Here is a 57,303-nt window from a genome sequence, read left to right on the forward strand (position 1 = left end):
ATGGGAGTTAACGGGATCGAACCGCTGACCCTCTGCTTGTAAGGCAGATGCTCTCCCAGCTGAGCTAAACTCCCTCGAGCTAAGCGACTTCCATATCTCACAGGGGGCAACCCCCAACTACTTCCGGCGTTCTAGGGCTTAACTTCTGTGTTCGGCATGGGTACAGGTGTATCTCCTAGGCTATCGTCACTTAACTCTGAGTAATACCTACTCAAAATTGAATATCTTTCAAATTTCACTTAAAAACTAATCACGCTTCGTATTCTCAGTTACTTTGGATAAGTCCTCGAGCTATTAGTATTAGTCCGCTACATGTGTCGCCACACTTCCACTTCTAACCTATCTACCTGATCATCTCTCAGGGCTCTTACTGATATAAAATCATGGGAAATCTCATCTTGAGGTGGGTTTCACACTTAGATGCTTTCAGCGTTTATCCCTTCCCTACATAGCTACCCAGCGATGCCTTTGGCAAGACAACTGGTACACCAGCGGTAAGTCCACTCTGGTCCTCTCGTACTAGGAGCAGATCCTCTCAAATTTCCTACGCCCGCGACGGATAGGGACCGAACTGTCTCACGACGTTCTGAACCCAGCTCGCGTGCCGCTTTAATGGGCGAACAGCCCAACCCTTGGGACCGACTACAGCCCCAGGATGCGACGAGCCGACATCGAGGTGCCAAACCTCCCCGTCGATGTGAACTCTTGGGGGAGATAAGCCTGTTATCCCCAGGGTAGCTTTTATCCGTTGAGCGATGGCCCTTCCATACGGAACCACCGGATCACTAAGCCCGACTTTCGTCCCTGCTCGAGTTGTAGCTCTCGCAGTCAAGCTCCCTTATACCTTTACACTCTGCGAATGATTTCCAACCATTCTGAGGGAACCTTTGGGCGCCTCCGTTACCTTTTAGGAGGCGACCGCCCCAGTCAAACTGCCCGTCAGACACTGTCTCCGATAGGGATCACCTATCCGGGTTAGAGTGGCCATAACACAAGGGTAGTATCCCAACAACGTCTCCTTCGAAACTGGCGTCCCGATCTCATAGACTCCTACCTATCCTGTACATGTGGTACAGACACTCAATATCAAACTGCAGTAAAGCTCCATGGGGTCTTTCCGTCCTGTCGCGGGTAACCTGCATCTTCACAGGTACTAAAATTTCACCGAGTCTCTCGTTGAGACAGTGCCCAAATCATTACGCCTTTCGTGCGGGTCGGAACTTACCCGACAAGGAATTTCGCTACCTTAGGACCGTTATAGTTACGGCCGCCGTTTACTGGGGCTTCAATTCATACCTTCGCTTGCGCTAAGCACTCCTCTTAACCTTCCAGCACCGGGCAGGCGTCACCCCCTATACATCATCTTACGATTTAGCAGAGAGCTGTGTTTTTGATAAACAGTTGCTTGGGCCTATTCACTGCGGCTGACGTAAAGTCAGCACCCCTTCTCCCGAAGTTACGGGGTCATTTTGCCGAGTTCCTTAACGAGAGTTCTCTCGCTCACCTGAGGCTACTCGCCTCGACTACCTGTGTCGGTTTGCGGTACGGGTAGAGTATGTTAAACGCTAGAAGCTTTTCTTGGCAGTGTGACGTCACTAACTTCGCTACTAAACTTCGCTCCCCATCACAGCTCAATGTTATAGAATTAAGCATTTAACTCAATTCACACCTCACTGCTTAGACAGACACTTCCAATCGTCTGCTTTAGTTAGCCTACTGCGTCCCTCCATCACTACATACTCTAGTACAGGAATATCAACCTGTTGTCCATCGGATACACCTTTCGGTCTCTCCTTAGGTCCCGACTAACCCAGGGCGGACGAGCCTTCCCCTGGAAACCTTAGTCTTACGGTGGACAGGATTCTCACCTGTCTTTCGCTACTCATACCGGCATTCTCACTTCTATGCGTTCCAGCGCTCCTCACGGTACACCTTCTCCACACATAGAACGCTCTCCTACCATACCTATAAAGGTATCCACAGCTTCGGTAAATTGTTTTAGCCCCGGTACATTTTCGGCGCAGGGTCACTCGACTAGTGAGCTATTACGCACTCTTTGAATGAATAGCTGCTTCTAAGCTAACATCCTAGTTGTCTGTGCAACCCCACATCCTTTTCCACTTAACAATTATTTTGGGACCTTAGCTGGTGGTCTGGGCTGTTTCCCTTTCGACTACGGATCTTAGCACTCGCAGTCTGACTGCCGACCATAATTCATTGGCATTCGGAGTTTATCTGAGATTGGTAATCCGGGATGGACCCCTCACCCAAACAGTGCTCTACCTCCAAGAATCTCTAATGTCGACGCTAGCCCTAAAGCTATTTCGGAGAGAACCAGCTATCTCCAAGTTCGTTTGGAATTTCTCCGCTACCCACAAGTCATCCAAGCACTTTTCAACGTGCCCTGGTTCGGTCCTCCAGTGCGTCTTACCGCACCTTCAACCTGCTCATGGGTAGGTCACATGGTTTCGGGTCTACGACATAATACTAAAGCGCCCTATTCAGACTCGGTTTCCCTACGGCTCCGTCTCTTCAACTTAACCTCGCATCATATCGTAACTCGCCGGTTCATTCTACAAAAGGCACGCTCTCACCCATTAACGGGCTCGAACTTGTTGTAGGCACACGGTTTCAGGTTCTATTTCACTCCCCTCCCGGGGTGCTTTTCACCTTTCCCTCACGGTACTGGTTCACTATCGGTCACTAGGGAGTATTTAGGGTTGGGAGATGGTCCTCCCAGATTCCGACGAGATTTCACGTGTCTCGCCGTACTCAGGATACTGCTAGGTACAAAGACTATTTTAAATACGAGGCTCTCACTCTCTTTGGCTGACCTTCCCATGTCATTCTTCTATAATCTTTGAGTCCAAATTGCAGTCCTACAACCCCGAAGAGTAAACTCTTCGGTTTGCCCTCCTGCCGTTTCGCTCGCCGCTACTAAGGCAATCGCTTTTGCTTTCTCTTCCTGCAGCTACTTAGATGTTTCAGTTCACTGCGTCTTCCTCCTCATATCCTTAACAGATATGGGTAACAGGTAGTACCTGTTGGGTTCCCCCATTCGGAAATCCCTGGATCATCGCTTACTTACAGCTACCCAAGGCATATCGTCGTTTGTCACGTCCTTCTTCGGCTCCTAGTGCCAAGGCATCCACCGTGCGCCCTTATTAACTTAACCTTACTTTTTTGACCTTTCAGTCATAAACTCTTATTAATACTACAGCGTTTTCGGTTTATTTTCTTGTTACTATTTGATATAGATATTCAATTTTCAATGTGCATTACTTGGTGATCTCTCACCAATGGAGCCTAGCGGGATCGAACCGCTGACCTCCTGCGTGCAAAGCAGGCGCTCTCCCAGCTGAGCTAAGGCCCCACAAGACCTCTCAAGACTAAACAAGACCAATGTGCATTCCTTATCCTTAGAAAGGAGGTGATCCAGCCGCACCTTCCGATACGGCTACCTTGTTACGACTTCACCCCAATCATCTATCCCACCTTAGGCGGCTGGCTCCAAATGGTTACCTCACCGACTTCGGGTGTTACAAACTCTCGTGGTGTGACGGGCGGTGTGTACAAGGCCCGGGAACGTATTCACCGCGGCGTGCTGATCCGCGATTACTAGCGATTCCGACTTCATGTAGGCGAGTTGCAGCCTACAATCCGAACTGAGATTGGCTTTAAGAGATTAGCTTGCCGTCACCGGCTTGCGACTCGTTGTACCAACCATTGTAGCACGTGTGTAGCCCAGGTCATAAGGGGCATGATGATTTGACGTCATCCCCACCTTCCTCCGGTTTATTACCGGCAGTCTCGCTAGAGTGCCCAACTGAATGATGGCAACTAACAATAGGGGTTGCGCTCGTTGCGGGACTTAACCCAACATCTCACGACACGAGCTGACGACAACCATGCACCACCTGTCACCTCTGTCCCGAAGGAAAACTCTATCTCTAGAGCGGTCAGAGGGATGTCAAGACCTGGTAAGGTTCTTCGCGTTGCTTCGAATTAAACCACATGCTCCACCGCTTGTGCGGGCCCCCGTCAATTCCTTTGAGTTTCAACCTTGCGGTCGTACTCCCCAGGCGGAGTGCTTAATGCGTTAGCTACGGCACTAAACCCCGGAAAGGGTCTAACACCTAGCACTCATCGTTTACGGCGTGGACTACCAGGGTATCTAATCCTGTTTGCTCCCCACGCTTTCGAGCCTCAGCGTCAGTTACAAGCCAGAGAGCCGCTTTCGCCACCGGTGTTCCTCCATATATCTACGCATTTCACCGCTACACATGGAATTCCACTCTCCCCTCTTGCACTCAAGTTAAACAGTTTCCAAAGCGTACTATGGTTAAGCCACAGCCTTTAACTTCAGACTTATCTAACCGCCTGCGCTCGCTTTACGCCCAATAAATCCGGACAACGCTCGGGACCTACGTATTACCGCGGCTGCTGGCACGTAGTTAGCCGTCCCTTTCTGGTAAGATACCGTCACAGTGTGAACTTTCCACTCTCACACTCGTTCTTCTCTTACAACAGAGCTTTACGATCCGAAAACCTTCTTCACTCACGCGGCGTTGCTCGGTCAGACTTCCGTCCATTGCCGAAGATTCCCTACTGCTGCCTCCCGTAGGAGTCTGGGCCGTGTCTCAGTCCCAGTGTGGCCGATCACCCTCTCAGGTCGGCTATGTATCGTCGCCTTGGTGAGCCGTTACCTCACCAACTAGCTAATACAACGCAGGTCCATCTGGTAGTGGTGCAATTGCACCTTTCAAGCAGCTATCATGCGATATCTACTGTTATGCGGTATTAGCTATCGTTTCCAATAGTTATCCCCCGCTACCAGGCAGGTTACCTACGCGTTACTCACCCGTTCGCAACTCATCCGGAGAAGCAAGCTCCTCCTTCAGCGTTCTACTTGCATGTATTAGGCACGCCGCCAGCGTTCGTCCTGAGCCAGGATCAAACTCTCATTAAAAGTTTGAGTTCTCACTCATTTCTGTCACTGACAGATTTATTGTTTTTTTCATTGTTCAGTACTATAACCTTAAGTTATAGTGCCCTGCACATTGGTTCGTCTTGTTCAGTTTTCAAAGGTCTTTGTCGCGCTTACGACAACTATATTAGTATATCACAGTCACTTTTCTCTGTCAACAGGTTTTTTTAACTTTTTTTAAATCCTATTTCCATCAACCGCGACACACCCATAGTCCGTACGGGATTCGAACCCGTGTTACCGCCGTGAAAAGGCGGTGTCTTAACCCCTTGACCAACGGACCCTGAGCTTTTTAACTCTTTCTATTATACCTGCTTTTACAATCTTGTCAAGAACTTGAGATTATTTTTTTATCTTTTTGGAGAAAAATCTCTTAGTACATGCTTTAGTTCTTTCAACATTGCTTTTCTTCCTTTGAATCGCTCATCAGCTAATAATCGTTCAAATAACTCCAATTTTTCTTTTCCTAATCCTGCTCGATACTTTTTAAGCACTTCTTGTAATGCGTAAGACTCATCTATCAATAGCCCCCCTTCGCCTAATCGATGACTAATCTCGCTTACTTCTTCATAAGCTTGTCGATCCAATCTTCTTTTGTAACTTTCTTGTTTCCTAACTGCATCCAAAATTCGATTTCGAAACTTTGTTTTGAAGTAGGTATAAAATTCCTTATTTTTATTTTCCTTAAAATCAGGGTGATTTTCTAATAATTCATGTAGGCAGATCATTCCCTCTTGATCCCAATCTTCTTTTTCCCATAAATGAAGGTAGTATTCTTTTCTACACTTATGTACAATAGCTTTTACTTCGTGGTAATTCATGTCTAACATAGTTGTTCTCCTTTTCTGCCATTAGTATAGCAGAGGTAGAGACGAATTATGACATTTCTTCTATTTTGTTATTTATCTTGCCTGATTTTATTTTTTTGAATGTTTGATATTTCGTTGGGATATCTTTTTAGACTTTTTAGGATATAAAAAGAGACAAGAGTTATGCTCTTGTCTTTTAAAAAATTTATTGGAACAAATCTACAATTGTATCCCAGACGGTTTTTGCCTTTTCTTTAATTTTTGCATCTGAAATAGCTTTTTCTGCTTCATCAATAAGGTTCTGTGCTCGACTTTGAATGTCACTTATAGAGTCATTCGGCTGCCCTCCACCATTGTCAGCAGGCTGATTCGGAACATTTTTAGGAGCAATTCCATTTATTTTATAGGCGTTTTCAACTGTAAATGTGCTTCCTGGTGTATAAGGAAGAATTGTTTCTGCCATACTTCTAAAAATATGAGCGGCGCCATTTGATGTCGAACCTGCTAGGTAATGATTTTCATCAGTAGTCGGGAAACCAAGCCAGTGACTAATGACTAAATCAGGCGTATAACCAACAACCCATTGATCACTCGTATATTCTGGGTTAAAAGCAGTTTCTGTCGTTCCAGTTTTTCCAGCCATGACATAACCATCAGGCGATGAACTTATTCCTGTACCATTTGTGAAAGTCCCTAGCATCATGCTAGTCATTTTATCGGCTACTGACTTATCGATTACACGTTTTTGAGAATTTTTATGAGTAGCAATGACTTGTCCACTCGCATTCTCAATTCGTGTAATAAAATGCGCTTCAGGCATCAAACCTTCATTTGCAAATGCTGCATAAGCCTGGGCCATTTGTAGTGGGTTAGTTTCCACGCCACCACCTAAAGCCACTCCAAGCACACGATCTACATCGCTCATGTTGAGACCAAACTTTTCACCCGCTTCAAAGGCTTTATCGATTCCAAGCTCTTTAACAGCAGCTACTGCAGGTAAATTTAGAGATTTAGCCAAAGCTTGATACATGGGTACTTCTCGTGATGTCTTGATTCCTGCGTAGTTGTCTACTTTATAATCACCATATTGCATGGTATGATTATCCAACTCCTTATTAAGAGACCAGCCTGCCTCAACCGCTGGTGTGTACACTATCAAGGGTTTAATAGTAGACCCTGGACTTCTTTTGGATTGGGTTGCATAGTTAAAATTTCTGAAACCTGTTTTATCATCCCCGGCCACTCGACCAACAACTCCTCGAACTCCACCTGTTTTTGGTTCTAATGCGACACTACCAGACTCTGCATGTGTTCCATCTTCAGCTGTCGGAAAGAGAGAAGTATTTTGGTAGATAACCTGCATATTTGCTTGGTAATTTTGATCTAGCTCCGTATAAATTCGATAACCGTTATTAACGATTTCTTCCTCTGTTAGATTATACTTTTCAATAGCTTCATTGACAACTGCATCAAAATAGGAAGGATAACGGTAGTCTGATATTTTCCCTTCATAACTATCTTTCAACTGAGAAGCCATATTAACACTTGATGCTTCTGCTTCCTTATTTTTATCAAGATAGCCGGCAACCACCATATTTTGCAAGACAGTATCTCTTCGATTAGTTGAATGCTCAATAGAATTCAGAGGATTGTACAATTCTGGGCCTTTAAGCATGCCTGCTAAAGTGGCGGCTTCATCAAGAGTTAATTCCGATGCCGAAACACCAAAGTACTTTTTACTAGCATCTTCAACACCCCAAACTCCATTACCGAAGTAGGCATTGTTCAAGTACATGGTTAGAATTTCTTTTTTACTGTATTTTTTGGTTAATTCTAAAGCAAGGAAGAATTCTTTAGCCTTTCTCTGCACAGTTTGGTCTTGTGAAAGATAAGCATTTTTCGCCAACTGTTGGGTAATTGTAGAACCACCGCCCGAGCGACCAGCTGTTAGGATAGCCAGGAAAAAGCGCCCATAGTTAATCCCACTATTTTTGTAGAAGCTTCTATCTTCTGTCGCAATAACAGCATTTTGCAAATCTTCACTAATATCCGAAAGTTCGACATAGGTCCCTTTTTGACCTGACAGAGCCCCTGCTTCTTTCTCTTCTCGGTCAAAAATCAGAGTACGTGTTTTTAAAGAATTTTGTAAGTCTGTAACATTTGTCGATTTTGCTAGCGCAAATAGATAGACCCCAACAAAAAGGCTGGCACTTAATCCTATAATCAGAAAGATCTTTGTCAGATGATAACGGCGCCAGAATTTTCGGATAGGACCAACTGACCCAGCTTTCTTTCGTCCTGTTCTTGAACGTCGTAAATTACTAGACCCGTTATTTTCATGCTCAACTTCATTAGTCTCTGTTTCTTCAATTTCATTTTCTTCTTTCTTAAATAAGGAAAGAAATTTTTCAAATAATGTATCTAATTTCATGCGTTTATTTTATCATCTTCCCTATAGGAAGACAAGAATTTAGCTAGTTCCCCTGTCCAAATAGACTAATTTTTGTTACAATATCTGTATGAAATTTACCTTTACTATACCTGATTCTTTGCCTGAAATGACAGTCAAACTTTTTCTGGAAGAGCAACTGTTAATCCCTCGAAAAATACGTCATTTTTTGAGAGTTAAAAAACATATCCTTATTAATCAGGAGGAAGTTCATTGGCACCAAACTATCAAAGCAGGAGATGAATGCCAATTAATTTTCGACGAGGAAGATTATCCTACAAAAGAAATTCTCTGGGGAAATCCCAAACTTGTCGAAGAAGTCTATCAAGATCAACATTTAATTATCGTCAATAAACCTGAGGGCATGAAGACACATGGAAATCAGCCAGATGAGATAGCTCTTCTCAATCATGTTAGCGCCTATGTCGGTCAGACCTGCTATGTCGTTCATCGCTTGGATATGGAAACAAGCGGTCTCGTTCTGTTTGCGAAGAATCCATTCATTCTTCCCATTCTTAATCGCTTATTAGAAAAGAAAGAGATTTCTCGAGAATACTGGGCTCTGGTTGATGGAAGATTAGCGGCTAAGGACTTGATCTTCCGAGATAAAATCGGTCGCAATCGTCACGATCGTAGAAAAAGAATTGTGGATCAAAAAAATGGTCAATGCGCCGAAACTCATGTAACTCGGTTAAAACAATTTCAAAACAAAACCAGTCTCGTTCGGTGTAGATTAAAAACAGGACGTACTCATCAGATCCGAGTCCACCTATTTCACCACGGACATCCAATCCTCGGGGACCCTCTCTACAACCCACACTCAAACAACAAGAGACTGATGCTTCACGCATTTAAACTATCCTTTATCCACCCTCTGACTTTAAATAAATTAAGCTTTACCGCTCTCTCAGATACATTTGAAAGAGAATTAAAACAAAATGGATGATAAAATCATCCATTTTTATTGATACAAAAAGCAAGACCGATTGGTCTTGCTTTTTCGACTCAGAAATTATTTAGCAATTTTTGCGAAGTATTCAAGAGTACGTACAAGTTGTGCAGTGTAAGACATTTCGTTGTCGTACCATGATACAACTTTAACCAATTGTTTACCGTCAACGTCAAGAACTTTAGTTTGAGTTGCGTCAAACAATGAACCGTAAGCCATACCTACGATATCTGAAGATACGATTGGATCTTCTGTGTAACCGTATGATTCGTTTGAAGCTGCTTTCATAGCTGCGTTCACTTCGTCAACAGTAACATTCTTTTCAAGAACAGCTACCAATTCAGTAACTGATCCAGTTGGAGTTGGAACGCGTTGTGCAGATCCGTCAAGTTTACCATTCAATTCTGGAATTACAAGACCGATAGCTTTAGCAGCACCAGTTGAGTTAGGAACGATGTTTGCAGCACCAGCGCGAGCACGACGAAGGTCCCCACCACGGTGTGGTCCGTCAAGGATCATTTGGTCACCAGTGTAAGCATGGATAGTAGTCATCAATCCTTCTACAACACCGAAGTTATCTTGAAGAGCTTTAGCCATTGGAGCCAAGCAGTTTGTAGTACATGAAGCACCTGAGATAACTGTTTCAGTACCATCAAGAACGTCGTGGTTAGTGTTAAATACAACTGTTTTAACATCGTTTCCACCAGGAGCAGTGATAACAACTTTCTTAGCTCCACCTTTAAGGTGTTTTTCAGCTGCATCTTTCTTAGCAAAGAAACCAGTTGCTTCAAGAACGATTTCTACACCGTCAGTAGCCCAGTCGATTTGTTCTGGATCACGTTCAGCAGAAACTTTAACGAATTTACCGTTAACTTCGAATCCGCCTTCTTTAACTTCTACAGTACCGTCGAAACGACCTTGAGTTGTGTCATATTTCAACAAGTGTGCAAGCATAACTGGATCTGTAAGGTCGTTGATGCGAGTAACTTCAACACCTTCTACGTTTTGGATACGACGGAAAGCAAGACGACCGATACGGCCGAAACCGTTAATACCAACTTTAACTACCATTAGTGATTTCCTCCTTATGAAAATCATGAAATTTTTATTGTGAAAAGAGTAACTTGAATCACTACAAATCACCTTTTAACGTTCTTATTATATAACTATTTGAGTTAAATTGCAAGCGCTGGCCTTGATTTTCAAACTACTTTCTTTTTAATACCGTGCTCCCCCTATTCATAGCGTAATGATTCTACTGGATCCATTTTACTAATCTTTCGTGCAGGGAAGTAGGCTGAAATGTAACCAAGAAGCAAGGCAAAACCGAGAGTTCCAAAAATTGAGAGAAGATTCAATTCAAAAACTTTAGAGATAGACGGATAAAAATGATGAACAGTAACATTCGCTATACTTCCTAAACCTTGAGCAATCACAAATGCTATAAACAAGGCAATCATAACAATCCACAGTGCCTCATAGATAAAAATTCCTTTCACATCTCTATTTTGATATCCAACTGCTTTCATGACACCAATTTCCTTGGAACGTTGCATGATATTGATATAAATGATGATACCTATCATAACTGCCGCTACCAAAATTGCTTGAGATGAAAGAACAATCAATAATCCCTGGATGACGCGAATAAAGGTAATCACAATATCAAGAACGGCCTGTTGAGAAAGGACCGAATATTTCTTGTTCTTTTGCAACTCTTCTATAACTGTTTTGGTACCAGATGGATCTTTAAGCTCCAAAATAAAATAAGATATAGCTTTTGTAAAACCAGCCTCTTTTAATATGGTTTCCATCTGATGAGCAGTCATGTAGCTGTTACTATCCTCAGCATCATCCTCGTCATTTATAACCCGAACAATGTGAGTTTGAAAGTGAGAAGTCTTGCTACCTTCAGCACCATTTTCTAAAATGCTTGCCGAGACTGGTTTGCCTATAACATCACTAGCTGTAAGATTTTTCCCTGTTTGTTCATTCCAATTTTTCAGTAGACTCATCGGAATCGTCAATCCCTGCTCTTTTGCATCAGTGTATATAGGACCTGCTAGCACTTTTTCTTTCTCATTACTGCTAACGGAGATACTTGTATCCTCATATAAACTCACAACTTGAGCATAAGAAGGCATGGTTTGACTAAAGTCCACTTCTTGTCCGTCTATAGTGATTTTTGACATAGTCATGCCAAAAGGACTCTCTAGATACTTAATAGCATCTTTCCCAATCGTATCCGTGATATAGTCCTTATCAACTTGATTCAAAAAACCTCTACCAGCAACATTTGAATTTAGAGCAATCTGAACTTGAGAAGGTAGCTTCCCTCCGTTTGTATTTTCATCAATCATTGAGATCAAGGCATTCCCTAGACCGAAGGAAATCAATACTCCGACAAAACCAATCGAGGTTGCTACCGCAATTAGCAAGTTTCGCCACTTTCTTTCCATAAAGTTACTTAAAGAAAGTTTGAATTTATTTTTAAAGGACAATCCTTTATTTTTTGACTTCTTCAACGACTTCACCATCCTTCATTTTGATAATTACATCTGCATATTCAGTTACTTCTGGGTTATGAGTCACAATCAGTACTGTTTTTCCAGATTGGGCTAAATTTTTAAATACTTCCAAAACCAGTTCCTGAGATTGAGAATCCAGCGACCCTGTTGGCTCATCAGCTACAATCATATCCGGTTGATTGACCAGAGCACGAGCAATGGCTACACGTTGCTTTTGTCCTCCAGAAAGTTGCTTGACATTTTTAGCCATAAAAGGTTCCATTCCTAAACTGACTAGTTGCTCTTGAGCTATCCTTGTCATTTCTTTATCGGATAAATCTTTGACATAGAGAGGCAACTTAACATTGTCCAAAACAGACTGGTGAGGAATGAGATTGAAGTTTTGAAAGACAAAACCAATATTATCTTTACGGAATTGAGTTAATTCAATCTCCGATAAATCCCTGAGAGGTTCTCCTTTAAAAGCTAAAATTCCCTCATACTCTCTATCAAGACCACTGATGATATTCAGTAGACTGGTTTTGCCACAGCCTGATGGACCATAAATCGCAGTTATTTTTCCTTCTGCAATCTGCAGGTTAATATTTCTTAGAGCCTGCTCTTTATGTTTACCGTCCAAAGCGTAAAATTTTGAAATATTTTTAATGGATAAAATAGACATGGACATCTCCTTTAAATCACTTGTGATATCGTGTATCGATACAAACTATATTTATCAATCAGATTCAAAAGGAATCAAAGAATTCCTCTCTCTTTTTTACGAATTCATTGTAACAAAAAAGCGACATTTCCCCAATGACAGAAATGTCACTCCTATAAACCCTTTAACGGTATCTTTCTATGTCCTCAGCCCATTCATTATCTAAACTAACGATTAACTTCTCATTGCCAAACATTCTCGCCATCATTTTCGCTTCTTCATACTTTTGTTTTGCAGTGTCATAATCCGTCTGAATATAATATTTCCACTCAAGCATCAAGACAATCGGTTGTTTTTGAAAATCTCGTGTTTTTTGCCCTATTTTATTTAACGTTTCAACTGCCCTCTTAAAATAATGAAACAGCCCCATAATCTCTATACAAGTTAAAGAAGCTAGTAAGGAATCTCTAAGTAAGTCTAAACAATCGAACTCTATCTTATCAATCTGCGAACTTAATTTCTCATGAAAATAAAGAATATTCTCATACTCAGATTCTTTTATTTCACCCGCTTTCAAACCATCCATTAAGTTACATGCAAAATACAACCTCAGTCTTAATAGATCCTCCGCTTTATATACATCTCTGGATAGTAAGTCCTGCAGGCCATTTTCAAGCACACTTTCACCATACAAGGAATTACTAGTTGCTCTCACTGTATCTATGGCTTGGAGACAATCCACTAGCACTTTCTCATCACGTGGCAAATCATCATAAAAACACTCCAAAATCTCATCAAAATATTCTTCCTTTTGTTCCTGCAACTCTTTGTCTCCATAGTCAGGATGATGAAGAAGAAAGTATTTTAATTCTTGGTAACGCTTGGGTAATTCCTTATAGTCTGGCATCAAAAAATAGGATGGAATGTCTAACCTATTCGCTATATATTCCAGTGTTTTTATTGTCGGACGAAATTCTCCTTTTTCAATGCGCACTAACTGACGAACTGACAGTTCCGACTCATCTTCACAAAAAACTGGGCGACTAAGTCCTTTCTCCTCTCTAAGAAGTCTTACCTTTTCCCCTAGATCATTCATCTCTTACATTTCTCCCTCGCACGATTATCAAAGCTTTGATTTTCAAACAAATAGATGCGATTATTATACCATTTCCAAAAAAGAAATACAAAAAAGAGACAGGATTACTCCTGCCTCTGACTGATAATCAATTATTTAAGACGTCCTGGTCTTTCTTTGTAACCATAGTAAGCATCTTCGATGATTTCTTGCATATGATCAACCATTGGAAGACGTGGATTTGCAGGTGAACATTGATCTTCATAAGCAAGGAAGGCCAATTCACGTGAATGTTCTTTCCATTCTTTCTCGTCAACACCTTGTGCTTTGAAGTTCATTTCGATACCTACGCGCTCACCGAGTTCGTAAACAGCTTTAGCATAAGATGCAACCCCTTCTTCTGGAGTAGAAGCTGGAAGTCCAAGCATACGAGCGATATCTTGATATTTCTCATCTGCACGGTAGTAGTTGTACTTAGGCCATGTAGCTGTCTTAGCTGGGCGTGTACCATTGTAACGGATAACGTATGGAAGCAAGATTGCATTTGTACGTCCGTGAACTGTGTGGAATTGTGCACCAATCTTGTGAGCCATTGAGTGAGAAATACCTAGGAAGGCATTAGCAAAGGCCATACCAGCAATAGTTGAAGCGTTATGCATTTTCTCACGTGAATGGAAGTCTGCATTCTTAACTGAACTTTCAAGGTTTTCAAATACGAGTTTGATCGCTTGAAGAGCAAGACCGTCAGTGTAGTCGCTAGCCATTTGTGATACGTAAGCTTCAGTTGCGTGAGTCAATACGTCCATACCAGTGTCAGCAGCAACAAATCCAGGAACTGTCAATACCAAGGCAGGGTCTACGATTGCCACAGTTGGTGTCAATGAGTAGTCAGCGATTGGGTATTTACGGTTGTTTGCTTTATCAGAGATAACGGCAAATGGAGTTACTTCAGATCCTGTACCAGATGTAGTTGGAATCGCGATGAATTTAGTCTTCTTACCAAGCAATGGGAATTTGAAGGCACGTTTACGGATATCCATGAATTTTTGTACAAGGTCACGGAAGTCCACTTCTGGTTGCTCATAGAAGAGCCACATTACTTTAGCAGCGTCCATTGGTGATCCACCACCAAGAGCAATGATTGTATCTGGTTTGAAGGAACGCATAATCTCAGTACCACGTTCAACTGTAGTGATATCTGGATCTGGCTCTACATCTGCAAAGATTTGGTAAACAACCTTATTGCGACGAAGGTCAAGTTGCTCGATGATACGATCAAGGAAGCCAAGCTCTACCATAGCGTGGTCAGTAACGATCATGACACGCTCAACGTCACGACATTTTTGAAGGTATTGAATTGAATCACGTTCAAAGTATGTTTTTGAAGGAAGTTTCATCCATTGCATGTTATTTCTCCGTCTTCCGACTTTTTTGATATTCAAGAGGTTAATGGCGCTAACGTTATCCCCAACTGAGTTACGTCCGTAAGAACCACATCCGAGTGTCAATGATGGCAAGAAGGCATTATAAACATCCCCGATACCACCGAAAGTAGAAGGTGAGTTACAGATAACACGAATAGCTTTAACAGCTTTACCAAATTCTTTAGTCAATTCTTCATCAGCTGTATGGATAGCAGCTGAGTGCCCAAGACCGTTAAATTCAACCATTTGACGAGCTTTTGCAATACCGTCTTCGCGACTTTCAGATTTCAAAACTGCGATAACTGGTGATAATTTTTCACGAGTCAACGGCTCGTTTTCGCCAACTTCTTTACATTCTGCAGCAAGAATGTTTGTTCCTTCTGGAACAGTAAATCCTGCTTGTTCTGCGATCCAAGTTGCTGGTTTACCAACGATGTCAGCGTTCAATTTTGCACCAGCACAGTTTTTGCTGTTTGCTTTCACGCCGAAGCAGAATTCTTCAAGAAGAGCTTTTTCTTTTTTGTTTACAAAGTAAGTATGGTAAGATTTGAACTCAGCTACAAATTCATCATAAATTTCTTTATCAATGATAACCGCTTGTTCAGATGCACAGACCATACCGTTATCAAATGATTTAGACATGACGATGTCGTGAGCAGCTTGGCGGATGTTAGCTGATTTTTCAACATAAGCTGGAACGTTTCCGGCACCTACCCCAAGAGCTGGTTTTCCACATGAGTATGCAGCTTTAACCATGGCATTCCCACCTGTTGCAAGGATTGTTGCAACACCTTCGTGGTTCATCAATGCGCTAGTTGCTTCCATAGATGGTTCAGTAATCCACTGTACACAGTTTTCAGGAGCTCCTGCTTTAATCGCTGCATCACGCACGATTTGAGCAGCGTGAGCTGATGATTCTTGAGCTGATGGGTGGAACGCAAAGACAATAGGATTACGAGTCTTCAATGAAATCAAAGCTTTAAAGATTGCTGTTGAAGTAGGGTTTGTTGTTGGAGTGATACCACAAACAACACCAACCGGTTCAGCGATAAGAGTCAATCCTGTTACATCATCTTCTTCGATAACACCAACTGTTTTAGTGTGGCGCATGTTATTTACCACGTGCTCACAAGCAAATAGGTTTTTAGTCGCTTTATCTTCAAATACTCCACGTCCTGTTTCTTCAAAGGCATGTAAAGCCAATTCTCCGTGGGCATCAAGAGCTGCAACTGAAGCTTTTGCTACAATATAATCGACTTGATCTTGGTCAAGTTTACGCATTTCTTCAAGGGCAACCAAAGCTTTTTGCACCAAACCATCGACATGCTTTTCAGCAGCGAGTTTCTTTTCCTCTGGTGTTACAGTTTTTTTATCAGCCATATTTTCCTCCATAGCTTTCAAGGATTGTAAGTCCTTTGTTAATTTTTTCACAATCTTATTATAACTCTTTTTTCAAGATTTGTAAACAGTTTCATAGAAATTTCACAAACTTTTTTTATTCGCTTGTGAAAATAATTTTGCACATCCCTACCCATACGCTTTTTAGCTTATACTTTGTGAATAATCTCGTAAAACTTTTATTTTTCACAAACTTCATTGTAAAAAGGTATTGAAAGGCGTCTTAATTTCCATGTAAGCGCTTTCTATAGGTGCGGTATATTACCCCCTCTAAGAGGAGGTTATTGTGCTTGTTGGAAGAGCCCTTGTTTAAAGTCACCTTCATAGACAACTTCTTGCTCTGTAGTCAGTTTTCCTTTTCCTTCAGCTTGGCCATTAACAAAGTCACCTTCATAAACCCAGCCCTCTTTAGCTTGGTAGGTCCCTTTACCGTTAAATGCTCCATTTTTAAATTCACCAGTATAAGTGTCGCCATTTGAGAAGGTCATTGTGCCTTTGCCATTCATCTTTCCACGTACAATACTTCCATCATATACAAGTGAATCGCCATCCAGTTTCAAAACTCCTTGCTTAGGCATATTCCCTACAAATACAAATATAGCACAAAGAGCTATGACTACTACTGTTGCAATTTCCAAACGAGGACGCGTTATATAGACACTGTACTTATCATAGAATTTCTTTAAATTATCCATTTTTTGCCTCATTTTCTAAACGTGTTAGCCAAGCTTGGCAACCAGTTAAAACTCGATCGTAAGTTTCATCAAAATCACCTGTATACCATGGATCAGGAACACTCTCAGAAGCGAATGCCTCTAGCTTGTGTTGTTGGTCTTGAGGACACATTCGAGTCAAATCTAGAAGATTGGACTCGTCCATTCCAATGACATAATCAAAATATTCAAAATCATCCTTAGAAATTTGCTGTGATGTTTTTGATGAATCGTAAGGAATCTCGTGAGCTTTAAAAATTTTCTGAGTTCCTTTGTGAATTGGATTTCCATGTTCCCAAGAAGAAGTTGCTCTACTTTCAATCTCATAATCATCGGTTAAAGATTTCATAACAAATTCTGCCATAGGACTACGGCAAATATTACCAAGACATACAAAAACAACTTTCTTCATTATTGTTCCCCATCTTCATAGAAAAAGGGGTATGAGATCCACCCCGTTTTATTCTTCAATCGCGCTTTCACCATCGACAACTGTACCTTCTGATGTAACAGCCTCTTTAAGTGGCAAGACAGATTTGATAGCTCCAAGTTCAAAAGTCAAGTAAACTCCGTCTACATCAAGTACGATCGTTCTGTTTTCGGTATCAACTTCATCAACTGTACCGTATAAACCACCGATGGTAATGACTTCATAGCCTTTTTGAAGTTTATTTAGACTCTCCATGCGTTTTTCAGCTTGTTTCTTTTGAGAACGTTGCATAAAGAACATCAAGGCAAACATTCCTACAAGCATAATCACAAATGTTAAATTTGCATTCATTGTATTTTCTCCTTTGTAATTCAGATAAAACTACTATATCAAATTTCACTATTTTTTACAAGATTGCACCTTAGTTTTAGGCCAATAAAAAACCAGAGCAAAGCTCTGATTTTTCTTATTTCAAGTTGTTTACAAGTTCTACTAAGTTTTCAACTGTAAATCCATACTCTGCCAACACTTTTGAAGCTGGGGCAGATGCTCCAAAGGTATCAATACCGAGAACTGCTCCATCAAGACCAACGTATTTGTACCAGTTTTGAGTCGCTCCCATTTCAACCGCCACACGGCGACGAACTGCATTTGGTAGGATTTCTTCTTTGTATGCGGCATCTTGCGCATCAAAGACATCCGTAGATGGCATGCTGACTACGCGAACTTTTCCACCTTGACTTGCCAATTCTTTAGCAGCTGCAACTGCTAGATTAACCTCTGAACCTGTTGCAATCAAAATCGTGTCAAAGTCTGTAGCATTTTCATAGACAACATAAGCACCTTTCGCAACCTTATCAAAGTCTGTTCCTTCCTCAACAGTCAAGTTTTGACGAGTCAAGACGAGGGCAGTTGGTGTTTTCTCACTCTTCACTGCAAGGTACCAAGCTGCTTGAGTTTCACGCGCATCTGCTGGACGGAAAACATTAAGGTTTGGAATCGCACGAAGTCCTGCCAAGTGCTCAATTGGTTCATGAGTTGGTCCATCTTCACCAACTGCGATTGAATCGTGGGTGAAGACATAGGTTACAGGAAGACCTTGTAGAGCTGATAAACGAACTGCTGCTTTAAGGTAATCTGAGAAGACGAAGAAAGTTCCACCATAAACTCGAAGTCCACCATGAAGAGCCATTCCGTTCAAAACTGTACCCATTGCAAATTCACGAACACCAAATTGGATATTACGGTTCAAGCGATTTGCATCGTCCTGAAGTCCATCAGTTTTGATGTAAGTCATATTTGAATGAGCAAGGTCAGCTGATCCGCCAAGGAAGGTTGGCAATTTAGCAGCCACTACATTTAAAGCATCTTGGCTTGAGTTACGAGTTGCTTGAGAGAAGCCATTTTCTAAAGCTGGGAAGTCTTCTGGAGTCAATTCAACTGGATCGCGTCCGTCGATGATGGCTTCCACTTCTTCAGCCAATTCTGGGTGAGCTTCTTTATAGTCTGCGACCAGTTTTGTCCATGCTTCATATGCCGATGCACCACGGTCCGCAACATTTTCTTTGAAATCAGCATAAACTTCTGCTGGGATTTCAAATGGTTCATAGTTCCAACCAAGTGCCTGGCGAGTTGCCGCAGTTTCATCCGCTCCAAGAGGAGCCCCGTGTACAGCATTGGTTCCTTGTTTGTTTGGAGAACCATAACCAATAACAGTTTTCACTTCAATCAAAGATGGTTTTCCTGAAGCCTTAGCTTCTTCAATAGCTGCTTGAATAGCTTCTAAGTCTGTCCCATCTTCAACCAAGGCTGTATGCCAACCGTAGGCATTGTAACGATCACGAACACTCTCTGTGAATGAATCTTTTGTCTCACCGTCCAAGTTGATATCATTTGAATCATAGAGAACAACCAATTTGTCAAGTTTCTGCAAACCTGCATAAGAAGCAGCTTCACTTGATACACCTTCCATCAAGTCACCATCTCCACAGATAACATATGTGTAGTGATCAAAGATGTTATAACCTTCGCGGTTATACTTGGCTGCAAGGAAACGTTCTGCTTGTGCAAAACCTGTCGCAGTTGCAATCCCTTGTCCTAGAGGACCTGTTGTTGCATCAACCCCTGCTGTATGACCAAATTCTGGGTGACCTGGAGTTTTAGAACCCCATTGACGGAAGCTCTTCACTTCATCCATGCTCACATCTTCAAATCCAGAAAGGTGAAGAAGGGCATAGAGAAGCATTGATCCGTGACCCGCTGAAAGAATAAAACGGTCGCGGTTGATCCAGTTTGGTTGAGCTGGATTGATACGAAGTTCTTTAGTGAAAAGGCTGTAAGCCATCGGTGCTGCACCCATTACCACCCCTGGGTGACCTGAATTCGCTTTATTAATAGCGTCAATACCTAAGAAACGAATAGCATTAACAGATAGATTTGACATAGAATTTCCTTTCTATTTAAGGTGATAAGTTTATCACATATCCTATTCTACTATTATATGAAAAAACAGATAGAATAGCAATAAAACAATTTACTATAAAATGGCTCAGCCGATTATACTAATCTCTAGTCACTTGATAGTAAGGTGATAGTTTTTCAAAACCTCTATCAAGTTTATCTAGAACCTTATCAATAGTATCTTCATCGGCTACTGGAATATCAACTTTTACTAAAACCTTACGAATCTCCTGATTGGATAATTGTTGTCTTAAAAGTTGTCTATTCTCCTCAGTAGCTTGTACTCTATAGCTTTCATCGTTTTTCTGAACCCAATAATAGATTCCAGCAACCACTGGGATATCCAATATTTTAGCCTGTTTTGACAAGGTAGTCTCATCTTTCTTTCTCTCTACAAAGCTGACTTCTATAGAGATTCCCCAATTATTCTGATTTCCATACAAACGAAGAGCCATCATGGGCTCTGTTACATGCCCCTCTCTCTGTAAATAAACCCAGAAATGTGGTCGTAATCTCTGCGCTTGATTCATCCATTGACTAGTTGGGTGTAAATCCCAATCGGAATGCCTAGCTTGAAAACATTCTGCTAGGTGAGTAAATGCCTTTCGCGCTTCCTGCCCTTTTTGACGCAGGTCTAGCATTTTATCCTTTTCAGTTCCTGCTTTTTCGGGATTCCGGTACTGTTCTCCTTGATAAGCAAGATAGTCCTTGATTTCTTTCATTTTACTCCTTCTTCAGTTAGAAAAAAATCAGGTTTCCCCTGATTTTGCTTTGATTATTCTGTATCAACCACAACGTAACGATTTGGCTCATCACCTTCTGAATAACTAGTGACACCCTCCATACGTGAAATAATACGATGGATAATTTTACGTTCACTACTAGACATTGGATCAGTCACCTGACTACGCCCCTCTTCTAGGACACGTGTAGCTAACTTCTGTGCATAGCTCTGCAAGACTTCTGCACGGTGTTCTACATAATCATTAACATTGATGGTAATATAGAAGGTTCTTGAATAGCGGTTATAAAGATAATTTTGCGCTAAAAGCTGGAGAGATTTCAAAACCTTACCATGGTAACCGATAATACGCCCCGGTTCATTAGTATCAATTTGCATATTGATAGAACGGCGATTTGAGGTGCTAGAAATAGTTCCCTCAACATCCATATCATCAATGATTGCTTGAACATAATTGGTTACTTCTTCAACAACCTTTTCGATGTCGTATGTTGGCTCGACTTTCAAACCAAGATTTTCTAAGTCGCTGCCTTTTTCAGGCTCAACTTCATCTTGAATTTCTTCAGGTTGCAATTCTTTTAAAACTTCAATATGGCCTGTTTCTTCTAAAATCGTGCTGGCTTCTTTATCATTCTTAAGAATTTCAGCCTTGACTTCTTCAGAAATTTCTTGGCCTTCTTCTTCAATTTTCTTGATAGCTGCAACTACATGTCCCAAATCAACGGTTGCTTCGCTGACTGTTTTAACTGGATCATTTTGATCATTAATTTCTTTCGGAACACCTTTGATCGCCTGCTGATTTGCTTTTACAACAGTTGTTTCACTGATTGCTTCGATATCAACTTGAGCTGGTTTTGTACCAAAAAGTCCAAAAAATCCCTTTTTCTCTCTCGAAACAACTTTGATATGAGCTTTCATTCTCGGAATATTTAATTCATTCAATCCCTTTTGGATTGCTTCTTCAACTGTTGAACCTGTAAATAATACCATTATCAGATTTCTCCTTACTTTTTCTTTTTCTGTGCTTTCTTTAGAGCTTTTCTTTTCTTAACTTCTAAATCCTTCTTAGCTTGCACATCAGCTTCACGCTCTGCAATGATTTTGAAGGGGTTGTTCAAAAGGTAAGTTTGCAATACTTGATAAGCATTTGAAACCGCCCAGTACAGAGCGACACCACTTGGAGCAGATATTGCAAAAAAGAAGATTATAACAGGCATCCCATACATCATACCTGTCATTGCACCATTTTTCTCAGGCAAAGCTTTATTTGAAAGCCAGCTACTGAGGAAGGTGAATAGGGCAGCTAAAATAGGTAGTACGAAAGTGGTATCAGCTCCACCTAGATTGAACCATAAGAAGTGGCCTGTCTTCAAAAAATCTACGTTTGATAAAGCTTGGAAAAGAGCCAATAGAATTGGCATTTGAATCAAAAGTGGCCAGAAGGATGCGGATTGCTTAATGCCTAATTCTTTAAATAATTTACGTGTTTCCTGATCTAGCTTAGTACGACTTTCCATGTCGCGACCTGGATAACGTTCGCGCAATTCTTTGATAAGAGGTTGCGCCTCTTGCATTTTTCTGGAAGCCACCATTTGTGTTTGAAAGACTGGTAACAGTATTGTTCTAATCAAGACTGTGAACAGAATAATCCCTAAACCAATGCTGACATCAAATGACAAAAATCGAATAGTTTCAGCAAAAAAATAAACAAGTTTACTCCAAAAGTCTGCCGAATCTGCAGACACTTCACTAGTTGCACAAGCAGTCATTACCAACAAGGACAAACCTAACAAACTAGTCAATTGTAATTTCTTCTTCACTCTTATTTCCTTCCTGGTAAATCTTTGCTAATCTCAAAACATGAAGTAAGTTTTTTTCAATTTCTGCATATTCTAATAGTTCAACGCCTTTTCGAGCAATCACAACAAAATCGACATTATCAACAAGTTGATTACTATTTTGAATGAGAACATGCCGGATTCTTCTCTTGATTTGGTTTCTTGTCACAGCATTTCCTAATTTTTTACTGACTGATAAACCTACTCGAAAATGTGTTCCATTGTTTTCTAATCGATAAATAACAAATTTTCGATTAGCTACACTTGCTCCCTTTTTAAATATGGCGTCGAAATCTTTCTCTTTTTTTACACGAAAGCTTTTTCTCAAAAATTCTACTCCATCTAATAAAACTACTACTATTATACCATAATTTTTCAAAAAGCCAATCATGGCAAGGTTTTAGGCTGGTTTGACTTCGAAAAAAGTAGCCATTCTTAAAAAATTTGACCAGAATCAATGAAATTTTACTAGTTTTGTTAGAGAATACAAAACAAAAGCCACTCTTACGAGTGACTTTTGTAGGAGATTATTATGAAAAAGTTTAGGATTTCTATTAAATAAAGTTAGGAGGTCTTTATTTAATGATTAGAGTATACACACCTATCCTTAAATTGAACTTAAATCATTTTATTTTTTTATTAATTTTTAAAACTATGAATTGGAGCAGGAATCTGTCCTCCACGAGCAATGAAATCAGCCGAAGAAGCTCCATTGACTTTCATAACTGGGGCAGTTCCTAGCAAGCCACCAAACTCAATCATATCGCCTTCTTTACCCTTTGGAATGATACGGACAGCTGTGGTTTTCATATTAATAACACCAATTGCTGCCTCATCCGCAATCATAGCCGCAATCGTTTCTGCCGGAGTATCTTCTGGAATGGCAATCATATCCAATCCAACTGAACAGATAGCAGTCATGGCTTCTAATTTCTCAAGATTTAGGGAACCATTTTGCACTGCTGCTATCATACCCTCATCTTCTGAAACTGGGATGAAAGCACCTGACAGACCACCGACTTGGTTGCAAGCCATTACTCCGCCTTTTTTTACTTGGTCATTTAAAAGAGCTAAAGCGGCAGTCGTCCCATGAGTCCCAACTGTTTCCAGTCCCATTTCTTCCAGGACCCGAGCTACTGAATCCCCCACTGCAGGAGTAGGTGCTAAACTCAAATCAACAATCCCAAAATCAACACCTAGTCTTTCACTAGCCATCTGGCCAACTAATTGACCAATCCGAGTAATCTTGAAGGCTGTCTTTTTAACAGTTTCAGCAACTACATCAAAGCTTTGACCGCGAACTTTTTCTAAAGCACGTTTGACAACACCAGGCCCTGAAACACCTACATTGATAATAACATCAGCTTCACCAACACCATGAAAGGCTCCGGCCATAAAAGGATTGTCCTCAACTGCATTGGCAAAAACGACAAGTTTTGCAGCCCCCATATCTGAAAGCTCAGCTGTCTCCTTGATAATTCGACCCATATCAGCTACAGCAGTCATGTTAATTCCTGACTTGGTTGAACCAATATTGACAGACGAGCACACTTTGTCTGTCTCGGCCAAAGCACGTGGAATCGAATTGATGAGTATTTCATCTCCTTTTTGGTAGCCTTTTTGAACTAAGGCAGAAAAGCCACCAATAAAATCGACACCAATTTCTTTTGCTGCTCTATCTAAAGCTTTGGCTAACGGTACATAGTCCCTTGCATTTGTAGCAGCACCAATTAGAGAAATCGGTGTTACTGATACACGTTTATTGACAATAGGTATACCTAACTCAGCAGCAATTTCATCCCCAACAGCGACTAAATTTGCCGCCTTAGTCGTAACTTTTTCATATATTTTATCTGCAGCCTTATCAATATCTGGATCAATACAATCAAGAAGAGAAATTCCCATGGTAATGGTACGAATATCAAAATTCTGCTCTTCAATCATTGAAATAGTTTCGGTAACTTGTCTAATATCCATAAGCACCTCCTAGATATTGTACATAGCATCGAAAATAGCCGCGCTCTGAATATTGATTTTGACATTCAAGGTCTGGCCAAAGGCTTCAAACTCATTTCTTAGTTGAGTAAAATCATGTTTTTCATCACTGGATACTACAGCCATCATGGTAAAGAACTCATCCAAGACAGTTTGTGAAATATCATCAATATTTAATCCTAATTCAGCAATCTTAGTCGCAACACCTGCAACAATACCACCCTTATCTTTTCCAACAACAGTTATAATAGCTTTCATATTGGTCCTCCATCTTTGAAATCATAGAAAAATAACCATATCTATATTTTTCTTTTTTCTCAGTATAGCACATTTACTTCAAAAAAACTAAAAAACGCCTGCTTACGAAATTGTTCTTAAAAGAAAAACAATTTCGTAAACAAGCGTCTACCCTACCATCTTATGATGAGTGTTCCCGCTAGGACAAAAGTCCTAGCGGTAGACCAGAGCTAGACTAAGAGCACAGGGCTCCATCATCATAACACTCAACAAAATTGATGATTTTATACTAATTCGATGATCGCCATTGGCGCTGCATCACCACGACGTGGTTCAGTTTTAAGGATACGAGTGTATCCACCGTTACGGTCTGCGTAACGAGGTGCGATTTCTGAGAACAATTTTTGAAGTGCTGTAGTAGAAGTGTACTTATCAGTTGCTTCATCATAGTTTTCAGATGCGATTTCATTACGTACGAAAGCAGCAGCTTGACGACGTGCATGCAAATCACCACGTTTACCTAGAGTAATCATTTTTTCAACAGTTTTACGGATTTCTTTAGCACGAGCTTCAGTTGTCACGATTGATTCGTTGATCAAAAGGTCAGTTGTCAAATCGCGAAGCATTGCTTTACGTTGTGAGCTAGTGCGTCCTAGTTTACGGTAAGCCATGTATTCCTCCTTTATTTATCTTTTAATCCAAGACCCAAATCAATGAGTTTGAGTTTCACTTCTTCCAAACTCTTGCGTCCAAGATTTCTTACTTTCATCATCTCTGCTTCTGATTTTTCTGTCAAATCATGCACAGTATTGATACCAGCACGTTTCAAACAGTTATATGAGCGTACAGACAAGTCAAGTTCCTCAATCGTACGTTCCAAAATACGGTCGTCCGATTCAGTATCAGCTTCTTTCATCACTTCTGCAGATTTAGCAATCTCTGTAAGATTTGTAAACAAATCAAGATGTTCTGTCAAAATACGTGCTGAAAGCCCTAAAGCATCTTCTGGAATAATAGTTCCATTTGTCAAGATTTCAAGGGTTAATTTGTCGAAACCATCATTGCTTCCTACACGAGCAGGTTCAACTTGATAGTTAACTTTTGTAACTGGTGTATAAATAGAATCTACAGCAAGTGTCCCAACTGGGGCATTATCTTTTTTATTTTCATCTGCAGGTACATAGCCACGACCAGTGTTTACAGTCATTGTTGCTTTAAATGAAGCACCTTCTCCGATTGTGAAAAGATAATGATCTGGATTTACGATTTCAATATCACTATCCGTTAAAATATCTCCGGCTGTCACTTCAGCAGGACCTTCAACATCAAGTTCAATAGTCTTTTCGTCTTTTACATATGATTTAACTGCAATACCTTTAATATTCAGAATGATTTGCATCACGTCTTCGCGAACACCAGGAATTGTATCAAATTCATGTAATACTCCATCGATATCGATAGATGTAACAGCTGCTCCTGGAAGAGAAGCAAGAAGTACACGACGAAGAGAGTTACCAAGTGTTGTACCGTATCCACGTTCTAGTGGTTCGATTACAAACTTGCCATAATCTTTATTTTCATCAATTTTTGTTATATTTGGTTTTTCAAACTCGATCATTTAGTTACTCCCTCTTAAACGAAAAGCAGTGTAAAGGTAATGATTATACACGGCGACGTTTTGGAGGACGAGCACCATTGTGTGGCACTGGAGTCACATCACGAATTGCTGTTACTTCAAGACCAGCGGCAGCAAGAGCACGAATAGCTGACTCACGACCAGAACCTGGACCTTTTACAGTAACTTCAACTGATTTAAGACCGTGTTCTTGTGCAGATTTAGCAGCAGCTTCTGAAGCCATTTGAGCAGCAAATGGTGTAGATTTACGAGAACCTTTGAAACCAAGAGCACCAGCTGATGACCAAGCGATTGCATTACCATGCACATCAGTAATCATAACAATAGTGTTATTAAATGTAGCGTGAATATGAGCAATACCAGATTCGATATTCTTTTTCACACGACGTTTACGTGTTGGTTTAGCCAAGACTTTTACCTCCTATATTATTTTTTCTTACCAGCAATCGCAACAGCTTTACCTTTACGAGTGCGAGCGTTGTTTTTAGTGTTTTGTCCACGGACAGGAAGTCCACGACGGTGACGGATACCACGGTATGAACCGATTTCCATCAAACGTTTGATGTTCAAGTTCACTTCACGACGAAGGTCACCTTCAACTTTAATTGCATCCACTTCACGACGGATAGCATCTTCTTGATCTGATGTAAGGTCACGAACACGAATATCTTCTGAAACTCCAGCAGCTGCCAAAATCTTTTGAGATGTTGCAAGTCCGATACCATAGACATAAGTCAATGAGATAACTACGCGTTTGTCATTTGGAATATCAACTCCAGCAATACGAGCCATGTTTTCTCCTTTCTATCTTATCCTTGACGTTGTTTGTGTTTTGGATTTGCTGGGCAAATTACCATAACACGACCATTACGACGAATTACTTTACAGTATTCGCAAATTGGTTTGACCGATGGTCTTACTTTCATTTCTTATCCCTCCAAGTTTTTCGATTATTTAAAGCGGTAAGTGATACGTCCACGTGTCAAGTCATATGGACTCATTTCAACAGTAACACGATCTCCCGCTAAAATACGAATATAGTTTTTACGAATTTTACCAGAAACTGTTGCTAAAATCTGATGTCCATTTTCAAGTTCAACCGTAAACATTGCATTCGGCATTGTATCGACTACTTTGCCTTCAACTTCAATCACATCGTCTTTTGCCACGCAAAAGTACCTCCCTAAATTTCGATTTGATGCCTCTAGACACAGAGACAACAATTATAAGTCAGACTAACTCAGTATAACATTTGTCAAGACATTTTGCAAGTCTGAAAAACGCTTTTATTTCAAATTTGTCAATACATTTTCGATATCTTTAAAGACATCATTGATATCTTGGTTACCTTCGATATCATGTACTAGACCTTTAGCACGATAGTGAGCAATGATTGGTTCACCTTGAGCAATATTGACATCCAAACGACGTTTTACTGTCTCAGGTTTATCATCTTCACGTTGGTAGTAATCTTCCTCTTTGTAATCAACTGGTGGGTTGAATACTTTATGGAAAGTTTCGCCAGTTTCACGGTGAATGATACGACCACTCAAACGTTCAAGTAGGCAAGATGGATCTACTTCGATGTTGATAACACCTTCAAGTTTAATTCCAAGTTCAGCCAATGTTTTATCTAAGGCATGAGCTTGCTCAATTGTACGTGGGTATCCATCCAACAAGAAACCAGTTTCTTTAATATCATTTTGAGAAAGACGTTCTTTAACAATTCCATTTGTAACTTCATCTGGAACCAATTCGCCTTTATCGATATAAGACTTAGCTAATACACCCATTTCAGTTTGGTTAGCCATTGCTGCACGGAACATGTCACCTGTTGAGATGTGGGCAACGTGAAACTGTTCAACAATTTTCGCTGCTTGTGTCCCTTTACCTGCACCAGGTAAACCCATAATCAAAAGATTCATGATTCAAACTCCTTTTTTGTATTTAAATAGAAGCAAAAATTCATTTCAACTCCTATTTAAAAACAAAATAGAAGAGAGGAGATAAAAATCTGACAATGTCTTTGATTTTTACACTCCACTCTCTGAGCAATAGTGAATTTTATTTTCTATTACAATTATTCTGTTGTATCTAAGAAACCAACATACTTACGTTTCAATAGATAACCTTCCAATTGTTTAATTCCTTCGATACCTGTAGAGATAATGATTAGCAAACTTGTTCCCCCAAAAGCGACAACTTCTGAAAGACCAAATAAATCTTTAGCTACAATAGGTAGGATAGAAATCACACCTAGGAAGATCGATCCGACTGTTGCGAGACGACGAAGAAGTTTTGACATATATTCTTCTGTCCCTTTACCAGGACGGACACCATGGATATAAGCTCCACTCTTTTGTAAATTTTCTGCTGCTTTCTCTGGGTTGATCTGTACAAATGTATAGAAGAATGTAAAGAGAATAATCAACAGAGCATACAACGCAACACCTGTTGGGGTTGAAGTAGATACCAACTCTTGAGCTGTTTTTACCCATTCCCAATTAAGGCCAGACGCACTTACGAATTGTAAAATTGCTGCCGGTGCTGCTGTAATAGAGCTAGCAAAGATAACTGGGATGACCCCAGCAGGGTTAATCTTCAATGGAAGATAGGAGCTTGACGGCGCACCTTGAGCTACCTTTGTATACTGAATTGGAATCTTGTATTTAGCTTGTTCAACGTAAGTTGTAAAGTATACAATTAACAAAACAGCAATGATTAAGATGGCAACGAAAATGAGAGACGATGTCAATCGACTACTTGGTACATTGACAAAGTAGTCCACGTAGATGCCCTTAACCATATCAGGAATTGAAGCAACAATCCCTGCAAAGATAATCATTGAAACACCATTACCATATCCCTTATCTGTGATTTGCTCTCCCAACCAGGTTACAATCATGCTACCTGCTGTTAAGATTCCTCCAATCACAAGGAAAACTTGTGGTGTAAGTGGTACAGTCAAAAGTTTAGCTCCAGACAGAGCGTTAAAACCAGCAGTAATACCGACTGATTGAACAAATGCAAGCACTAGTGCAATGTATCGAGTCGCTTGGTTTAACTTTCTACGACCAACTTCCCCTTGTTTACCCCACTCCACAAACTTTGGTAATAAATCCATTTGCAAGAGTTGGACGACGATTGAGGCTGTAATGTAAGGGCTAACTCCAAGAGCAAAAACTGAAAAGTTTTTCATGGCATTCCCTGACACCAAGCTCAACATATTCAAGAAGGATAGTCCACTCAAAGCATTCAAGCTATTTGCATTTACCCACGGTACAGTAATACTAGTACCGATACGAAAAACAAATACGATAAAAATTGTAAATAAAATCTTTGATCGAACTTGCTTAACTTTGAGTGCTTCTCTCAATAATTTAAAAAACATAGGTCACCTCACTTAGATGACTTCAACTGAACCACCTTTAGCAGTGATAGCTTCTTCAGCTGATTTAGAGAACTTAGCAGCTTTAACAGTCAACTTCTTAGTCAACTCACCGTTACCAAGAATCTTGATACCTGATTTTTCAGCTTTCACAATTCCTGATTCTACAAGTACCACTGGAGTTACTTCAGCACCGTCATCAAAGGCGTTCAATTGGTCAAGGTTAACAATCGCATACTCTTTAGCGTTGATGTTAGTAAATCCACGTTTTGGAAGACGACGGAACAATGGAGTTTGTCCACCTTCAAAACCAAGGCGTACTCCGCCACCGCTACGAGCTTTTTGACCTTTTTGACCACGACCAGATGTTTTACCGTTACCTGATGAAGTACCACGACCAACACGGTTACGAGTTTTACGAGAACCTTCTGCAGGTTTCAATTCATGAAGTTTCATTATATATTTTCTCCTCTTTTGTAAAATGCTAGCGCCGATAAGAGAGAAAAGGTTGTCTCTCCTATCAACTCGCCTATACTGAGTCATCTAAGATGACTATATCTAGTTTTAGGGGATGGTTTTATGCACATCCCCTAAAATTTTATTAGTTTACTTCTTCAACTGTTACCAAGTGAGATACTGCAGTGATCATACCACGGATAGCAGCGTTATCTTCTTTGATAACAGAGCTGTTCAATTTGCCAAGTCCAAGTGCTACAACAGTTTTACGTTGTGATGGAATGCGTCCGATTGGAGACTTAGTCAAAGTAATTTTAATTTGAGCCATTTTATCCCCTTTCTTATGCCAAATCAGAAACTGAAATACCACGAAGGGCAGCAACTTCTTCAGCGCGTTTCAATTGTTTCAAACCTTCAACAGTTGCACGAACAATGTTGATTGGAGTGTTAGAGCCAAGTGATTTAGATGTAATATCTGCCACACCTGCCAATTCCACAACGGCACGAACTGCACCACCTGCGGCAACTCCAGAACCTTCTACAGCTGGTTTCAACAATACTTTAGCTCCACCGAATTCTGAAAGAACTTCATGTGGGATTGTTGTTCCAACCATAGGAACTTCGATCAAGTTTTTCTTAGCATCTTCTACTGCTTTGCGGATTGCTTCTGGAACTTCTTGAGCTTTACCAGTACCAAATCCTACACGACCATTGCGGTCACCAACAACTACAAGAGCTGCGAAACGAAGACGACGTCCACCTTTAACAACTTTTGTAACACGGTTAACAGCAACTACGCGTTCTTCAAGTTCTACTGCATTGTCTTTAAATGCCATTTTCTAGTGTCCTCCTATTAGAATTTCAATCCGTTTTCACGAGCTGCATCAGCCAAAGCTTTCACACGTCCGTGATATAGATATCCACCGCGGTCGAACACCACTTCTGAAATACCTTTAGCACTTGCACGTTCTGCAACGAGTTTACCGACAGCAACGGCTTGTTCAGTTTTAGTTCCTTTTGAAACTTCTTTGTCAAGAGTTGAAGCACTTGCGAGCGTTACACCCGCTACGTCATCAATCACTTGAGCGTAGATGCCTGTATTAGAACGGAATACGTTCAAACGTGGGCGATCAGCAGTTCCAGAGAGTTTTCCGCGAACGCGACGGTGGCGTTTTTGGCGGAGTTTGTTTTTATCTGGTTTAGAAATCACAGTTTTCACCTCTTTAATTTTAAATCGTGTGCTATGCACAAAGTTGGTAATGAGGTTGGTGGTTGAAAATCAACCACTCAACATTATTTACCAGTTTTACCTTCTTTAAGACGAACATATTCGCCAACGTAACGGATACCTTTACCTTTGTATGGTTCTGGTGAACGAAGGCTACGTACGTAAGCAGCTGTTTGACCAACTACTTCTTTTGAAATTCCGCTGATAACGATAGTCGTTGGGTTTGGAAGTTCAAAAGTAATTCCTGCTGGAGCTTCAACTTCATCTGGATGTGATTTACCAACAGCCAAAACAAGTTTGTTTCCTTGAAGTTGAGCACGGTAACCAACCCCACGCATTTCAAGTTGTTTCTTGAATCCTTCTGATACTCCAACAACCATGTTGTTCAAAAGGGCACGAGTAGTTCCGTGGATAGTTTTCATTTCTTTTGAATCGTTTGGACGGTGAAGAGTTACTTCAGTACCTTCCACACGGATTTCAATATCTTTTGAGAACTCACGAGTAAGTTCTCCTTTAGGTCCTTTTACAGTTACAACGTTGTCATTGTTAGTGAGTTCAACACCAGCAGGCAACACGATAACTTTATTACCAATACGTGACATGTTTTTATTCTCCTGTTAAATTGTCAGGCCATAAAGGCCAGTTTTCACGGGGGCTAAATCGATTTCTCGATTTAAAGGAACTTTTAGATTTCAATTTCAAAGTGAATCTAGGCATCGTCTCGCAGGCATAACTTTGGGTTAGGCAAGAGACGATAACGAAGAGTCACAAAGAAATTGAGAGCTAAATATTACCAAACGTAAGCGATAACCTCACCACCAACATTCTTTTGGCGAGCTTCTTTATCAGTAAGCAAACCTTCTGAAGTTGAAAGGATAGCAATTCCAAGACCGTTAAGTACTTTTGGAAGATCTTCACGTTTTTTGTAGACACGAAGTCCTGGTTTAGAAACGCGTTTCAAGTTAGTGATAACTCGTTCACCGTTTGCTCCGTATTTAAGGAATACACGGATGATGCCTTGTTTGTCATCTTCGATGATTTCTACGTTCTTAACAAAACCTTCGCGTTTAAGGATTTCAGCAATCCCTTTTTTGATGTTTGATGCAGGTACTTCAAGTACTTCGTGTTTTGCTTGGTTAGCGTTACGAATACGAGTTAGGAAGTCTGCGATTGGGTCAGTCATAACCATTTTATTTTTCTCCTCTTACTAGTAGTTTGCAAGTTGCACTTGCTAGTTAATACATGATACAGAGAGCGTTACAGCAAGAGCAAAAATAGGCAATTTAATGCAGGAGCTATGCTCCAAAGTAAATTGATCTTTTTTGCCAAGGCTGTAGCTCGTGTTCAAATTGGCAAGCCCAACTGAACCCGGGCTAAACTCTGTGTGAAAAAGATAAACTTATCTAGAAACTAAAGTTTCTTCGCCAAGTTTCCTATTTTCACTTGGAGTTTTGACACCCTTGATATCTTAAATTACCAAGATGCTTTTGTTACACCAGGGATTTGACCTTTATATGCCAATTCACGGAAGCAAACACGGCAAAGTTTAAACTTGCGGTAAACTGAGTGTGGACGTCCACAACGTTCACAGCGAGTGTATGCTTGAGTAGAGAACTTCGCTGGGCGTTTGTTCTTAGCAATCATAGATTTTTTAGCCATTAGTTATACCTCCTATATTATTTTGCAAAAGGCATTCCAAGGCCTGTAAGCAATGCACGTGACTCTTCGTCAGTGTTAGCAGTAGTAACGATAACGATGTCAAGACCACGAGTTTTGTCAACGTCATCAAAGTTGATTTCTGGGAAAATCAATTGCTCTTTCACACCAAGTGTGTAGTTTCCGCGTCCGTCAAATGATTTTGTTGGAACACCGTGGAAGTCACGTACACGTGGAAGTGATACTGAAACCAATTTATCCAAGAATTCGTACATACGTTCACCACGAAGGGTAACTTTTGCACCGATCGCAACACCTTCACGAAGACGGAAGCCGGCGATAGATTTTTTAGCTTTAGTGATAAGTGGTTTTTGACCTGAGATAAGCGCCAATTCTTCAGCAGCTTTTTCAAGGCTTTTAGCGTTTGATACTGCTTCACCAACACCCATGTTCAAAACGATCTTATCCACTTTAGGAACAGCCATCACTGATGAGTAGTTAAATTGTTCTGTCAAAGCAGGAACTACTTCATTAAGATATTTTTCTTTTAAACGATTTGCCATTATACTTCTCCTTTCCTTCGTGATTAATCAAGCACTTCGCCTGATTTTTTGTTGTAGCGAACTTTTTTACCGTCTACAAATTTGTAACCAACACGGCCAGCTACACCATTTTTGTCCAAAACTTGAACGTTTGATACATGGATAGCTGCTTCCTTCTCGATGATACCACCTTGAGGAAGTTCGTTAGTTGGACGTTGGTGTTTCTTAACGATGTTAACACCTTCAACGATAACTTTGTTTACTTTTGGAAGGGCAGTAAGGACAACAGCTTCTGTTCCCTTATCTTTACCAGCGATTACGCGAACTTTGTCGCCTTTTTTTACAAACATTTTTTTCTCCTTTTATTCTTACGCCCAATGGGCACCCTGGCTAGGCCAGGGGACTGTGTTTGTTTTTATTGATTAAAGTACTTCTGGAGCAAGTGACACGATCTTCATGAAGCCACCTTCACGCAATTCACGTGCAACTGGGCCAAAGATACGTGTTCCGCGAGGAGTTTTGTCGTCACGGATGATAACTGCTGCGTTTTCGTCAAATTTGATGTATGAACCATCAGCACGACGAGCACCTGATTTAGTACGAACGATAACTGCTTTAACAACGTCACCTTTTTTAACCGCACCACCAGGAGTAGCTTGTTTTACAGATGCCACAATAACATCACCGATGTTTGCAAATTTACGTCCTGAACCACCAAGAACTTTGATAGTCAAGATTTCGCGAGCACCGCTGTTGTCTGCGACTTTCAAACGAGTTTCTGTTTGAATCATTTCAGTTTTCTCCTTTCAGGTTTGATTAGATGATTACCGCTTCTTCAACAACTTCTACAAGACGGAAACGTTTTGTAGCTGAAAGCGGGCGAGTTTCCATGATACGTACGATATCGCCTTCTTTGGCAACATTGTTTTCATCATGTGCTTTGTATTTTTTAGAGTAGTTAATACGTTTACCATAGACTGGGTGGTTACGTTTTGTTTCAACTACAACTGTGATTGTCTTGTCCATTTTGTCAGATACAACACGTCCAACAAGAACTTTACGATTATTGCGTTCCATTGAAATTTCTCCTTCCCTAGTCTATTATTTCGCTTCAGATTGAACTGTTTTGATACGAGCGATTTGTTTTTTAACTTCTTTCAAGCGAGCTGTTTGTTCTAATTGACCAGTAGCAGCTTGGAAACGAAGTTCGAACAATTCTTTTTTCAATTCGTTTTCGCGCTTCGCGAGTTCTTCTTGAGAAAGACCACGAAGTTCTTTAACAAATTCTTTTACTTCATTAAGTTTCATGCCTTCTCCTTATTCTGCTTCACGTTTTACGAATTTACATTTAACTGGCAATTTGTGGCTTGCAAGACGAAGCGCTTCGCGAGCGATCTCTTCAGATACACCAGCAACTTCAAACATTACTTTACCACGTTTAACTGGTGCTACCCAACCTTCAGGTGCCCCTTTACCAGATCCCATACGAACCCCGATAGCTTTAGCTGTGTATGATTTGTGTGGGAAGATTTTAATCCAAACTTTACCACCACGTTTCATGTAACGAGTCATGGCGATACGAGCAGCCTCGATTTGGCGGTTAGTGATCCAGTGGCTAGTTGTAGCTTGAAGACCGTATTCACCGAATGCTACTTCTTTCCCACCTTTAGCTTCACCGCGCATTTTACCACGGAATTCACGACGGTGTTTAACACGTTTAGGTACTAACATTGGTTATTTACCTCCTTTAGTGTTTTTACGAGCTGGAAGAACTTCACCACGGTAGATCCATACTTTAACACCAAGTTTACCGTATGTAGTGTCTGCTTCTTCCCAAGCGTAATCGATATCTGCACGAAGTGTGTGAAGTGGAACGGTTCCTTCAGAGTATCCTTCAGCGCGGGCGATATCTGCACCGTTCAAACGACCTGATACTTGAGTTTTAATTCCTTTAGCTCCAGCACGCATTGCACGTTGGATTGCTTGTTTTTGTGCACGACGGAAAGCAACACGTTGCTCCAATTGACGAGCAATACCTTCACCAACAAGGTGAGCATCCAAATCAGGTTGTTTGATTTCGATGATGTTGATGTGTACTTGTTTACCAGTCAATTTGTTAAGTTTTGCACGGAGTGCATCAACGTTAGCACCACCTTTACCGATAACCATACCTGGTTTAGCAGTGTGAAGTGAAACGTTAACTTTGTTTACTGCGCGTTCGATTTCGATAGTTGAAACCGCTGCGTCAGCAAGTTCTTTTTGAACGAATTTACGGATTGCAAGATCTTCATGAAGGTAATCCGCGTATTCTTTTTCAGCATACCATTTGGCATCCCAATCACGGATGATGCCGACACGCATACCAATTGGATGTACTTTTTGACCCACGATTTTACCTCCTTATTTTTCTGCAACAGCTACAGTGATGTGAGCTGTACGTTTGTTGATTGGTGAAGCTGAACCTTTCGCACGTGGACGGAAACGTTTCATAGTTGGTCCTTCGTTTGCGAATGCTTCAGATACTACCAAGTTAGCTTTATCCAAACCAAAGTTGTTTTCAGCGTTAGCTACAGCTGAGTTCAAAACTTTCAAGATGATTTCAGCAGCTTTGTTTGGAGTGAATGTCAAAATTGCGATTGCATCGGCTACGCTTTTACCACGGATGTTGTCAAGAACAAGACGTGATTTACGAGGTGAAACACGTACTGTGCGAGCCATTGCTTTAGCTGAAGTAATTTCTGCCATTTATGTTCTCCTTATTTTCTACGTGTCTTCTTGTCGTCTGCGGCGTGACCTTTGTAAGTACGAGTTGGTGCAAATTCACCAAGCTTGTGACCTACCATGTCTTCTTGGATGTAAACAGGTACGTGTTTACGTCCATCATAAACTGCGATAGTGTAACCAATGAAACTTGGGAAGATCGTTGAACGACGTGACCAAGTTTTGATAACTTTTTTCTTTTCGTCGTTAGCTTGAGCTTCAACTTTTTTCATTAAATGCTCATCGACGAAAGGTCCTTTTTTAAGACTGCGTCCCATTTTTATATTTTCTCCTTTAAATATAGTACCACAGCGGCTTGCGCTCTCAACGAGCGCTACCGAGCTGGCGGATTATCTAGCGCTTAAGCGACTAATTTTAAATTATTTCTCGTTGCGACGACGAACGATAAGTTTGTCAGATTTCGCTTTCTTGTTACGAGTTTTAAGACCAAGAGCAGGTTTGCCCCATGGAGTTGATGGTGCTTTACGACCAACTGGTGCTTTACCTTCACCACCACCGTGTGGGTGATCGTTAGGGTTCATTACAGAACCACGAACTGTTGGGCGGATACCTTTCCAACGGCTACGTCCTGCTTTACCAAGGTTTACAAGTCCATGTTGTTCGTTTCCGACAACACCAACTGTTGCACGACAAGTTCCAAGAATCATACGAACTTCACCTGATTGAAGACGAACAAGAACGTATTTACCTTCTTGACCCAATACTTGAGCAGAAGCTCCAGCAGCACGTACCAATTCTCCACCACGACCTGGTTTCAATTCGATGTTGTGGATCAAAGTACCAACTGGGATGTTAGCAAGTGGAAGAGCGTTTCCGACTTTGATATCTGCTTCTGGACCTGAAACGATACGTTGACCTACTTCAAGACCTTTTGGAGCGATGATGTATGCTTTCACACCGTCAGTGTAGTGTACAAGAGCGATGTTTGCAGAACGGTTTGGATCGTACTCGATAGTTTTAACAACTGCTTCAACGTTGTCTTTGTTACGTTTAAAGTCAACCAAACGGTAGAAACGTTTGTGTCCACCACCTTGGTGACGAACTGTGATACGACCGTTGTTGTTACGACCAGCCTTGCTCTTCAATGCAACAAGCAATGATTTTTCAGGAGTGCTTGTTGTGATTTCAGCGAAATCCAAAGAAGTCATATTACGGCGACCGTTTGTTGTTGGTTTATAAACACGAATTCCCACGATATTTCCTCCTTAGATTATTCAGCTTCAGCTGCAAACAACTCGATTGCTTTTGAATCAGCTGTAAGAGTGATGATAGCTTTTTTAGTTTTGTTAGTAAAACCAGTGTAACGTCCAACACGTTTAGCTTTAGGTTTTACGTTGATTGTGTTAACATTTGCAACTTTAACACCTTCGAAAGCAGCTTCAACAGCTTGCTTGATCAAAAGTTTGTGTGCACGAGTGTCAACTTCAAATACATATTTCCCTGCTTCAAGTTGAGCCATTGAGCTTTCAGTGATAACAGGTTTTTTGATAACATCATACAAATTCATTATGCAAGAACCTCCTCGATTTTAGAGATAGCTGCTTGAGTAACAAGAAGTTTGTCACTATTTGCGATGTCAAGAACACTTGCAGTTGTAGCAGTCGCAACTTTCACGTTTGGAAGGTTACGAGCTGAGAGAGCTGCGAATTCGTTTCCTTCTTCAAGAATAACAAGGACTTTAGAATCGATGCTCAAAGCTGCAAGAACTTTTGCAAATTCAGCAGTTTTTGGAGCTGTAAATTCAAGAGAATCAACGGCTACAAATTTGTTTTCAGCAACTTTTTCTGAGTAAACAGATTTAAGCGCAAGGCGACGAACTTTTTGAGGAAGTTTGTACGCATAGCTACGTGGAGTTGGTCCGAAGACGATTCCACCACCACGCCATTGTGGAGAGCGGATAGAACCTTGACGAGCACGTCCAGTTCCTTTTTGACGCCATGGTTTGCGTCCGCCACCTGAAACAGCTGAGCGGTTTTTAACTGCGTGAGTTCCTTGACGAAGGCTAGCACGTTGGCTGATGATCACATCAAACACAACAGATTGGTTTGGTTCGATACCAAAGATTGCATCGCTGAGAACAACTTCGCCCGCTTGTTTACCAGTTTGGTCGAATAATGTTACATTTGCCATTTTGACTGTATTCCCCTTTCCTTATTATTTACCAGCTTTAACTGCTGACTTGATAGTGATAAGAGATTTCTTAGCACCTGGTACGTTACCTTTGATAAGGATAACGTTCTTTTCTGGAACAACTTGTACAACTTCAAGGTTTTGAATTGTTACACGGTCGCCACCCATACGTCCTGCAAGGTTTTTACCTTTGAATACGCGGTTAGGTGCAACAGGTCCCATAGAACCTGGACGACGGTGGTAACGAGAACCGTGAGCCATAGGTCCACGTGATTGTCCGTGGCGTTTGATAACACCTTGGAAACCTTTACCTTTAGATGTACCAGTTACATCAACAATGTCTCCAGCTGCGAAAGTTTCAACTGTGATTTCAGCACCAACTTCCAAGCCTTCAACGTTTTTGAATTCACGAATGAAGCGCTTAGGAGCCGTGTTAGCTTTTGCTACATGTCCTTTAGCAGGTTTGTTGCTCAATACTTCGCGTTTGTCATCGAAACCAACTTGGATAGCGTTGTAACCATCTGTTTCAACAGTTTTAACTTGAAGAACAACGTTTGGAGTTGCTTCGATAACTGTTACAGGGATCAATTCGCCAGCTTCAGTGAAGATTTGAGTCATTCCCACTTTTTTCCCTAAGATTCCTTTTGTCATGAGAAAATAGTTCCTTTTCTATATTTTTTATTCAAAAAGTTTTTAACGAGCGTTTTTTATGCTCAAGGTATCAAGCTTTAAATTAAAGTTTGATTTCTACGTTTACACCACTTGGAAGATCCAATTTCATCAAAGCGTCAACTGTTTTTTGAGTTGGGTTGATGATGTCGATCAAACGTTTGTGTGTACGCATTTCGAATTGTTCGCGAGAGTCTTTATATTTGTGAGTCGCACGAATAATTGTGTAGAGGCTACGTTCAGTTGGAAGTGGGATTGGACCTGCAACTTCTGCACCTGTGCGAGTAGCTGATTCTACGATTTTAGCAGCCGCTGTGTCAAGCGTACGGTGTTCGTAAGCTTTCAAACGGATACGGATTTTTTTGTTTGCCATCTTTTTCTCCTTTTCGTCTATTTAAGATAATAGGCTAGCTCCACAAGAAAACCGACGCGCGTTGCGTGGCAATGCAACCGAGCGTGTCGCAACCTCTTGCATCAAAGCTAAGGCTGTAATTTACAGCACCATAATAGAATAACACAAAGCCCCTGCGATTGCAAGGGATTTGACAGGATTTTTTTAATTTTTCGAATGAAACTGTTTTCTTATCGCTCCTTATCTCAAAAAAGCATAAATGAAGAGCAAATTTATATTTTTTCTTCTATATAATATTCGTTTTGATCTGAAATTTATCATTTGATTGATTTATCAAGATATCCGCTTTTGACTCGGTTTCTTTATAGTATTGCAGATACTGTTCTCGTCTCATTTGCTGACTAGCCAATATATAGGATGCATCGCCATTTCTCACAGTCGTATCTCGAGCTAGACGCCTCTTTAATTCTTTCTCTTCATTCGTGTAGAAACAAACAGTTTTGTCAAAGAGTTCCTTTGGTAGAAAACCCACAGACATCCCCTCGACTATCAGAATTGGTTTTGATCCAGACAAGATTTCACTAGCTTTCCAAGGTTCTTCGATTGTCAAGACATCCATACCCGCCTGCAGGGCGAGAATATCTCTCTGCAAACTTGCCAGTTCATGCGCCACTGGCAGACAAGCTGTCACCTTTTGATCAGGTGCTTGATTCGGTACTACCAGGTGACGTTCTGAGGTGATATAGGGATCTGTTTCTAGCAAATTTACTGTAGTAGAATCTAGGGTTTGATATAATTCCTGAGCAAAGGTTGATTTACCTGAAGCCCCATGACCGTAGATCCCTAGCGTCCTAATTCTTCCCGAATCTATTTCTGAGACCAGTTGCTCTATTAAGCCTTTTTTCTTCATTCTCTCTTCACCTGTTCATAGCTTTTCTTCCCATCTTTAAGCTTGTCCCAAATAACTACTTTTCCACTTTGCAGAGATTTTTGTACATCGATAATTCGTTGATTGGATGAGCCGCGGAACTGAAGCATGAGATTACGCTTGCTTTTATCATACCGTCCATCAACCAAGATATCAATCATTGACAAGAGCTCCAGTTTATCAGGTGTTTCCAACATCATCTCTTCCCATGTGTATCCCGTCCAAGACCAGATATCTTTTTCTGGCAATTCTTTCCGTATACGTTTCACGAGAGGCAAGAGGATTCCTGTATTTAGGAAGGGTTCTCCTCCTAATAAAGTCAAGCCTTGAACATAGGGTTGGACTAGGTCTGCCATGATTTGCTCTTCCAACTCTGGGGTATAAGGTATGCCTGCGTTAAAGGACCAGGTCGCTACGTTGTAACAGCCCTCACAGTGAAACATGCAGCCGGCCACATAAAGGGAATTGCGCACTCCTTCGCCATCGACAAAGTTAAAAGCCTTATAATCAATGATTCGACCTTGACTCAGTTCTTCACTTTTCCACTCGCCTGGTTTTGGTGTATTCCATGTCATGCTTTCTACTCCAAGTCTATCCAATAGCGCTCCGTTCCGTTTCGAACATCCTCATAAACACCACCGTTAGCTAAAATAACAGCTCGGCTGGCAGGATTTTCTGTGCTACAAGTCAGCAGTGCTCGTTTAATATTCTTTCCCTTAGCAACTTGCAAACCTTGTCGGAGGGATTCTTTGGCGTAGCCCTTACCTCTTTCAGACGGGCGGATGGAATAGCCAATATGACCACCTACCTCCAGCAAATAGTCACTAAGACGCAATCTCAGATTGAGGAACCCTACGGCTTGTCCATCTTTTGCAAAAGCGACTAATTGAATAGCAGGCACCCACCCTTCAGGCAGATTAATCCCCATTTCCTGATCCTGATTACTTTCTAACCACTCTTCATAAACAAAATTCTCAGCATCCCAAAATCCGCCATCGTGGGCTGATTGACTCTTTTCAAACTCTGCCATCATATCTAAAATTGTTTCTTTATCTGCCAATGCCGGTCTGCGTAGTTCCATATTCCCCTCCCCGCTATAAGAAAAGCGAGAGGTAGCTCTCACTTTTTCTTATTTTTGTTTAAAAACTGTTCTCTAAGGCTAGCTACTCTGTCTTTTTTATTGACTCCTCCCTTTGAATGTTTTTCATGGAATCGTTGAACCAAAGCCTTGCCTTTATCGTCTAATTGATATTTCCCCATTCTATTTCTTTCTAATTTCTTACTTCATGTCCTGCCGTTTTAATAGTAGAACCGTTCATGTGTTTGACACGCGCAGCAATTTCCTTGTGGCGTCCATTAACCATCGGACGTGCTTGAGGATTCCCTAAATAACCACAGGTCCGTTTAACCACATCTACTGTTTTAGGATCGTTATTCCCACAGTTAGGACAAGCAAATCCTCTCTCTGTCGGTTCAAAATCTCCTTCAAAATCACACTTATAGCAACGGTCGATCGGAGTATTGGTTCCGAGATAACCTACACGGTCGTAAGCATAGTCCCACACAGCTTCCAAGGCCTTTGGATTTTGTTGGAGAACTGGGTACTCGCAGTAGTGGATAAAGCCACCAGATGCACCCGCTTCTGGGTAGACTTTCTCAAAGTCCAATTTTTCAAAAGGTGTTGGATTTTTGCGGACATCATAATGGAAGGAATTTGTGTAGTATTCTTTATCTGTAATATCTGGAATAGAGCCGAATCTCTCCGTATCCAAGCGACAGAAGCGGTCTGTCAAACTTTCAGACGGCGTTGAATAGATAGAGAAATGGTAACCATATTGGTCAGACCACTCTTCCACTCGACGTTTCATGTCACGAATGATGTCTAGCGTAAACTCTTTGGCTTCTGGGTTATTTTCCCAATTGTTACCATAGAAGACGGTCGCTACTTCGTACAAGCCAATATAGCCCAGAGAAATAGTTGCACGACGATTCTTAAAGAGTTGATCAACACTTTCTTCTTTTCCAAGACGACGTCCGAAGGCTCCATATTGATAAAGAATTGGTGCATTAGCTGGAGTGGCTTCCTTGGTTCTTTCCACACGGTAAACCAAGGCATCTTCCGCGATATTCATACGCTCATTGAAGATTTCCCAAAACTTGTTCAGGTCGCCTTCTGATTCGAGGGCAATACGAGGAAGATTGACCGTCACAACTCCTAGGTTCATACGGCCCGAATTGACTTCTACTCCATTTTCATCCTTCCATCCTTGAAGGAATGAACGGCAGCCCATCGGAACTTTGAAAGAACCAGTCAACTCAACAATCTTATCATAAGACAAGACATCCGGGTACATGCGCTTAGTTGCACACTCAAGAGCCAACTGTTTGATGTCGTAGTTAGGTGAGCCTTCCTCTAAGTTAAGACCTTTTTTAAGAGTAAAGATGAGTTTAGGGAAGATGGCTGTACGGTGTTCTGAACCAAGCCCCTTTATACGAATGTTCAGGATTGCCTTTTGAATTTCACGTTCAAAACGACTGGTTCCTAGACCGAAACCAAGAGAGGTAAATGGCGTTTGCCCATTTGATGTAAAGAGGGTGTTAATCTCGTACTCTAGAGATTGCATGGCATCGTAGATGTCTTTTTGGGTTTTCTTCCATGCGTATTCTCGGCGCTTGTCAGGCAAAACCCATTCCTCCGCATCCTTGAGGTGCTTTTGGTAATTTTTCTCTGCATAAGGAGCCAAAACTTCATCAATACGGTCTGCTGAACAGCCTCCATACTGACTTGATGCAACGTTGGCGATAATTTGTGAAATCTGTGCTGTCGCTGTTTGGATAGACTTGGGACTCTCTACTTCAGCATTTCCAATCTTAAAACCATTTTCCAACATGCCCTTGAAATCAATCAAACAGCAGTTGGTCATAGGGGTATAGGGACTGTAGTCCAAATCATGATAGTGGATATCCCCTTTTTGATGGGCATTAGCCACATGTTTAGGAAGCATTTGAAGTCCGATGGATTTCCCAACAATCCCTGCCGTCAAATCACGCTGGGTATTAAAAACATCACTATCCTTATTGGCATTTTCATTGACAACTGCCTGATCTTTATTGAGAAGTTTATGAATACTAAAGTTGATATCTGTCGCTTTTGAGCGCTCAAAATCCCTTTGAGTTCGATAGGTGATATACTCCTCGGCCAAGGCGTATTCTTTAGCTTCCAACAATTCGTGTTCTACGATATTTTGGATTTCATAGATTTTTACACCTTGTGGGAAACGGCTATGAATTTCTTCAACGATACGTTCAACTAGGGTACTAAGTCGCTTTTCGACCAAAGGGGTTACATCCATAACTTTTTCAGCAGCCTTATGAAGCGCTTTGTCAATCTTGTCTACATCAAAAATTACACGTCTGCCGTCACGTTTTTCGACGAATAAAGTCGGACCAGGGACAGCCTTCTCTTCCAATACAATCATATCCATACCCTTTTCTTAAATATAATATTGATTCTAAAAAGTATTATATCACTAAAAAAATAAAAATCAATATCTTGTGTCAAAAAATAAATTTTTTTTAAAATTGCACAAGATATTGATAGTTTTTATTTTAATTTATAGAGTTTAAAATCTTTGAATTCACTTTGAACCGCTTGATAATTTTCAGCTAAGAGCTGCTCAACTTCTGTCCATAGACTTGTTTTTGTATTCACCACAATCATCTTTGGTTGATTATCTCGTATATCATTTACAAGTTTAGTACGATTTGCATCGAGTCCTGTATGCAATCTAGGCGAAAGCAACTGACTAGCAGACAAGCGTTCGCTAGCTTTATAGCTACTTGTCAAATTATCCCAAACATAGATACGATCTGTAGCTTGAGTTTCCCCTTTGACCTTAGCTTCAATGCTTGTGCGCTCTTGATATTGTTCCGCATGAAGTAAATATCGTGATACTAGAGGGGCTGAAAATAGATAAACGAGAGCCAAAATTGGTAGATAGGCATTTCCTTTTACAAAAGCTCCCCATACCGATATTTCTTCTCTAGATCTTCTACGGCGATTCGCTCCTTCTGGCTTCTCTGTAGGAATTCGTGTCAGCAAAAGAAGCGACAAGAAAGGAAGGAACTCAACCATACGACTGCCATTGATAAGATCCGTAGAAAAAATTTCTAAAACTAATACCAAAATGACAGCTATTGCAGCAGTGATTGATAAGACTGATTGCTTCAATGGTTTATATTTGAAGAGACCTGTCAATGCTAGCGTCAATGCTCCAAGAGCAATTGCTAACAATCCATAAAAGAGGATATTGTCGAGTAATCCCGAGTTAGACGTAAAGTTTAAACTATCTAATGGATAAAGGATTTGACTAATCGCATTTCCAAAGCTGCCTTTATAAGCTGTATAATATCCGATTGGATAAAAGAGAATTGAAAAACCAAAGCCCGCTGCAAAAAATTGGTAGACACCATGAGCCAAATTTTTGCGACCAATATTAAAAGCTGTTACAGCAAAAAACAAGACAAAGGCGTACAAAGTTGTAACCAAAGGTGCAAAGAAAAATGCTAGAGCTAAGCTAGCTCCAATACGGATAAATCCTTTTTCAAGGCTTGGTTCTGCCAAATAAGATGTTACTAAACTTAAGGCATAGAACAAGAATGGGAGGGCTAGAATAGTTGCATATCCCCCACCAAAACTAAGAGCACTAGCCAGGACATAAAAGACCGTCAACACTTGTTGCGATTGCTTGTTTTGTTCCGTCAGATTGTAAGCCGAACGGAAAAGAAAGAATCCCGCGCCTACTAAGGCCAACCAATTAAAGACGGCAAACAAAATACTGCCCTTGGTTAAATACTGTAAAAAGTAATAGAGGAGACCACTAGTTCCAAAATAATCTGTGTAGACATCTCCGCTCTGATGCATAGCCCATCCAATATAAAAATCCTGAGACTGCTCCGGACTTATTAACCCTAAGAAGAAGGGTAAAATTACGGACACAAGGACCACTAGAGTACTCAAAATGAGGATATTCAAAAATGGTAAGCGGGCAGGCTGACGAGTTTCAACCTCGAGTTGCTCCTCATTTTCTACTGGAGCATCCTGACTTCCCATCCAAGTTGGAGTTGGTTCGTCTTCTAATCTGCCATATACGTTCATTCGCTCTCTCCTATATTTTAATATGTTCTAGTATATCAAAAAGTCTAGTTCTTGTCAGCCTTTGGCGGACGTTCGCTCAACTTTTCAGACAAGGTAACAAAGCGTTCAATCTCATAAAAACGATGATATGAAACTCTTTTATAGCGGTCTAAAAAATTTTTTTCTTCTACTGTCAGCATAGTCATTTCTCCTTTTCTCTTAATTCGAAAAATGAAGAAAAAACTAAAAAAACTGAATTCTTAAAAAGAGAATTCAGTTTTTTATTTTTAGTCAGCTTTCTTTTCTAAGTTTTTAGAAATGCTTCGATTTTTACCTTCTAAATACACCATAAGAATAGAAATATCTGCTGGGTTTACACCTGAAATACGGCTAGCTTGGCCGATGGTTTCTGGATTGATGAGCTTAAACTTCTGGCGAGCTTCTGTCGCGATAGAGTCAATATCATCCCAGTCAATATTCGCTGGAATCCGTTTTTCTTCCATGCGTTTCATCTTGGCAACCTGATCCATGGCTTTTGAAATGTAGCCTTCGTACTTGATTTCTGTTTCAATCAATTCGATAATCTTGTCATCTAACTCTTCAGCAGCGGGACCGATGAAGGCTACCACATCTTGGTAAGACACTTCTGGGCGACGAAGGAATTCCTTGGCTGTCACTGCATCTGTCAATGGCTTGAAGCCCATCTCCTCAACCTTAGCATTTGTTTCCTTGACTGGCTTGAGTTTGATGCTGTCTAGGCGTTTCATCTCATTTTCAAATTGATTTTTCTTGATTTCAAAACGAGCCCAACGTTCATCGTCAACAAGCCCAATCTCGCGCCCCATCTCGGTCAAACGCATATCGGCATTGTCATGACGGAGGATGAGGCGGTATTCTGCACGACTGGTCAAGAGACGGTAAGGTTCAATGGTCCCCTTAGTTACCAAGTCATCAATCATCACTCCGATATAACCGTCGCTTCGTTTTAGAATTAACTCAGGCTTACCTTGGATTTTCAGCGCTGCGTTGATACCCGCGATAATCCCTTGACCAGCAGCTTCTTCATATCCAGACGTTCCATTTGTCTGACCAGCAGTGAAAAGTCCTGAGATTTTCTTGGTTTCCAGAGTTGCACGCAACTGATGAGGCAAAACCATGTCGTACTCGATAGCATAACCTGTACGCATCATCTCTGCATTTTCCAAACCTTTGATAGAATGAACCAAGTCACGTTGGACATCCTCAGGAAGACTGGTTGAAAGTCCTTGGACATAAACTTCTTCTGTGTTTCGTCCTTCTGGCTCAAGGAAGAGTTGGTGGCGTTCCTTGTCCGCAAAACGCACAATCTTATCCTCAATCGACGGACAGTAGCGAGGCCCCACTCCCTTAACCACACCTGTAAACATAGGCGCACGGTGGAGGTTATTCTGGATAATCTCATGGCTGGTACCATTGGTATAGGTCAACCAGCACGGCACTTGGTCTTTGACATAATCTTCATCACGTGAAGTGTAAGAGAAGTGATTTGGTGTTTCATCTCCTGGCTGAATCTCTGTCACATCATAGTTGATAGAAGAGGCCTTGACACGTGGAGGCGTTCCTGTCTTGAAACGACCGATTTCAAGCCCAAGTTCCTTGAGATTATCAGCTAGGTTAATAGAAGCCAGACTGTGGTTTGGCCCTGATGAATACTTGAGATCTCCGATGATGATTTCCCCACGAAGGGCTGTCCCTGTGGTCACGATAACAGCCTTGGCAGCATACTCTTGATGGGTTGCTGTACGAACACCGACAACCTTGCCATCTTCCACCAAAATCTCATCAATCATGGTTTGACGAAGGGTTAGATTCTCTTGATTTTCAACTGTCTTGCGCATTTCCTTAGAGTAAAGTTCCTTATCAGCCTGCGCACGAAGGGCACGGACAGCTGGTCCCTTCCCAGTGTTGAGCATCTTCATCTGGATGTAGCTCTTGTCAATGGTTTTCGCCATTTCACCACCAAGGGCATCTACCTCACGCACGACAATCCCTTTAGCAGAACCACCAATAGACGGATTACATGGCATGAAAGCCAACATTTCAATGTTGATGGTCGCAAGCAATACCTTGCAACCCATACGGCTGGCTGCTAGTGAAGCTTCGACCCCCGCATGTCCCGCACCGATTACAATAATATCGTATTCTTCCGTAAAATTATAAGTCATTTTCTCTCCTATTCCTCAAAATGAATGTGTCTTAGTTGGCCCTCCCAAGCTGGTAGAGCTGTTTTTAAAAAGGCTGGAACTAGTTGGATATTCTGGAGTTTATCCAAATCAATCCACTCACAGGGCTGCCTTTTCTCATCTTCCTGCATGGTCAATGGGGCATCCTCAAGCAAGTCCACCAAATAATGAAACTCGATATTGTGATAGGAAACACCGTCCTGTTCAAAACGATTTTCAACCACAAAAGCTAGCTGACCAGCCTGAGCTTTAACACCCAGTTCTTCCCTCACTTCGCGGACTACCGCATCTTCCGTTCTCTCATTGACTTGAATAGCGCCGCCAATGGTGTAATACTTGTCCTTATCTTTGGTGACTAGTAGCTTGCGGTTTTGAAGAATCAAAGCTGTCGCCCGAACGCCAAAAACCGTATTCCCCACTTTTGTCCGAAAGTCTTGTTGAGTCATTTTTGCCCTTTCCCTTAAACGACACAAAAACAGTCAAAACTCGTAAGAAGTGCAGGACAAAAAAGCCTGCAACATCCATGAGCTTTGACCATCATTTCTATTGCTTTTATTATTGTAGCAAATTGAGAAAATTTGTCAATCTATATGTACTGACAAACCTGTCCATCGCGGTAGGCATTGTCAATCAAACCGCCACCGAGACACTCTTCACCGTCGTAAAAGACAACTGCCTGTCCTGGTGTAATGGCGCGCTGTAGCTCCGCAAAGATGACCTCTGCCTTATCCCCTTTGACATGTACAGTCACTTTAGAGTCAGGCTGACGATAGCGGAATTTAGCCGTGCATTCGAGCGTAAATTCCTCTGGCATATCACGAGTAAAGCGGACTTGACTGGCTTCTAAGCTAGTTGACATAAGCGAATCATGGTAGAAACCTTGACCTACATAGAGAATGTTCTGGCTCAAATCTTTGCCGACAACGAACCAAGGAGCATTGTCCCCGCCGTGTTGTCCACCGATACCGAGTCCGCCACGCTGACCAATCGTATAGTACATAAGGCCGGCATGCTCGCCCATATCGCGACCATCCACAGTCATCATGCGACCAGGCTGAGCTGGTAGATAGTTGCTGAGAAATTCTTTAAAGTTCTTTTCTCCGATAAAGCAAATTCCTGTCGAGTCTTTCTTCTTGGCAGTCGCAAGTCTAGCTTCTTCAGCTATTTTTCGGACTTCAGGTTTTTCCAAATGTCCCAGCGGGAACATGGTTTTTTGAAGTTGTTCTTGCGAAAGTTGGCTGAGGAAATAGGTCTGATCTTTGCCATTGTCCACGCCACGAAGCATGTGAACGATGCCATCCTCATCACGCGCCACTCGAGCATAGTGACCAGTCGCCACATAGTCAGCCCCCAAGGTCATGGCATAGTCCAAAAAGGCCTTAAACTTGATTTCCTTGTTACACATAACGTCTGGATTTGGCGTGCGTCCTGCACGGTATTCCGCTAGGAAATATTCAAAAACGCGGTCCCAATACTCTTTTTCAAAGTTGACAGAGTAGTAAGGAATGCCAATCTGGTCTGCCACCGCAGCCACATCCTTGTAATCTTCGGTCGCTGTACAGACGCCGTTTTCATCTGTGTCATCCCAGTTCTTCATGAAGATACCGATCACATCGTAGCCCTGCTCCTTGAGCAAGAGAGCCGTCACCGACGAATCAACACCACCACTCATCCCCACGACAACACGTGTTTTAGAGTTATCACTCATGGTAGTTCTCCCATCTATTCGTTTATTCACGATTGAAGGTCGTGTTTGCTATCACGATTGAAGGTCGTTTGAGCAGTTTTCATTATAACATGCTTAGATAGAGAAGACAAGAAAGAGGCTGACAAATCTAGCAATCTCTTCTGTAAATACATAAAATTAAGAACACAAAAAAGTAATTCATACCTAAACTTCTATTCTCTTTAAAAACTTATTTTTAAAATCAACTAAAAATGATATACTGTAATAAGGAGGAATGCGCACATGATTCCTTACATATACCTTTATCCACGTGCGTAGAACTATTGTGAACAACTACAAAGATATTCTAAAATCAAAAAATACTATTTTTATTATTACACTTATTGCAGGTATTGGACTTTTGACAGGCTTAGTCCTCCATCAAGAAAAAATCCAAGCAGAGAGAGGGAACGTTGCTCTCATCAAACAACAAAAAAATCAACAAGATGTTGAATATGTAAAAAAGGCTATTAAAGACTTCAACATCGATTCTGAAAGCATAATAGATGATTGGAAAAAGATTCAGGAATTGAAACCAACCACTGATGCGGGTAAAAAGACACTAACAGACTTTCTCACTTCTACTGCCGATAAAGTCACAAAGCATTATACTGAAAAAGCTTTAAAATTAGATATAAAGGACTCTGATAGCCAGTTTCAAGATAAACAAACACTTGAAACAGGTATCACTTCTTTACAAAAAATACTAGAAATCATTAAAAATATCAACTCTGCTAACGAGCAAACTTCCATTGAAGAAAAGATAAAACCAATTCAAGAACTAATCTCTAAATTCCAAAAACAAGTTGAAGACTTGACCAAAAAAGAAGAACAAAAATCTAACCAAACAGAAACAACTAGTAGCGTTCAGAGGACTGAAGTCTACTATTCGGATGATAGCAGCTACACTCCAACCTATACTGAATCATATGGAACCATCAATAATTCCCAGACACCTGCTGCTGAGCAATATTCATCTGATAACGCTAGCAGTGCAGGAAATCAAGCCGCTGATTCTTCTGGTTCTCAAGCAGAGTCTAATAGCCATAGTGATTAGGTTGAAGTTCGCGATACAAACAGTTCATCTTGCTAATTCAGGTGGAACCATTCAGTAAAAGCGCCAGACTTAATACTTTTGTCATCACTAATGTTTAAAGATTATCTTTTATCAAATAATAGTACAAAAAAGAGCCTTTCAAGGCTCTTATTTTTATTTCTTAATACCAACCGTTGTTAAGCCAGAAGTTCTTAGCAGCTGTCCATGAACCGTAACGTCCTGCAACATAAGCATCCGCTACACGTTCTTGGTTTTCAGCTGAGTAGTCACCGTTCAAGTATGAATCTGTCAATTGGTAACGTCCGATGTAACGTCCGTTTGTAGCTGTGTAGCTACCGCCTGATTCTTTTTGAGCAATCCATTCTTTCGCTTCTGCTTCAGATCCGCTTACAGTCGCAGCTGGTGTTGTGCTCTCTTCTGCTACTGGGGCAGAAGTTTCTTCTACTGCTGGAGTTTCTTCTGCAGTCGTTGGAGCTGGTGTTGAAACCGGAGCTTCAGTATTTGCAGATGGTGCAGGAGTTGTCGTTGCAGGAGTCGCCGCTACTACTGGAGCTTCTCCTTCAATAACTAAAACTTGGTCAACATAGATGAGGTCAACATTTTTAATGTTGTTCAATTTAGCTAATTTTTCAACTGTTGTGTTGTATGTCTCAGCAATTTCTGAAAGAGTATCTCCAGGTTTAACTGTATAAGTTTTTGTTTCTTGTGCAAAAGTAAGTGATGGTGCAAGGAAAGCAAGTACAACTGCAAATCCTGCAAGTTTAGTCTTAATGTTTAATTTCATTTAAAAAAGTTCTCCTTTTTTCTTATACTACCATGATACCTTTCTAATGTTACTATTTGTTAACGAATTTGTGTAGAAATGTTACAAAACTGTGATTTATTTACTTAAAAAAGCCCTTTTTTGTTACAAAACCCTTGTTATTAAAGCTTTTTAATCTTTTTATATATTTCAGAAAGTAATTAAGCACTTACATCTAATCTTTGCTATAATAGAAGTAAGAATCTTTTTAAGGGGAAACAGATGCAATCACTTCGTTTTCAATCTGTCTTTGATATCATTGGACCAGTAATGATTGGGCCATCTAGTAGTCACACTGCAGGAGCTGTTCGTATCGGTAAAATCGTTTCATCTATCTTTGATGATACTCCAACTGAGGTTGAATTCCAGCTTTTTAACTCTTTTGCAAAAACCTATCGTGGACACGGGACAGACCTTGCCCTTGTAGCTGGTATTTTGGGAATGGATACGGATGATCCTGAAATTCCAAATAGTTTAGAAATTGCCCACAAGCGTGGCATTAAAATCGTGTGGACCATCCAAAAGGACAGTAATGCTCCCCACCCAAATACTACGAAAATCACTGTTAAGAACGATCGTAAGACTATCAGCGTAACAGGAATTTCAATCGGCGGTGGAAATATCCAGGTGACAGAATTAAATGGTTTTGCCGTATCTCTCAACATGAACACTCCTACCATCATCATCGTCCATCAGGATGTTCCAGGTATGATTGCTCATGTGACAGAAGCTCTTTCTCGCTTTGGCATCAACATCGCCCAAATGAATGTAACTCGAGAAAAAGCTGGCGAGAAAGCAATCATGATTATTGAAGTTGATAGTCGTAACTGTGAAGAATCTATCGAAGAAATTCGGAAAATTCCTCATTTACACAATGTCAATTTCTTTCAATAGGAGAAAATATGTTTTACTCTATCAAAGAATTAATCGAACAAGCCGAACTTGACTTCCAAGGAAATGTTGCTGAGCTCATGATTAGGACTGAGTTTGAGCTAACTGGTCGTGAGCGAGAAGAAGTTCTCCTCCTCATGGAGCGTAACCTTGAAGTCATGAAAGCTTCCGTTGAACTTGGACTCAATGAGAATAAATCTCGTAGCGGTTTGACAGGTGGTGACGCTGCCAAGCTCGATCATTACATCAAAAAAGGAAAGACCTTATCAGACTTCACTGTCTTGTCTGCCGCCCGTAACGCCATTGCCGTTAATGAGCACAATGCCAAGATGGGCCTTGTGTGTGCGACACCAACCGCAGGTAGCGCAGGATGTCTTCCCGCAGTTCTCACATCTGCTATTCAAAAGTTAGATTTAACGCATGAACAACAACTAGATTTTCTCTTTGCTGCTGGTGCTTTTGGGCTCATCATTGCTAATAACGCTTCTATCTCGGGAGCTGAAGGAGGCTGTCAAGCCGAAGTTGGATCTGCCTCTGCCATGAGCGCTGCTGCCCTAACTCTAGCTGCAGGTGGAACTCCTTATCAAGCGAGTCAGGCTATCGCCTTCGTTATCAAAAACATGCTCGGTCTTATCTGTGACCCCGTTGCAGGTTTGGTTGAGGTTCCATGTGTTAAGCGTAATGCTATGGGAGCAAGTTTCGCCTTCATCGCAGCCGATATGGCTTTAGCCGGTATCGAATCAAAAATCCCAGTTGACGAAGTCATTGATGCCATGTACCAAGTAGGCTCTAGCCTCCCAACTGCCTTTCGTGAAACTGCCGAAGGTGGTCTCGCAGCCACACCGACAGGCCGTCGCCTTCAAAAAGAAATCTTCGGCGAATAATTTCAAGATTACTAGGAGAATCAATGTCATCCCTATCAGCCATCTTTTTCGACTTAGATGGAACCCTTGTGGACAGCTCTATCGGTATTCACAATGGCTTCACCTATACTTTTGAACAACTGGGAGTCCCTAGTCCAGACGCAAAAACGATACGTGGTTTTATGGGACCTCCATTGGAAACTAGTTTCGCTAGTTGCTTACCAACTGAGCAGATTGAGTCAGCTATCCAGCTTTATCGTTCCTACTATAAGGAAAAAGGAGTCTACGAAGCTCAGCTCTTTCCACAAATCAAGGAACTACTCACTGAACTATCTCAACAATATCCTCTCTATATCACGACAACAAAAAATACTCCGACAGCAGTCCATATGACAGCTAATTTTGAAATCGATCATTTCTTTGACGGCATCTATGGTTCAAGTCCTCAAGCAGTGCATAAGGCAGATGTCATTCGTCAAGCTTTGGCAACTCATAAATTGGACCCAGAAAAAGTGGTCCTTATCGGAGATACAAAATTTGATATGATTGGTGCCCAAGAAACTGGCATTAAAAAACTAGCGGTTACTTGGGGATTTGGTGACGAGAAGGACCTCATGACCTATCAACCTGACTGGGTTGCACATCAACCAGCAGACATTTTACATCAACTACAATAGAAGATTTAAACAAAAGCACTCCAATTAAATTGGAGTGCTTTTTTAACTTGTTGATAATAAAATACAAGAAGTCCAAAACAGATTCAACCGTAAAACAAGAATCTCTTAGTTCTTATCTGATTCTTCGAACGGTGTATCTTCGATGGCTTCTTCATTTTTGACTGCTTGAGATTCACTATAGTTTACCCCTTCAGTTTCTTTTGTCGGCATAGCGAAAAGAATCAAAAGAGCTATCCCTCCCATTGGAGCAAAGCGAAGGAAGATAAAGGCCCAGTGGAATCCAGCATCACGCAAACGGCGAACTGATAAAGCTAAAGTCGGTACCAAGATTGCTAGATAGAAAACTGCATAAATAATGGCAACTAAACCCAAAACCATAAAAATAGCTTCGCCGGCTGAATCGCTCACTGAATCCATCACGGTACTAAGAAATACAGTGTAGAAATAGATAATCCAGAAAGGAATAGAAAGGATGAGGTTTCCTAACCAAACCCACCAGTAATCTGGACGCGTCGAACGCCCAGTGAACTCTGCATAATTCTTAAAAGAAATTCTTATACGCGTTAATCATATGATACTCCCAACTTTTATTTTATCAGTAGATACTAAACTGTACAGTTATAGAACACTCCCAAATCTAGTAAAAGACCTGGGAGTGTTAGCAAATTATTCGACAAGACTGAAACTTCTTCGTCCTTGTAGCATTCTTCAGATAGTTGAACTTATAATTAATCCTTTGTCGGCATAGCTAGAAGTACCAAAAGAGCGATACTTCCAACAAATGGAACAAATGCAACGAAAATGAGTGCCCAGTGGAAACCAGCATCACGAAGACGACGAACTGTCAGTGCTAGTCCAGGTAAGAGAAGTGCTAGTCCAAAAATCATGTAAATAATAGCAAGGCCACCCAAGGCAAGAAAAGCACCCTCGCTTCCTTCGCTAAATATAACATTAAAGTATGCTGAGTAGAGAGGAATATAAAGAATAAAATTCCCAAGGCAAACCCACCAATAGTCAGAACGTGTTGAACGACCTGCAAAATCTACATATCCTTTAAAAAAATTCTTATAAGCGTTAATCATAAGTTACTCCCTAATTTTTTATTTACTATAGTTTACCATATCTGTTCAATAATAACAAGTTTGTTCAAAAAACGCTGAAAGTCTCTCGAAATCTAGAAAAAAAGATACTATCTACTCTTTCTCATAAACAGAAGTCGCAGATAATATCTCATCTATTTTTAATCATCATGAGTTGTTTCGTTAGCAAAGCTGATAATAGCTCTCTTCAATTCAGCACCTTGCAAGGTACGGAACTCTTCAATCTTCTGATTGATCATCTCAAGAGGCATCACATTTACTTTACCAACAAAAATCTTGTCCATTACTTGATTGTCCACTAATTCAGTTGATACAAGCAACTCTTCATATAGTTTTTCACCTGGGCGAATACCTACTTCTACGATTGGAATTTCATTTTCAGTATGACCACTGAGTAGAACCATTTTCTTAGCCAAATCGTAAATGCGTACAGGTTTACCCATATCAAGGATAAAGACTTCCCCATCCTTGGCATAAGCTCCTGCATGAATCACCAAACGACTAGCTTCTGGAATGGTCATAAAGTAACGAGTCATTCGGAAGTCTGTCACCGTTACAGGCCCACCTTCAGCGATCTGACGTTCAAAGACAGGAATTACACTACCACGGCTACCGAGTACGTTACCGAAGCGAACCGCACAATAAGTAGATTGACTACGTTGATTAAATCCAGTGACAATCAACTCAGCCACACGTTTAGTTGCTCCCATTACGTTTGGTGGATTAACGGCCTTATCTGTCGAAATCATGACCATTTTTGGAACTCGTGCGGCGTCAACTGCTCTAGCAACATTATAAGTCCCAAGGATATTATTCTTAAAGGCTTCTTTTGGATTACGCTCCATCATAGGAACATGTTTATGAGCTGCAGCATGGTAAACAATCGCTGGTTCGTACTGTTCAAAAACTTGAAGCAAACGATCGTAATCTTGAATATCGGCAATGACAGGAACAAAATCAATTTCCTGGAATTTACGAATTAATTCATGGTAAATCAGATAAATAGAGTTTTCTCCATGACCGAGCAAAATGACACGTTCAGGATTGAATCGACTGACTTGACGGCAGATTTCTGAACCAATTGAACCTCCGGCACCAGTCACCAAGATTGTTTTGCCAGTGATTTCAGAACCCAGGCGTGATTCATCGAGATGAATCTCCTTACGTCCCAACAGGTCCGTGATATCAATTTTCTGGAAACCACCTGCTTGAGGCTGGAGACCTTGCACAACTGACTCAATCATCGGCATCTTAAAGCATTTTACACCGATACGGTTACACATCTGCAGGATTCGTTCATATTCAGATGGATCTAGAGACGGAATCGCAACGATAACTTTTTCAACTCTGTAACGTTTAGCCAATTCTGGTAGATCATCATAAGAACCCAAAACTGGGATTTTCCCAAGTTTTTGTCCTTTTTTCTTTTCATCATTATCCAAAATCCCAACTAGTTCAAGGTCACTAGTGGGATGTTGGTAGCTGTTCATAAAGAGCGCGCCACCATCACCAGCACCAATCAAGAAAGTACGACGGTGTTCTCCAGCTCCATTTCCCTTTTTACGTCTTGAGTAAATCAACTGCCAAGTGATACGAGGAAGTAGAATCAAGAAAGTTGTTAATAGGATAAAGAGTACGATAAAGCGGATAGAAAAGAGCGGCAAGAAAGCATAGCAGATCACATAAGATAAGATACTACTGATAGTTACTCCGAAGAAAATCTTCATGAAATCTGTTATTTTGCTATATCGACTAATACTAGCATTAAGCCCCCAGAATCCAATCATCAGTTGGTAGAAAAGGAAGGTTAGACCTGTGTAAATGACATAGTCTACCGGGGCTGGATTAATCAAGCCATAAAATAGAATATAGGAAACAATAATTGATAAGACCATACTGGCAATATCAAAAAATCCCCAAAATATTTGTTTCTGTTGTTTATTTAATACTTCAACCAGATCAATTACGTAATCTGTTATTTTTTTATTCATGTGAATGGTATCCTCCTACACAGAATCACATTTGCTAGCAGTAATAAGATATAGTTTTAAAATCCTATCAGCTAGACATTACTTGCTTTTTCTTAGAAGTTTCAAAAATATAAACTGTCGCACAAATCCTGGACATAGGGCAACGACAACTTGGATTAAAACACTTTTCAGATATTCGCCATAAGAAATCTGTCCACGAGCGTGCATTCTCTTTCGTGCTTGGCGATAGAGTTTGAGATAGCGAAGACCTCCACGGCGCTCAAACATCCCCGCTCCCACGCGCACCTTACATAGAATTTGATCCACATTTCCAGTTCGAGCTCCTGCACTAATCATATTGAGCCAGAGAAGATCATCTTCCATATAAAGGCCATCCTCGTAGTTACCAGCTTTGAGA

General features: G+C 41.0%; 65 protein-coding genes, 3 tRNA genes, 3 rRNA genes and 1 pseudogene (1 of these 72 only partly in view). 5 read left to right on the top strand and 67 right to left on the bottom strand.

Annotated features, from left to right (window positions below; genetic code table 11):
* Position 1: 1 nt before the first annotated feature.
* From QM859_RS07970 to pbp2a, 8 genes are all read right to left on the bottom strand, one after another.
* Positions 2-74: transfer RNA gene (locus QM859_RS07970), tRNA-Val, on the bottom strand.
* 4 nt (positions 75-78) lie between these two features.
* Positions 79-194, bottom strand: a 5S ribosomal RNA gene (gene rrf / locus QM859_RS07975).
* Positions 195-274: 80 nt separating this feature from the next.
* Positions 275-3,175: ribosomal RNA gene (locus tag QM859_RS07980) — 23S ribosomal RNA — on the bottom strand.
* Positions 3,176-3,300: 125 nt separating this feature from the next.
* Positions 3,301-3,373 (bottom strand) — tRNA-Ala (locus QM859_RS07985).
* 50 nt (positions 3,374-3,423) lie between these two features.
* Positions 3,424-4,969, bottom strand: a 16S ribosomal RNA gene (locus QM859_RS07990).
* Together the 16S, 23S and 5S rRNA genes with 3 tRNA genes alongside form the textbook arrangement of a ribosomal RNA operon.
* A gap of 229 nt (positions 4,970-5,198) precedes the next feature.
* Positions 5,199-5,270, bottom strand: a tRNA-Glu gene (locus QM859_RS07995).
* A gap of 67 nt (positions 5,271-5,337) precedes the next feature.
* Positions 5,338-5,817 (bottom strand): sigma-70 family RNA polymerase sigma factor, encoded by a 480-nt coding sequence (locus QM859_RS08000; protein ID WP_373075927.1) that lies wholly within the window; start codon positions 5,815-5,817, stop codon positions 5,338-5,340.
* A gap of 184 nt (positions 5,818-6,001) precedes the next feature.
* On the bottom strand, positions 6,002-8,227 hold the full coding sequence (gene pbp2a, locus QM859_RS08005) for a penicillin-binding protein PBP2A (RefSeq protein ID WP_373075928.1): 2,226 nt from the start codon (positions 8,225-8,227) through the stop codon (positions 6,002-6,004).
* Between the two features lie 88 nt (positions 8,228-8,315).
* Here pbp2a and QM859_RS08010 point away from each other — a divergent pair, with 88 nt between their 5' ends.
* Positions 8,316-9,191 carry an RluA family pseudouridine synthase gene (locus QM859_RS08010; protein WP_414262727.1) on the top strand — a complete coding sequence of 292 codons (876 nt, stop codon included), beginning with the start codon at positions 8,316-8,318 and terminating at the stop codon, positions 9,189-9,191.
* Positions 9,192-9,257: 66 nt separating this feature from the next.
* On the opposite strand, the gene gap is transcribed toward QM859_RS08010, so the two are convergent.
* From gap to mnmA, 54 genes are all read right to left on the bottom strand, one after another.
* Positions 9,258-10,265 carry a type I glyceraldehyde-3-phosphate dehydrogenase gene (gene gap / locus QM859_RS08015; protein ID WP_140834568.1) on the bottom strand — a complete coding sequence of 336 codons (1,008 nt, stop codon included), beginning with the start codon at positions 10,263-10,265 and terminating at the stop codon, positions 9,258-9,260.
* Positions 10,266-10,429: 164 nt separating this feature from the next.
* On the bottom strand, positions 10,430-11,731 hold the full coding sequence (locus QM859_RS08020) for an ABC transporter permease (protein ID WP_414262728.1): 1,302 nt from the start codon (positions 11,729-11,731) through the stop codon (positions 10,430-10,432).
* Positions 11,700-12,383 carry an ABC transporter ATP-binding protein gene (locus QM859_RS08025; protein WP_414262729.1) on the bottom strand — a complete coding sequence of 228 codons (684 nt, stop codon included), beginning with the start codon at positions 12,381-12,383 and terminating at the stop codon, positions 11,700-11,702. Before QM859_RS08025 ends, QM859_RS08020 begins: the two co-directional genes overlap by 32 nt.
* Positions 12,384-12,546: 163 nt before the next feature.
* Positions 12,547-13,458, bottom strand: a complete 912-nt coding sequence (locus QM859_RS08030) for a helix-turn-helix domain-containing protein (RefSeq protein WP_414262730.1) — start codon at positions 13,456-13,458, stop codon at positions 12,547-12,549.
* Between the two features lie 131 nt (positions 13,459-13,589).
* Positions 13,590-16,241, bottom strand: coding sequence for a bifunctional acetaldehyde-CoA/alcohol dehydrogenase (gene adhE / locus QM859_RS08035; protein WP_247922310.1), 2,652 nt, complete (start codon positions 16,239-16,241; stop codon positions 13,590-13,592).
* Between the two features lie 299 nt (positions 16,242-16,540).
* Complete coding sequence (locus tag QM859_RS08040) at positions 16,541-16,954, bottom strand: MORN repeat-containing protein (protein ID WP_024056349.1); 414 nt, start codon at positions 16,952-16,954, stop codon at positions 16,541-16,543.
* Positions 16,947-17,384, bottom strand: a complete 438-nt coding sequence (locus tag QM859_RS08045; protein ID WP_414262731.1) for a low molecular weight protein-tyrosine-phosphatase — start codon at positions 17,382-17,384, stop codon at positions 16,947-16,949. The genes QM859_RS08040 and QM859_RS08045 overlap by 8 nt, the downstream gene beginning before the upstream one ends.
* Positions 17,385-17,432: 48 nt before the next feature.
* Entirely contained in the window at positions 17,433-17,753 is a 321-nt protein-coding gene (gene yajC, locus QM859_RS08050; protein WP_004251136.1) for a preprotein translocase subunit YajC, read from the bottom strand.
* Positions 17,754-17,868: 115 nt separating this feature from the next.
* Positions 17,869-19,845, bottom strand: coding sequence for a transketolase (tkt, locus tag QM859_RS08055; RefSeq protein ID WP_414262732.1), 1,977 nt, complete (start codon positions 19,843-19,845; stop codon positions 17,869-17,871).
* Between the two features lie 118 nt (positions 19,846-19,963).
* Positions 19,964-20,584, bottom strand: a complete 621-nt coding sequence (locus QM859_RS08060; protein ID WP_414262733.1) for a ribonuclease P — start codon at positions 20,582-20,584, stop codon at positions 19,964-19,966.
* A 53-nt stretch (positions 20,585-20,637) separates the two neighbouring features.
* Complete coding sequence (gene jag / locus QM859_RS08065; RefSeq protein WP_414262734.1) at positions 20,638-21,594, bottom strand: RNA-binding cell elongation regulator Jag/EloR; 957 nt, start codon at positions 21,592-21,594, stop codon at positions 20,638-20,640.
* A 14-nt stretch (positions 21,595-21,608) separates the two neighbouring features.
* Complete coding sequence (locus QM859_RS08070) at positions 21,609-22,424, bottom strand: YidC/Oxa1 family membrane protein insertase (protein ID WP_004251132.1); 816 nt, start codon at positions 22,422-22,424, stop codon at positions 21,609-21,611.
* Positions 22,399-22,770, bottom strand: a complete 372-nt coding sequence (gene rnpA, locus QM859_RS08075; protein ID WP_414262786.1) for a ribonuclease P protein component — start codon at positions 22,768-22,770, stop codon at positions 22,399-22,401. Before rnpA ends, QM859_RS08070 begins: the two co-directional genes overlap by 26 nt.
* A gap of 311 nt (positions 22,771-23,081) precedes the next feature.
* Positions 23,082-24,419, bottom strand: coding sequence for a PFL family protein (locus tag QM859_RS08080; protein ID WP_414262735.1), 1,338 nt, complete (start codon positions 24,417-24,419; stop codon positions 23,082-23,084).
* Between the two features lie 9 nt (positions 24,420-24,428).
* The gene (locus QM859_RS08085) at positions 24,429-24,695 is read right to left on the bottom strand and encodes an ACT domain-containing protein (protein WP_006149010.1); all 267 of its coding nucleotides are present in this window, start codon (positions 24,693-24,695) and stop codon (positions 24,429-24,431) included.
* A 263-nt stretch (positions 24,696-24,958) separates the two neighbouring features.
* On the bottom strand, positions 24,959-25,345 hold the full coding sequence (gene rplQ, locus QM859_RS08090; RefSeq protein WP_004251124.1) for a 50S ribosomal protein L17: 387 nt from the start codon (positions 25,343-25,345) through the stop codon (positions 24,959-24,961).
* 11 nt (positions 25,346-25,356) lie between these two features.
* Positions 25,357-26,292 (bottom strand): DNA-directed RNA polymerase subunit alpha, encoded by a 936-nt coding sequence (locus QM859_RS08095; RefSeq protein WP_004251121.1) that lies wholly within the window; start codon positions 26,290-26,292, stop codon positions 25,357-25,359.
* A gap of 43 nt (positions 26,293-26,335) precedes the next feature.
* A complete protein-coding gene (rpsK, locus tag QM859_RS08100) occupies positions 26,336-26,719 on the bottom strand; it encodes a 30S ribosomal protein S11 (RefSeq protein WP_001118385.1) in 384 nt (127 codons plus the stop codon).
* A 17-nt stretch (positions 26,720-26,736) separates the two neighbouring features.
* Entirely contained in the window at positions 26,737-27,102 is a 366-nt protein-coding gene (gene rpsM / locus QM859_RS08105) for a 30S ribosomal protein S13 (protein WP_004251117.1), read from the bottom strand.
* A gap of 17 nt (positions 27,103-27,119) precedes the next feature.
* Positions 27,120-27,236 carry a 50S ribosomal protein L36 gene (rpmJ, locus tag QM859_RS08110; protein ID WP_001808836.1) on the bottom strand — a complete coding sequence of 39 codons (117 nt, stop codon included), beginning with the start codon at positions 27,234-27,236 and terminating at the stop codon, positions 27,120-27,122.
* 24 nt (positions 27,237-27,260) lie between these two features.
* On the bottom strand, positions 27,261-27,479 hold the full coding sequence (infA, locus tag QM859_RS08115) for a translation initiation factor IF-1 (protein WP_001029883.1): 219 nt from the start codon (positions 27,477-27,479) through the stop codon (positions 27,261-27,263).
* A gap of 117 nt (positions 27,480-27,596) precedes the next feature.
* Positions 27,597-28,235: an adenylate kinase gene (locus QM859_RS08120; RefSeq protein ID WP_414262736.1), complete on the bottom strand. Its 639-nt coding sequence runs from the start codon at positions 28,233-28,235 to the stop codon at positions 27,597-27,599.
* Positions 28,236-28,390: 155 nt separating this feature from the next.
* Positions 28,391-29,701 (bottom strand): preprotein translocase subunit SecY, encoded by a 1,311-nt coding sequence (gene secY, locus QM859_RS08125; protein ID WP_004251112.1) that lies wholly within the window; start codon positions 29,699-29,701, stop codon positions 28,391-28,393.
* Positions 29,702-29,713: 12 nt separating this feature from the next.
* Positions 29,714-30,154 carry a 50S ribosomal protein L15 gene (rplO, locus tag QM859_RS08130; protein WP_006154715.1) on the bottom strand — a complete coding sequence of 147 codons (441 nt, stop codon included), beginning with the start codon at positions 30,152-30,154 and terminating at the stop codon, positions 29,714-29,716.
* Between the two features lie 145 nt (positions 30,155-30,299).
* Positions 30,300-30,482 (bottom strand): 50S ribosomal protein L30, encoded by a 183-nt coding sequence (rpmD, locus tag QM859_RS08135; RefSeq protein WP_000057241.1) that lies wholly within the window; start codon positions 30,480-30,482, stop codon positions 30,300-30,302.
* 13 nt (positions 30,483-30,495) lie between these two features.
* Entirely contained in the window at positions 30,496-30,990 is a 495-nt protein-coding gene (gene rpsE / locus QM859_RS08140; protein WP_004251100.1) for a 30S ribosomal protein S5, read from the bottom strand.
* A gap of 17 nt (positions 30,991-31,007) precedes the next feature.
* On the bottom strand, positions 31,008-31,364 hold the full coding sequence (gene rplR, locus QM859_RS08145) for a 50S ribosomal protein L18 (RefSeq protein ID WP_004251098.1): 357 nt from the start codon (positions 31,362-31,364) through the stop codon (positions 31,008-31,010).
* Between the two features lie 83 nt (positions 31,365-31,447).
* Complete coding sequence (gene rplF / locus QM859_RS08150; RefSeq protein ID WP_414262737.1) at positions 31,448-31,984, bottom strand: 50S ribosomal protein L6; 537 nt, start codon at positions 31,982-31,984, stop codon at positions 31,448-31,450.
* A gap of 188 nt (positions 31,985-32,172) precedes the next feature.
* Complete coding sequence (gene rpsH, locus QM859_RS08155; protein WP_004251095.1) at positions 32,173-32,571, bottom strand: 30S ribosomal protein S8; 399 nt, start codon at positions 32,569-32,571, stop codon at positions 32,173-32,175.
* Positions 32,572-32,855: 284 nt separating this feature from the next.
* Positions 32,856-33,041, bottom strand: coding sequence for a type Z 30S ribosomal protein S14 (locus QM859_RS08160; RefSeq protein WP_001085699.1), 186 nt, complete (start codon positions 33,039-33,041; stop codon positions 32,856-32,858).
* A gap of 17 nt (positions 33,042-33,058) precedes the next feature.
* A complete protein-coding gene (gene rplE / locus QM859_RS08165; RefSeq protein ID WP_000013542.1) occupies positions 33,059-33,601 on the bottom strand; it encodes a 50S ribosomal protein L5 in 543 nt (180 codons plus the stop codon).
* A 23-nt stretch (positions 33,602-33,624) separates the two neighbouring features.
* Positions 33,625-33,930: a 50S ribosomal protein L24 gene (rplX, locus tag QM859_RS08170; protein ID WP_000497691.1), complete on the bottom strand. Its 306-nt coding sequence runs from the start codon at positions 33,928-33,930 to the stop codon at positions 33,625-33,627.
* Between the two features lie 72 nt (positions 33,931-34,002).
* A complete protein-coding gene (gene rplN / locus QM859_RS08175; RefSeq protein ID WP_002928796.1) occupies positions 34,003-34,371 on the bottom strand; it encodes a 50S ribosomal protein L14 in 369 nt (122 codons plus the stop codon).
* 25 nt (positions 34,372-34,396) lie between these two features.
* Entirely contained in the window at positions 34,397-34,657 is a 261-nt protein-coding gene (gene rpsQ / locus QM859_RS08180) for a 30S ribosomal protein S17 (RefSeq protein WP_000440801.1), read from the bottom strand.
* Positions 34,658-34,681: 24 nt separating this feature from the next.
* Complete coding sequence (gene rpmC / locus QM859_RS08185) at positions 34,682-34,888, bottom strand: 50S ribosomal protein L29 (RefSeq protein ID WP_000772918.1); 207 nt, start codon at positions 34,886-34,888, stop codon at positions 34,682-34,684.
* Positions 34,889-34,897: 9 nt separating this feature from the next.
* Positions 34,898-35,311, bottom strand: coding sequence for a 50S ribosomal protein L16 (gene rplP, locus QM859_RS08190; protein WP_000960948.1), 414 nt, complete (start codon positions 35,309-35,311; stop codon positions 34,898-34,900).
* Between the two features lie 3 nt (positions 35,312-35,314).
* Positions 35,315-35,968: a 30S ribosomal protein S3 gene (rpsC, locus tag QM859_RS08195; RefSeq protein WP_000529936.1), complete on the bottom strand. Its 654-nt coding sequence runs from the start codon at positions 35,966-35,968 to the stop codon at positions 35,315-35,317.
* Between the two features lie 12 nt (positions 35,969-35,980).
* A complete protein-coding gene (gene rplV, locus QM859_RS08200) occupies positions 35,981-36,325 on the bottom strand; it encodes a 50S ribosomal protein L22 (protein ID WP_000818137.1) in 345 nt (114 codons plus the stop codon).
* An 11-nt stretch (positions 36,326-36,336) separates the two neighbouring features.
* Positions 36,337-36,618, bottom strand: a complete 282-nt coding sequence (gene rpsS / locus QM859_RS08205) for a 30S ribosomal protein S19 (RefSeq protein WP_000533766.1) — start codon at positions 36,616-36,618, stop codon at positions 36,337-36,339.
* Positions 36,619-36,720: 102 nt separating this feature from the next.
* Positions 36,721-37,554, bottom strand: coding sequence for a 50S ribosomal protein L2 (rplB, locus tag QM859_RS08210; RefSeq protein ID WP_000512910.1), 834 nt, complete (start codon positions 37,552-37,554; stop codon positions 36,721-36,723).
* A gap of 17 nt (positions 37,555-37,571) precedes the next feature.
* The gene (locus QM859_RS08215) at positions 37,572-37,868 is read right to left on the bottom strand and encodes a 50S ribosomal protein L23 (protein ID WP_001055347.1); all 297 of its coding nucleotides are present in this window, start codon (positions 37,866-37,868) and stop codon (positions 37,572-37,574) included.
* A complete protein-coding gene (gene rplD / locus QM859_RS08220) occupies positions 37,868-38,491 on the bottom strand; it encodes a 50S ribosomal protein L4 (RefSeq protein WP_006154757.1) in 624 nt (207 codons plus the stop codon). Before rplD ends, QM859_RS08215 begins: the two co-directional genes overlap by 1 nt.
* Positions 38,492-38,515: 24 nt before the next feature.
* Positions 38,516-39,142, bottom strand: coding sequence for a 50S ribosomal protein L3 (gene rplC / locus QM859_RS08225; protein ID WP_004251088.1), 627 nt, complete (start codon positions 39,140-39,142; stop codon positions 38,516-38,518).
* Positions 39,143-39,224: 82 nt separating this feature from the next.
* Positions 39,225-39,533, bottom strand: a complete 309-nt coding sequence (rpsJ, locus tag QM859_RS08230; RefSeq protein WP_001284511.1) for a 30S ribosomal protein S10 — start codon at positions 39,531-39,533, stop codon at positions 39,225-39,227.
* Positions 39,534-39,798: 265 nt separating this feature from the next.
* Positions 39,799-40,422 (bottom strand): uridine kinase family protein, encoded by a 624-nt coding sequence (locus tag QM859_RS08235; RefSeq protein WP_414262738.1) that lies wholly within the window; start codon positions 40,420-40,422, stop codon positions 39,799-39,801.
* The gene (nrdG, locus tag QM859_RS08240; protein ID WP_414262739.1) at positions 40,419-41,015 is read right to left on the bottom strand and encodes an anaerobic ribonucleoside-triphosphate reductase activating protein; all 597 of its coding nucleotides are present in this window, start codon (positions 41,013-41,015) and stop codon (positions 40,419-40,421) included. The genes QM859_RS08235 and nrdG overlap by 4 nt, the downstream gene beginning before the upstream one ends.
* A 5-nt stretch (positions 41,016-41,020) precedes the next feature.
* Complete coding sequence (locus QM859_RS08245; protein ID WP_414262740.1) at positions 41,021-41,521, bottom strand: GNAT family N-acetyltransferase; 501 nt, start codon at positions 41,519-41,521, stop codon at positions 41,021-41,023.
* A gap of 38 nt (positions 41,522-41,559) precedes the next feature.
* Positions 41,560-41,700 (bottom strand): hypothetical protein, encoded by a 141-nt coding sequence (locus QM859_RS08250; RefSeq protein ID WP_000521611.1) that lies wholly within the window; start codon positions 41,698-41,700, stop codon positions 41,560-41,562.
* Positions 41,701-41,711: 11 nt separating this feature from the next.
* On the bottom strand, positions 41,712-43,919 hold the full coding sequence (gene nrdD / locus QM859_RS08255) for an anaerobic ribonucleoside-triphosphate reductase (protein ID WP_414262787.1): 2,208 nt from the start codon (positions 43,917-43,919) through the stop codon (positions 41,712-41,714).
* Between the two features lie 125 nt (positions 43,920-44,044).
* Complete coding sequence (locus tag QM859_RS08260) at positions 44,045-45,598, bottom strand: damage-inducible protein CinA (protein ID WP_414262741.1); 1,554 nt, start codon at positions 45,596-45,598, stop codon at positions 44,045-44,047.
* A 44-nt stretch (positions 45,599-45,642) separates the two neighbouring features.
* Positions 45,643-45,777 (bottom strand): hypothetical protein, encoded by a 135-nt coding sequence (locus tag QM859_RS08265; RefSeq protein ID WP_024054483.1) that lies wholly within the window; start codon positions 45,775-45,777, stop codon positions 45,643-45,645.
* An 87-nt stretch (positions 45,778-45,864) separates the two neighbouring features.
* Positions 45,865-47,781 carry a tRNA uridine-5-carboxymethylaminomethyl(34) synthesis enzyme MnmG gene (mnmG, locus tag QM859_RS08270; RefSeq protein ID WP_263394150.1) on the bottom strand — a complete coding sequence of 639 codons (1,917 nt, stop codon included), beginning with the start codon at positions 47,779-47,781 and terminating at the stop codon, positions 45,865-45,867.
* Positions 47,782-47,789: 8 nt separating this feature from the next.
* Positions 47,790-48,245 (bottom strand): NUDIX hydrolase, encoded by a 456-nt coding sequence (locus tag QM859_RS08275; protein ID WP_414262742.1) that lies wholly within the window; start codon positions 48,243-48,245, stop codon positions 47,790-47,792.
* Positions 48,246-48,385: 140 nt separating this feature from the next.
* Positions 48,386-49,507, bottom strand: a complete 1,122-nt coding sequence (mnmA, locus tag QM859_RS08280; protein ID WP_414262743.1) for a tRNA 2-thiouridine(34) synthase MnmA — start codon at positions 49,505-49,507, stop codon at positions 48,386-48,388.
* A 304-nt stretch (positions 49,508-49,811) separates the two neighbouring features.
* Here mnmA and QM859_RS08285 point away from each other — a divergent pair, with 304 nt between their 5' ends.
* Positions 49,812-50,582, top strand: a complete 771-nt coding sequence (locus tag QM859_RS08285; protein WP_414262744.1) for a hypothetical protein — start codon at positions 49,812-49,814, stop codon at positions 50,580-50,582.
* Between the two features lie 160 nt (positions 50,583-50,742).
* On the opposite strand, the gene apf is transcribed toward QM859_RS08285, so the two are convergent.
* Positions 50,743-51,366: an aggregation-promoting factor gene (gene apf, locus QM859_RS08290; protein WP_414262745.1), complete on the bottom strand. Its 624-nt coding sequence runs from the start codon at positions 51,364-51,366 to the stop codon at positions 50,743-50,745.
* 240 nt (positions 51,367-51,606) lie between these two features.
* Between apf and sdaAB the strand changes: the two genes are divergently transcribed.
* From sdaAB to QM859_RS08305, 3 genes are read left to right on the top strand one after another with little or no spacing between them, the layout of a single operon-like run.
* Positions 51,607-52,278, top strand: a complete 672-nt coding sequence (gene sdaAB / locus QM859_RS08295; RefSeq protein WP_004251057.1) for an L-serine ammonia-lyase, iron-sulfur-dependent subunit beta — start codon at positions 51,607-51,609, stop codon at positions 52,276-52,278.
* Between the two features lie 8 nt (positions 52,279-52,286).
* Positions 52,287-53,159: an L-serine ammonia-lyase, iron-sulfur-dependent, subunit alpha gene (sdaAA, locus tag QM859_RS08300; protein ID WP_414262746.1), complete on the top strand. Its 873-nt coding sequence runs from the start codon at positions 52,287-52,289 to the stop codon at positions 53,157-53,159.
* Between the two features lie 23 nt (positions 53,160-53,182).
* Complete coding sequence (locus QM859_RS08305; RefSeq protein ID WP_414262747.1) at positions 53,183-53,815, top strand: HAD hydrolase-like protein; 633 nt, start codon at positions 53,183-53,185, stop codon at positions 53,813-53,815.
* 105 nt (positions 53,816-53,920) lie between these two features.
* Here QM859_RS08305 and QM859_RS08310 read toward each other — a convergent pair.
* The 4 genes and pseudogenes from QM859_RS08310 to QM859_RS08325 form a co-directional block, all read right to left on the bottom strand.
* Positions 53,921-54,386: pseudogene (locus QM859_RS08310) on the bottom strand (DUF805 domain-containing protein).
* A gap of 157 nt (positions 54,387-54,543) precedes the next feature.
* Complete coding sequence (locus QM859_RS08315) at positions 54,544-54,897, bottom strand: DUF805 domain-containing protein (protein ID WP_414262748.1); 354 nt, start codon at positions 54,895-54,897, stop codon at positions 54,544-54,546.
* A 158-nt stretch (positions 54,898-55,055) separates the two neighbouring features.
* Entirely contained in the window at positions 55,056-56,906 is a 1,851-nt protein-coding gene (locus QM859_RS08320; RefSeq protein ID WP_414262749.1) for a polysaccharide biosynthesis protein, read from the bottom strand.
* Positions 56,907-56,984: 78 nt separating this feature from the next.
* Positions 56,985-57,303: the 3' portion of a glycosyltransferase gene (locus QM859_RS08325; RefSeq protein WP_414262750.1), read on the bottom strand. 512 nt of this gene lie beyond the right edge of the window; 319 of the gene's 831 nt are visible here — the last part of the coding sequence; the start codon falls outside the window, past its right edge; the stop codon is at positions 56,985-56,987.

The organism is Streptococcus infantis, assembly GCF_047463175.1.
Lineage (GTDB): Bacteria > Bacillota > Bacilli > Lactobacillales > Streptococcaceae > Streptococcus > Streptococcus infantis_AC.

Coding starts and splice junctions, on each gene's coding strand:
- QM859_RS08000 (WP_373075927.1), bottom strand. CDS start 5,817: ATGTTAGACATGAATTACCACGAAGTAAAAGCTATTGTACATAAGTGT.
- pbp2a (WP_373075928.1), bottom strand. CDS start 8,227: ATGAAATTAGATACATTATTTGAAAAATTTCTTTCCTTATTTAAGAAA.
- QM859_RS08010 (WP_414262727.1), top strand. CDS start 8,316: ATGAAATTTACCTTTACTATACCTGATTCTTTGCCTGAAATGACAGTC.
- gap (WP_140834568.1), bottom strand. CDS start 10,265: ATGGTAGTTAAAGTTGGTATTAACGGTTTCGGCCGTATCGGTCGTCTT.
- QM859_RS08020 (WP_414262728.1), bottom strand. CDS start 11,731: ATGGTGAAGTCGTTGAAGAAGTCAAAAAATAAAGGATTGTCCTTTAAA.
- QM859_RS08025 (WP_414262729.1), bottom strand. CDS start 12,383: ATGTCTATTTTATCCATTAAAAATATTTCAAAATTTTACGCTTTGGAC.
- QM859_RS08030 (WP_414262730.1), bottom strand. CDS start 13,458: ATGAATGATCTAGGGGAAAAGGTAAGACTTCTTAGAGAGGAGAAAGGA.
- adhE (WP_247922310.1), bottom strand. CDS start 16,241: ATGGCTGATAAAAAAACTGTAACACCAGAGGAAAAGAAACTCGCTGCT.
- QM859_RS08040 (WP_024056349.1), bottom strand. CDS start 16,954: ATGGATAATTTAAAGAAATTCTATGATAAGTACAGTGTCTATATAACG.
- QM859_RS08045 (WP_414262731.1), bottom strand. CDS start 17,384: ATGAAGAAAGTTGTTTTTGTATGTCTTGGTAATATTTGCCGTAGTCCT.
- yajC (WP_004251136.1), bottom strand. CDS start 17,753: ATGAATGCAAATTTAACATTTGTGATTATGCTTGTAGGAATGTTTGCC.
- tkt (WP_414262732.1), bottom strand. CDS start 19,845: ATGTCAAATCTATCTGTTAATGCTATTCGTTTCTTAGGTATTGACGCT.
- QM859_RS08060 (WP_414262733.1), bottom strand. CDS start 20,584: ATGAAAGAAATCAAGGACTATCTTGCTTATCAAGGAGAACAGTACCGG.
- jag (WP_414262734.1), bottom strand. CDS start 21,594: ATGGTATTATTTACAGGTTCAACAGTTGAAGAAGCAATCCAAAAGGGA.
- QM859_RS08080 (WP_414262735.1), bottom strand. CDS start 24,419: ATGGATATTAGACAAGTTACCGAAACTATTTCAATGATTGAAGAGCAG.
- QM859_RS08085 (WP_006149010.1), bottom strand. CDS start 24,695: ATGAAAGCTATTATAACTGTTGTTGGAAAAGATAAGGGTGGTATTGTT.
- rplQ (WP_004251124.1), bottom strand. CDS start 25,345: ATGGCTTACCGTAAACTAGGACGCACTAGCTCACAACGTAAAGCAATG.
- QM859_RS08095 (WP_004251121.1), bottom strand. CDS start 26,292: ATGATCGAGTTTGAAAAACCAAATATAACAAAAATTGATGAAAATAAA.
- rpsM (WP_004251117.1), bottom strand. CDS start 27,102: ATGGCTCGTATTGCTGGAGTTGATATTCCAAATGACAAACGCGTAGTT.
- rpmJ (WP_001808836.1), bottom strand. CDS start 27,236: ATGAAAGTAAGACCATCGGTCAAACCAATTTGCGAATACTGTAAAGTA.
- QM859_RS08120 (WP_414262736.1), bottom strand. CDS start 28,235: ATGAATCTTTTGATTATGGGTTTACCTGGTGCAGGTAAAGGGACACAA.
- secY (WP_004251112.1), bottom strand. CDS start 29,701: ATGTTTTTTAAATTATTGAGAGAAGCACTCAAAGTTAAGCAAGTTCGA.
- rplO (WP_006154715.1), bottom strand. CDS start 30,154: ATGAAACTTCATGAATTGAAACCTGCAGAAGGTTCTCGTAAAACTCGT.
- rpmD (WP_000057241.1), bottom strand. CDS start 30,482: ATGGCTCAAATTAAAATTACTTTGACTAAGTCTCCAATCGGACGCATT.
- rpsE (WP_004251100.1), bottom strand. CDS start 30,990: ATGGCATTTAAAGACAATGCAGTAGAACTTGAAGAACGCGTAGTTGCT.
- rplF (WP_414262737.1), bottom strand. CDS start 31,984: ATGTCACGTATTGGTAATAAAGTTATCGTGTTGCCTGCTGGTGTTGAA.
- rpsH (WP_004251095.1), bottom strand. CDS start 32,571: ATGGTTATGACTGACCCAATCGCAGACTTCCTAACTCGTATTCGTAAC.
- QM859_RS08160 (WP_001085699.1), bottom strand. CDS start 33,041: ATGGCTAAAAAATCTATGATTGCTAAGAACAAACGCCCAGCGAAGTTC.
- rplE (WP_000013542.1), bottom strand. CDS start 33,601: ATGGCAAATCGTTTAAAAGAAAAATATCTTAATGAAGTAGTTCCTGCT.
- rplX (WP_000497691.1), bottom strand. CDS start 33,930: ATGTTTGTAAAAAAAGGCGACAAAGTTCGCGTAATCGCTGGTAAAGAT.
- rplN (WP_002928796.1), bottom strand. CDS start 34,371: ATGATTCAAACAGAAACTCGTTTGAAAGTCGCAGACAACAGCGGTGCT.
- rpsQ (WP_000440801.1), bottom strand. CDS start 34,657: ATGGAACGCAATAATCGTAAAGTTCTTGTTGGACGTGTTGTATCTGAC.
- rpmC (WP_000772918.1), bottom strand. CDS start 34,888: ATGAAACTTAATGAAGTAAAAGAATTTGTTAAAGAACTTCGTGGTCTT.
- rplP (WP_000960948.1), bottom strand. CDS start 35,311: ATGTTAGTACCTAAACGTGTTAAACACCGTCGTGAATTCCGTGGTAAA.
- rplV (WP_000818137.1), bottom strand. CDS start 36,325: ATGGCAGAAATTACTTCAGCTAAAGCAATGGCTCGCACAGTACGTGTT.
- rpsS (WP_000533766.1), bottom strand. CDS start 36,618: ATGGGACGCAGTCTTAAAAAAGGACCTTTCGTCGATGAGCATTTAATG.
- QM859_RS08215 (WP_001055347.1), bottom strand. CDS start 37,868: ATGAATTTGTATGATGTTATCAAAAAACCTGTTATCACTGAAAGCTCA.
- rplD (WP_006154757.1), bottom strand. CDS start 38,491: ATGGCAAATGTAACATTATTCGACCAAACTGGTAAACAAGCGGGCGAA.
- rplC (WP_004251088.1), bottom strand. CDS start 39,142: ATGACAAAAGGAATCTTAGGGAAAAAAGTGGGAATGACTCAAATCTTC.
- rpsJ (WP_001284511.1), bottom strand. CDS start 39,533: ATGGCAAACAAAAAAATCCGTATCCGTTTGAAAGCTTACGAACACCGT.
- QM859_RS08235 (WP_414262738.1), bottom strand. CDS start 40,422: ATGAAGAAAAAAGGCTTAATAGAGCAACTGGTCTCAGAAATAGATTCG.
- nrdG (WP_414262739.1), bottom strand. CDS start 41,015: ATGACATGGAATACACCAAAACCAGGCGAGTGGAAAAGTGAAGAACTG.
- QM859_RS08245 (WP_414262740.1), bottom strand. CDS start 41,521: ATGGAACTACGCAGACCGGCATTGGCAGATAAAGAAACAATTTTAGAT.
- QM859_RS08250 (WP_000521611.1), bottom strand. CDS start 41,700: ATGGGGAAATATCAATTAGACGATAAAGGCAAGGCTTTGGTTCAACGA.
- nrdD (WP_414262787.1), bottom strand. CDS start 43,919: ATGATTGTATTGGAAGAGAAGGCTGTCCCTGGTCCGACTTTATTCGTC.
- QM859_RS08260 (WP_414262741.1), bottom strand. CDS start 45,598: ATGAACGTATATGGCAGATTAGAAGACGAACCAACTCCAACTTGGATG.
- QM859_RS08265 (WP_024054483.1), bottom strand. CDS start 45,777: ATGCTGACAGTAGAAGAAAAAAATTTTTTAGACCGCTATAAAAGAGTT.
- mnmG (WP_263394150.1), bottom strand. CDS start 47,781: ATGACTTATAATTTTACGGAAGAATACGATATTATTGTAATCGGTGCG.
- QM859_RS08275 (WP_414262742.1), bottom strand. CDS start 48,245: ATGACTCAACAAGACTTTCGGACAAAAGTGGGGAATACGGTTTTTGGC.
- mnmA (WP_414262743.1), bottom strand. CDS start 49,507: ATGAGTGATAACTCTAAAACACGTGTTGTCGTGGGGATGAGTGGTGGT.
- apf (WP_414262745.1), bottom strand. CDS start 51,366: ATGAAATTAAACATTAAGACTAAACTTGCAGGATTTGCAGTTGTACTT.
- sdaAB (WP_004251057.1), top strand. CDS start 51,607: ATGCAATCACTTCGTTTTCAATCTGTCTTTGATATCATTGGACCAGTA.
- sdaAA (WP_414262746.1), top strand. CDS start 52,287: ATGTTTTACTCTATCAAAGAATTAATCGAACAAGCCGAACTTGACTTC.
- QM859_RS08305 (WP_414262747.1), top strand. CDS start 53,183: ATGTCATCCCTATCAGCCATCTTTTTCGACTTAGATGGAACCCTTGTG.
- QM859_RS08315 (WP_414262748.1), bottom strand. CDS start 54,897: ATGATTAACGCTTATAAGAATTTTTTTAAAGGATATGTAGATTTTGCA.
- QM859_RS08320 (WP_414262749.1), bottom strand. CDS start 56,906: ATGAATAAAAAAATAACAGATTACGTAATTGATCTGGTTGAAGTATTA.